Annotated in this window: 47 protein-coding genes and 1 other RNA gene; 36 read left to right on the top strand and 12 right to left on the bottom strand. The window is 61.8% G+C overall.

The genetic code is table 11. From position 1 onward, the window contains the following. Positions 1 to 1,356 (bottom strand): ATP-dependent RNA helicase RhlB (rhlB, locus tag ACF8EF_RS10290; protein WP_392461368.1); only part of this gene is annotated, 1,356 nt, incomplete at its 3' end. 100 nt (positions 1,357 to 1,456) lie between these two features. Further along, positions 1,457 to 2,113, bottom strand: a complete 657-nt coding sequence (locus ACF8EF_RS10285) for an alpha/beta hydrolase (protein WP_176682592.1) — start codon at positions 2,111 to 2,113, stop codon at positions 1,457 to 1,459. Between the two features lie 332 nt (positions 2,114 to 2,445). Here ACF8EF_RS10285 and ACF8EF_RS10280 point away from each other — a divergent pair, with 332 nt between their 5' ends. The 4 genes from ACF8EF_RS10280 (at position 2,446) to ACF8EF_RS10265 (ending at position 6,603) form a co-directional block, all read left to right on the top strand. Then, entirely contained in the window at positions 2,446 to 3,474 is a 1,029-nt protein-coding gene (locus ACF8EF_RS10280) for an amino acid ABC transporter substrate-binding protein (RefSeq protein WP_176682593.1), read from the top strand. Positions 3,475 to 3,541: 67 nt separating this feature from the next. Beyond that, positions 3,542 to 4,720 (top strand): amino acid ABC transporter permease, encoded by a 1,179-nt coding sequence (locus tag ACF8EF_RS10275; protein WP_176682594.1) that lies wholly within the window; start codon positions 3,542 to 3,544, stop codon positions 4,718 to 4,720. Positions 4,721 to 4,730: 10 nt separating this feature from the next. After that, positions 4,731 to 5,828, top strand: coding sequence for an amino acid ABC transporter permease (locus ACF8EF_RS10270; RefSeq protein ID WP_392461366.1), 1,098 nt, complete (start codon positions 4,731 to 4,733; stop codon positions 5,826 to 5,828). 10 nt (positions 5,829 to 5,838) lie between these two features. Further along, positions 5,839 to 6,603 carry an amino acid ABC transporter ATP-binding protein gene (locus ACF8EF_RS10265; RefSeq protein WP_003251792.1) on the top strand — a complete coding sequence of 255 codons (765 nt, stop codon included), beginning with the start codon at positions 5,839 to 5,841 and terminating at the stop codon, positions 6,601 to 6,603. A gap of 129 nt (positions 6,604 to 6,732) precedes the next feature. Here the strand turns inward: ACF8EF_RS10265 and algW are convergent, their stop codons facing one another. Then, positions 6,733 to 7,893, bottom strand: a complete 1,161-nt coding sequence (gene algW, locus ACF8EF_RS10260; RefSeq protein WP_021784129.1) for a Do family serine endopeptidase AlgW — start codon at positions 7,891 to 7,893, stop codon at positions 6,733 to 6,735. A gap of 168 nt (positions 7,894 to 8,061) precedes the next feature. Here algW and ACF8EF_RS10255 point away from each other — a divergent pair, with 168 nt between their 5' ends. From ACF8EF_RS10255 to cysN, 3 genes are all read left to right on the top strand, one after another. After that, positions 8,062 to 8,820, top strand: coding sequence for a Nif3-like dinuclear metal center hexameric protein (locus ACF8EF_RS10255; protein WP_176682596.1), 759 nt, complete (start codon positions 8,062 to 8,064; stop codon positions 8,818 to 8,820). Positions 8,821 to 9,040: 220 nt separating this feature from the next. Next, positions 9,041 to 9,958: a sulfate adenylyltransferase subunit CysD gene (gene cysD, locus ACF8EF_RS10250; protein ID WP_392461364.1), complete on the top strand. Its 918-nt coding sequence runs from the start codon at positions 9,041 to 9,043 to the stop codon at positions 9,956 to 9,958. Between the two features lie 15 nt (positions 9,959 to 9,973). Continuing rightward, positions 9,974 to 11,875 carry a sulfate adenylyltransferase subunit CysN gene (gene cysN / locus ACF8EF_RS10245; protein WP_084852049.1) on the top strand — a complete coding sequence of 634 codons (1,902 nt, stop codon included), beginning with the start codon at positions 9,974 to 9,976 and terminating at the stop codon, positions 11,873 to 11,875. 85 nt (positions 11,876 to 11,960) lie between these two features. Here cysN and ACF8EF_RS10240 read toward each other — a convergent pair whose 3' ends face one another. Continuing rightward, the gene (locus ACF8EF_RS10240; RefSeq protein WP_003251803.1) at positions 11,961 to 12,440 is read right to left on the bottom strand and encodes an Lrp/AsnC family transcriptional regulator; all 480 of its coding nucleotides are present in this window, start codon (positions 12,438 to 12,440) and stop codon (positions 11,961 to 11,963) included. Positions 12,441 to 12,567: 127 nt separating this feature from the next. Between ACF8EF_RS10240 and ACF8EF_RS10235 the strand changes: the two genes are divergently transcribed. Continuing rightward, positions 12,568 to 13,764, top strand: a complete 1,197-nt coding sequence (locus ACF8EF_RS10235; RefSeq protein ID WP_392461362.1) for a methionine gamma-lyase — start codon at positions 12,568 to 12,570, stop codon at positions 13,762 to 13,764. A 162-nt stretch (positions 13,765 to 13,926) separates the two neighbouring features. On the opposite strand, the gene ACF8EF_RS10230 is transcribed toward ACF8EF_RS10235, so the two are convergent. Further along, the gene (locus ACF8EF_RS10230; RefSeq protein ID WP_010952432.1) at positions 13,927 to 14,364 is read right to left on the bottom strand and encodes a YhcB family protein; all 438 of its coding nucleotides are present in this window, start codon (positions 14,362 to 14,364) and stop codon (positions 13,927 to 13,929) included. 135 nt (positions 14,365 to 14,499) lie between these two features. Between ACF8EF_RS10230 and ACF8EF_RS10225 the strand changes: the two genes are divergently transcribed. The 3 genes from ACF8EF_RS10225 (at position 14,500) to zapE (ending at position 17,770) form a co-directional block, all read left to right on the top strand. Beyond that, the gene (locus tag ACF8EF_RS10225) at positions 14,500 to 15,135 is read left to right on the top strand and encodes an alpha/beta hydrolase (protein ID WP_176682598.1); all 636 of its coding nucleotides are present in this window, start codon (positions 14,500 to 14,502) and stop codon (positions 15,133 to 15,135) included. 25 nt (positions 15,136 to 15,160) lie between these two features. After that, a complete protein-coding gene (locus ACF8EF_RS10220) occupies positions 15,161 to 16,510 on the top strand; it encodes a tryptophan--tRNA ligase (protein ID WP_176682599.1) in 1,350 nt (449 codons plus the stop codon). Positions 16,511 to 16,675: 165 nt separating this feature from the next. Beyond that, positions 16,676 to 17,770, top strand: coding sequence for a cell division protein ZapE (gene zapE, locus ACF8EF_RS10215; protein ID WP_176682600.1), 1,095 nt, complete (start codon positions 16,676 to 16,678; stop codon positions 17,768 to 17,770). A 103-nt stretch (positions 17,771 to 17,873) separates the two neighbouring features. On the opposite strand, the gene ACF8EF_RS10210 is transcribed toward zapE, so the two are convergent. Together ACF8EF_RS10210 and ACF8EF_RS10205 are read right to left on the bottom strand one after the other, a co-directional pair. Further along, positions 17,874 to 18,794: a GlxA family transcriptional regulator gene (locus tag ACF8EF_RS10210; RefSeq protein ID WP_172402841.1), complete on the bottom strand. Its 921-nt coding sequence runs from the start codon at positions 18,792 to 18,794 to the stop codon at positions 17,874 to 17,876. A gap of 190 nt (positions 18,795 to 18,984) precedes the next feature. Continuing rightward, on the bottom strand, positions 18,985 to 20,025 hold the full coding sequence (locus tag ACF8EF_RS10205) for an NADP(H)-dependent aldo-keto reductase (RefSeq protein WP_176682601.1): 1,041 nt from the start codon (positions 20,023 to 20,025) through the stop codon (positions 18,985 to 18,987). Positions 20,026 to 20,283: 258 nt separating this feature from the next. Between ACF8EF_RS10205 and rplM the strand changes: the two genes are divergently transcribed. From rplM to ACF8EF_RS10170, 7 genes are all read left to right on the top strand, one after another. Continuing rightward, on the top strand, positions 20,284 to 20,712 hold the full coding sequence (gene rplM / locus ACF8EF_RS10200; protein ID WP_003251819.1) for a 50S ribosomal protein L13: 429 nt from the start codon (positions 20,284 to 20,286) through the stop codon (positions 20,710 to 20,712). Between the two features lie 14 nt (positions 20,713 to 20,726). Next, positions 20,727 to 21,119 (top strand): 30S ribosomal protein S9, encoded by a 393-nt coding sequence (rpsI, locus tag ACF8EF_RS10195; RefSeq protein ID WP_003251821.1) that lies wholly within the window; start codon positions 20,727 to 20,729, stop codon positions 21,117 to 21,119. Between the two features lie 262 nt (positions 21,120 to 21,381). Further along, the gene (petA, locus tag ACF8EF_RS10190) at positions 21,382 to 21,975 is read left to right on the top strand and encodes a ubiquinol-cytochrome c reductase iron-sulfur subunit (RefSeq protein WP_003251823.1); all 594 of its coding nucleotides are present in this window, start codon (positions 21,382 to 21,384) and stop codon (positions 21,973 to 21,975) included. Next, positions 21,975 to 23,186, top strand: coding sequence for a cytochrome bc complex cytochrome b subunit (locus ACF8EF_RS10185; RefSeq protein WP_176682602.1), 1,212 nt, complete (start codon positions 21,975 to 21,977; stop codon positions 23,184 to 23,186). The genes petA and ACF8EF_RS10185 overlap by 1 nt, the downstream gene beginning before the upstream one ends. Then, positions 23,186 to 23,965, top strand: coding sequence for a cytochrome c1 (locus tag ACF8EF_RS10180; RefSeq protein ID WP_176682603.1), 780 nt, complete (start codon positions 23,186 to 23,188; stop codon positions 23,963 to 23,965). The genes ACF8EF_RS10185 and ACF8EF_RS10180 overlap by 1 nt, the downstream gene beginning before the upstream one ends. 116 nt (positions 23,966 to 24,081) lie before the next feature. Continuing rightward, positions 24,082 to 24,705 carry a glutathione S-transferase N-terminal domain-containing protein gene (locus ACF8EF_RS10175; protein WP_176682604.1) on the top strand — a complete coding sequence of 208 codons (624 nt, stop codon included), beginning with the start codon at positions 24,082 to 24,084 and terminating at the stop codon, positions 24,703 to 24,705. Positions 24,706 to 24,715: 10 nt separating this feature from the next. Further along, positions 24,716 to 25,147, top strand: a complete 432-nt coding sequence (locus tag ACF8EF_RS10170; RefSeq protein ID WP_176682605.1) for a ClpXP protease specificity-enhancing factor — start codon at positions 24,716 to 24,718, stop codon at positions 25,145 to 25,147. Positions 25,148 to 25,236: 89 nt separating this feature from the next. On the opposite strand, the gene ACF8EF_RS10165 is transcribed toward ACF8EF_RS10170, so the two are convergent. The 4 genes from ACF8EF_RS10165 to ACF8EF_RS10150 form a co-directional block, all read right to left on the bottom strand. Next, a complete protein-coding gene (locus ACF8EF_RS10165; RefSeq protein ID WP_176682606.1) occupies positions 25,237 to 25,815 on the bottom strand; it encodes a BON domain-containing protein in 579 nt (192 codons plus the stop codon). Then, entirely contained in the window at positions 25,812 to 26,405 is a 594-nt protein-coding gene (locus ACF8EF_RS10160) for a phosphoheptose isomerase (RefSeq protein ID WP_012053657.1), read from the bottom strand. Before ACF8EF_RS10160 ends, ACF8EF_RS10165 begins: the two co-directional genes overlap by 4 nt. Before the next feature lie 86 nt (positions 26,406 to 26,491). Next, entirely contained in the window at positions 26,492 to 26,863 is a 372-nt protein-coding gene (locus tag ACF8EF_RS10155; RefSeq protein ID WP_392461360.1) for a YraN family protein, read from the bottom strand. Beyond that, positions 26,863 to 28,680: a penicillin-binding protein activator gene (locus ACF8EF_RS10150; RefSeq protein ID WP_176682608.1), complete on the bottom strand. Its 1,818-nt coding sequence runs from the start codon at positions 28,678 to 28,680 to the stop codon at positions 26,863 to 26,865. Before ACF8EF_RS10150 ends, ACF8EF_RS10155 begins: the two co-directional genes overlap by 1 nt. A 186-nt stretch (positions 28,681 to 28,866) precedes the next feature. Between ACF8EF_RS10150 and rsmI the strand changes: the two genes are divergently transcribed. From rsmI to lpxC, 18 genes are all read left to right on the top strand, one after another. After that, positions 28,867 to 29,742: a 16S rRNA (cytidine(1402)-2'-O)-methyltransferase gene (rsmI, locus tag ACF8EF_RS10145; RefSeq protein WP_176682609.1), complete on the top strand. Its 876-nt coding sequence runs from the start codon at positions 28,867 to 28,869 to the stop codon at positions 29,740 to 29,742. 67 nt (positions 29,743 to 29,809) lie between these two features. Next, positions 29,810 to 30,186, top strand: an RNA gene (gene rnpB, locus ACF8EF_RS10140) — RNase P RNA component class A. Positions 30,187 to 30,494: 308 nt separating this feature from the next. After that, positions 30,495 to 30,950, top strand: a complete 456-nt coding sequence (gene mraZ / locus ACF8EF_RS10135) for a division/cell wall cluster transcriptional repressor MraZ (RefSeq protein WP_021784148.1) — start codon at positions 30,495 to 30,497, stop codon at positions 30,948 to 30,950. Beyond that, positions 30,947 to 31,894 (top strand): 16S rRNA (cytosine(1402)-N(4))-methyltransferase RsmH, encoded by a 948-nt coding sequence (gene rsmH, locus ACF8EF_RS10130; protein WP_003251843.1) that lies wholly within the window; start codon positions 30,947 to 30,949, stop codon positions 31,892 to 31,894. Before mraZ ends, rsmH begins: the two co-directional genes overlap by 4 nt. Continuing rightward, positions 31,891 to 32,184: a cell division protein FtsL gene (gene ftsL, locus ACF8EF_RS10125; RefSeq protein WP_176682610.1), complete on the top strand. Its 294-nt coding sequence runs from the start codon at positions 31,891 to 31,893 to the stop codon at positions 32,182 to 32,184. Before rsmH ends, ftsL begins: the two co-directional genes overlap by 4 nt. Continuing rightward, on the top strand, positions 32,184 to 33,923 hold the full coding sequence (locus ACF8EF_RS10120) for a penicillin-binding protein 2 (protein WP_176682789.1): 1,740 nt from the start codon (positions 32,184 to 32,186) through the stop codon (positions 33,921 to 33,923). The genes ftsL and ACF8EF_RS10120 overlap by 1 nt, the downstream gene beginning before the upstream one ends. Continuing rightward, positions 33,923 to 35,410, top strand: coding sequence for a UDP-N-acetylmuramoyl-L-alanyl-D-glutamate--2,6-diaminopimelate ligase (locus ACF8EF_RS10115; RefSeq protein WP_176682611.1), 1,488 nt, complete (start codon positions 33,923 to 33,925; stop codon positions 35,408 to 35,410). The genes ACF8EF_RS10120 and ACF8EF_RS10115 overlap by 1 nt, the downstream gene beginning before the upstream one ends. Further along, positions 35,403 to 36,770, top strand: coding sequence for a UDP-N-acetylmuramoyl-tripeptide--D-alanyl-D-alanine ligase (gene murF / locus ACF8EF_RS10110; protein WP_392461359.1), 1,368 nt, complete (start codon positions 35,403 to 35,405; stop codon positions 36,768 to 36,770). Before ACF8EF_RS10115 ends, murF begins: the two co-directional genes overlap by 8 nt. Beyond that, positions 36,770 to 37,852, top strand: a complete 1,083-nt coding sequence (mraY, locus tag ACF8EF_RS10105) for a phospho-N-acetylmuramoyl-pentapeptide-transferase (RefSeq protein WP_016498046.1) — start codon at positions 36,770 to 36,772, stop codon at positions 37,850 to 37,852. The genes murF and mraY overlap by 1 nt, the downstream gene beginning before the upstream one ends. Before the next feature lie 6 nt (positions 37,853 to 37,858). After that, the gene (gene murD, locus ACF8EF_RS10100) at positions 37,859 to 39,205 is read left to right on the top strand and encodes a UDP-N-acetylmuramoyl-L-alanine--D-glutamate ligase (RefSeq protein ID WP_209969721.1); all 1,347 of its coding nucleotides are present in this window, start codon (positions 37,859 to 37,861) and stop codon (positions 39,203 to 39,205) included. Further along, complete coding sequence (gene ftsW / locus ACF8EF_RS10095) at positions 39,202 to 40,416, top strand: putative lipid II flippase FtsW (RefSeq protein WP_218115239.1); 1,215 nt, start codon at positions 39,202 to 39,204, stop codon at positions 40,414 to 40,416. Before murD ends, ftsW begins: the two co-directional genes overlap by 4 nt. Beyond that, positions 40,406 to 41,485: an undecaprenyldiphospho-muramoylpentapeptide beta-N-acetylglucosaminyltransferase gene (murG, locus tag ACF8EF_RS10090; protein ID WP_339444276.1), complete on the top strand. Its 1,080-nt coding sequence runs from the start codon at positions 40,406 to 40,408 to the stop codon at positions 41,483 to 41,485. Before ftsW ends, murG begins: the two co-directional genes overlap by 11 nt. Further along, positions 41,478 to 42,926, top strand: a complete 1,449-nt coding sequence (gene murC / locus ACF8EF_RS10085; RefSeq protein ID WP_176682614.1) for a UDP-N-acetylmuramate--L-alanine ligase — start codon at positions 41,478 to 41,480, stop codon at positions 42,924 to 42,926. Before murG ends, murC begins: the two co-directional genes overlap by 8 nt. Beyond that, positions 42,923 to 43,879, top strand: a complete 957-nt coding sequence (locus ACF8EF_RS10080) for a D-alanine--D-alanine ligase (RefSeq protein ID WP_021784157.1) — start codon at positions 42,923 to 42,925, stop codon at positions 43,877 to 43,879. The genes murC and ACF8EF_RS10080 overlap by 4 nt, the downstream gene beginning before the upstream one ends. 5 nt (positions 43,880 to 43,884) lie before the next feature. Then, positions 43,885 to 44,754 (top strand): cell division protein FtsQ/DivIB, encoded by an 870-nt coding sequence (locus ACF8EF_RS10075; protein ID WP_176682615.1) that lies wholly within the window; start codon positions 43,885 to 43,887, stop codon positions 44,752 to 44,754. A 14-nt stretch (positions 44,755 to 44,768) separates the two neighbouring features. Beyond that, positions 44,769 to 46,031 carry a cell division protein FtsA gene (ftsA, locus tag ACF8EF_RS10070; RefSeq protein WP_003251867.1) on the top strand — a complete coding sequence of 421 codons (1,263 nt, stop codon included), beginning with the start codon at positions 44,769 to 44,771 and terminating at the stop codon, positions 46,029 to 46,031. Positions 46,032 to 46,086: 55 nt separating this feature from the next. Next, complete coding sequence (gene ftsZ, locus ACF8EF_RS10065) at positions 46,087 to 47,283, top strand: cell division protein FtsZ (protein WP_003251871.1); 1,197 nt, start codon at positions 46,087 to 46,089, stop codon at positions 47,281 to 47,283. A 112-nt stretch (positions 47,284 to 47,395) separates the two neighbouring features. After that, positions 47,396 to 48,307, top strand: a complete 912-nt coding sequence (gene lpxC, locus ACF8EF_RS10060) for a UDP-3-O-acyl-N-acetylglucosamine deacetylase (RefSeq protein ID WP_003251873.1) — start codon at positions 47,396 to 47,398, stop codon at positions 48,305 to 48,307. 47 nt (positions 48,308 to 48,354) lie between these two features. Here lpxC and ACF8EF_RS10055 read toward each other — a convergent pair whose 3' ends face one another. Beyond that, on the bottom strand, positions 48,355 to 48,810 hold the full coding sequence (locus ACF8EF_RS10055) for a DUF721 domain-containing protein (RefSeq protein WP_176682616.1): 456 nt from the start codon (positions 48,808 to 48,810) through the stop codon (positions 48,355 to 48,357). Positions 48,811 to 48,865: the final 55 nt, after the last annotated feature.

Below are 48,865 nucleotides of genomic sequence, written 5' to 3'. Positions count from 1 at the left end.
CGGCAGCTGATACGAGTCATCCTCACCGGCAAAGCTGATCGACACACCGCTGGTGCCGGCACGGCCGGTACGGCCAATGCGGTGCACGTAGTCGTCCGGGTCTTCCGGCAGGGTGAAGTTGATCACGTGGCTGATGCCATCGATATGGATCCCGCGCCCGGCCACGTCGGTGGCCACCAGCACGGTGATGCGCCCCTCGCGGAAGCTCTCCAGGGTTCGGATGCGCTTGTGCTGCGGCACGTCGCCCGACAGCTGGGCGGCATTGATGCCGTCGCGTACCAGCTTCTCCTCGATGCGCCGCACTTCGTCCTTGCGGTTGGCGAACACCATCACCCGTTCCCACTTGTTCTGGGTCACCAGGTTGTACAGCAGTTTGTACTTGTCGCTGCCGGCCACCGCATACACGTGCTGCTCGACCGTTTCGCTGGCCACGTTCTCCGGCTCGATCTCGACGATGGCCGGGTTGGTGGTCCACTGCTTGGCCAGGTTCATCACATCGTCGGTGAAGGTGGCGGAGAACAGCAGGGTCTGGCGCTCGCTTTTCGGCGGTGTCTGACGAATGATTTGGCGGACCTGGGGGATGAAGCCCATGTCGAGCATGCGGTCGGCTTCGTCAAGCACCATCACCTCGACCATGTCCAGGTGCACTTCGCCGCGCTGGTTGAAGTCCAGCAGGCGGCCAGGGGTAGCCACCAGGATATCGCAGTGGCGCGCTTCCAGGGCTTTGAGCTGCTTGTCGAAGTCCATGCCACCGACGAAGCTCATCACGTTCAGGCCGGTGTACTTGGTCAGGGCAGCGGCGTCCTTGGCGATCTGCACCACCAGTTCGCGGGTGGGGGCAATGATCAGCGCGCGCGGTTCGCCCATGTAGCGCTCTTTAGGCGGTGGCGTCTGCTGCAACTGGGAAATGATCGAGATCAGGAAGGCGGCCGTCTTGCCGGTACCCGTCTGGGCCCGGCCGATGGCGTCCTGGCCCCGCAGGGTGTAACCCAGGACCTGCGCCTGGATCGGCGTGCAGTACGGGAAGCCCAGGTCGTGGATGGCGTGCATCAGCTCATTGGACAGCTTGAAGTCGTGGAAGCGGGTTTTGCCTTCCTGTGGCTCGACCACGAAGTCTTCGGGCTTCCACAGGCTCGCCTGCGGCTTGGGCTTGCGTTCGCGGCGCGGTTTGTCCTTGGCCGGTTGTTCGGCAGGTGGCGTAGCGGCGGCAGGTGGCTCAGCCTTGGGGGCGGGGGTGGCATGTGGTGCGGCCGGTTTTGCCGCGGGCCGGGCTTCCGGCGTCACGCTGGCAGCAGGAGCGGCGGCTTGCGGCGCGGCCTCTCCCTTGCCGAATATTTTTCTGAGTGCTTTGAGCACGGTCGTCTCATCAACTGATTAAGGAATGTACGCCGGGCAGTGTAATGCAAGATCCGGGCGCGGCGTAGCGGAATACGCCCACAACTACAAGCGAGGCTGCCTATTGCAGCTGCTTGCTCAGCCAGTCGTGGATATCGTTCAGTTCTTCGACCACCACTTCGTGTTCCATCGGGTATTCGTACCAGCGGGCAGCGACGCCCCAGATGTTCAGGTACTCGAAGGCGGTACGGCCCATGGACGGGATTACCACCGGATCATGCACGCCATGCAGGCACAGGGCCGGGGTGCGTTGCTGGCAGGCACTCAACTGGTGCTGCTCATTGAAGGTGGGGGCATAGGTGGACAGGGCGATCACCCCGCCCAGTGCTTCCTGCCACTTTATATAGGCAGTGTGCAGCACCACCGCGCCGCCCTGGGAGAAGCCGGCCAGGAAGATCCGCGACAGGTTGATGCCTTTGGCCTGCTCGGCCTTGATCAGTGCAACCACCTGTTCGGCTGACTCTTCCAGTTGCGCTTCGTCGATGGCGCGGGCCGGGGTCATGGCCTTGATGTCATACCAGCTGGGCATGGCATAGCCGCCATTGATGGTCACGGGCCGGGTCGGTGCCTGGGGCATGATGAAGCGCGTGCTGAGCAAGCGCTCCTGCATGAATTCGGCCACAGGTAGGAAGTCGTAACGGTCGGCCCCCAGACCGTGCAACCAGATCACACAGGCGTCAGCGGTTTTCTGTGGTTCGAGAATCAGCGGGTTGGTCATGACTGCTCCGAAAATGTGCGGGTCTTGTTATGGCGTGCGTGAAAAGTAGGCACCGGGAATGATTGTCGGAAAAAGAATGTCGCAACGATACAACTTTTCCTACTTGACGAGCGCTTAAACGCTACAGCGCGACAATCTGGTACGCGCTTTGCAACTCAACCTGTGATGCAAAGGGCAGGCCGTGACGGTAACACCCTCTGCACGCGAAGGCTGTCACAGAACAGTCCATTGCGCCAATTGACCCAATAACAAGCCAATACGGGTCGGATACGCCTCAAAAGGGTGCGGTGCAATTCCGGCTCGATACAACAAGAGCGATTTGGAGGTTGTGAATGAAGATGTTGAAAACCACCCTGGCAGTCCTGACCGCTGCCGCCGCGCTGGGCGCCGTGAGCAATGCCCAGGCCGGCGCCACCCTCGATGCGGTAAAGAAGAAGGGCTTCGTCCAGTGTGGCGTGAGCGACGGTCTTCCAGGCTTCTCGGTACCTGATGCGAAGGGCAAGATCGTCGGCATCGACGCCGATGTCTGCCGCGCCGTGGCTGCCGCCGTATTCGGCGATGCCACCAAGGTCAAGTTCAGCCAGCTCAACGCCAAGGAACGCTTCACCGCCCTGCAATCGGGCGAGGTCGATGTGCTGTCGCGTAACACCACCTGGACCAGCTCGCGCGATGCCGGCATGGGCCTGGTATTCACGGGTGTCACCTACTATGACGGCGTTGGCTTCCTGGTCAACAAGAAGCTCGGCGTTTCCAGCGCCAAAGAGCTCGATGGCGCGACCATCTGCATCCAGGCCGGTACCACCACCGAGCTGAACGTATCGGACTTCTTCCGCGCCAACGGCCTGAAGTACACCCCGATTACCTTCGACACCTCTGACGAGAGCGCCAAATCGCTGGAGTCTGGCCGTTGCGACGTGCTGACTTCGGACAAATCGCAGCTGTTCGCCCAGCGCTCCAAACTGGCCGCGCCGACCGAATACGTGGTGTTGCCGGAAACCATCTCCAAGGAACCGCTGGGCCCGGTAGTGCGCAAAGGCGACGAGGATTGGTTCAGCATCGTCAAGTGGACCCTGTTCGCCATGCTCAACGCCGAAGAGGCGGGCATCACCTCCAAGAACGTCGAGGCCGAAGCCAAGTCCACCAAGAACCCGGATGTCGCCCGACTGCTGGGTGCGGATGGCGAGTACGGCAAGGACCTCAAGCTGCCCAAAGACTGGGTAGTGCAGATCGTCAAGCAAGTGGGTAACTATGGCGAAGTGTTCGAGAAGAACCTGGGCCAGAGCACTAACCTGAAGATCGACCGTGGCATGAACGCCCTGTGGAACAACGGCGGCATCCAGTACGCGCCTCCAGTGCGCTGATGGCTGCACCCTGCGGCGGCATTCGGCCGCCGCAGGTTGTTCGGAACCCTTCTTTCCGGGGCACTTCATGCAAAATCAAATCGGCGCACAAAAGGGGCTATCCCTGAATGATCCGCGTGTGCGCGCGTGGCTGTTCCAGATTCTCACGATCGTCTTCGTGGTCGGTCTGGGCTGGTACCTGTTCCACAACACGCAGACCAACCTTCAACACCGGGGCATCACCTCGGGCTTCGAGTTCCTCGACCGCAGTGCCGGCTTCGGTATCGCCCAGCACCTGATCCCCTATGTGGAATCCGACAGTTATGCGCGGGTGTTCGTCATCGGCCTGCTCAATACGCTGTTGGTGACCTTCATCGGCATCATTCTGGCGACGATACTGGGCTTCATCATCGGTGTGGCTCGCCTGTCACCGAACTGGATGATCAACAAACTGGCGACCGTGTATGTGGAAACCTTCCGCAACATTCCGCCGTTGTTGCAGATCCTGTTCTGGTACTTCGCCGTGTTCCTGACTCTGCCGGGACCGCGGGGCAGCATCAACTTCGATGACAAGTTCTTCATCAGCAACCGTGGCTTGAACATGCCTGGCGCGTCCATGGCTGATGGCTTCTGGCCATTTGTGGTGGCCTTGGCAATCGCCATTGCCGCTATAGCCGTGATGGTGCGCTACGCCAACAAGCGCTTCAACGAAACTGGCGTGCCGTTCCACAAGTTCTGGGCGGGGCTGCTGCTGTTCATCGCCATCCCGAGCCTGAGCGTGCTGGTGTTCGGCAGCCCGGTAACCTGGGATATGCCGCAGCTCAAGGGCTTCAACTTCGTCGGGGGCTGGGTGCTGATCCCAGAGCTGCTGGCGCTGACCTTGGCGCTGACTATCTATACGGCAGCCTTCATCGCCGAAATCGTGCGTTCCGGCATCCGTTCGGTCAGCCATGGCCAGACCGAAGCGGCTCGCTCGTTGGGCCTGCGCGAGGGCCCGACCCTGCGCAAGGTGATCATCCCCCAGGCACTGCGGGTGATCATTCCGCCGCTGACCAGCCAGTACCTGAACCTGGCGAAGAACTCGTCGCTGGCGGCCGGTATCGGCTATCCGGAGATGGTCTCGCTGTTCGCCGGTACCGTGCTCAACCAGACCGGACAAGCCATCGAGGTGATCGCCATCACCATGAGCGTCTATCTCGCCATCAGCATCAGCATTTCGCTGCTGATGAACTGGTACAACAAGCGCATTGCGCTGATCGAGCGATGAGGATACGCCCGTGAATGCCCATGTTTTCAAACCTGACATGCCGCCACCGGTGAAAACCGTCGGCGTGCTCGCATGGATGCGCGCCAATCTGTTCTCCAACTGGCTCAATACGCTGCTGACCCTGTTCGCGATCTACCTGATATGGCTGATTGTGCCGCCATTGCTACAGTGGGCGTTGCTCGACGCCAACTGGGTCGGCACCACCCGTGCCGATTGCACCAAGGAGGGCGCCTGCTGGGTGTTCGTGCAGCAGCGCTTCGGCCAGTTCATGTACGGTTACTACCCCACCGAGCTGCGCTGGCGCGTGGACCTGACCGTGTGGCTTGCAGTCATCGGCGCCGCGCCATTGTTCATCAAGCGTTTCCCGCGCAAGGCCATCTACGGCCTGGCCTTCCTGGTGCTGTACCCGGTGTTGGCCTACACCCTGCTGCATGGGGGGTATCTGGGCCTGCAAAACGTACCCACCAGCCAGTGGGGCGGGCTGATGCTGACCCTGGTGATCGCTACCGTGGGCATTGTCGGCGCCTTGCCTTTGGGCATCCTGCTGGCCCTGGGCCGGCGTTCGAGGATGCCGGCCGTGAAGGTGGTGTGTGTGACCTTCATCGAGTTCTGGCGCGGCGTACCGCTGATCACCGTGTTGTTCATGTCGTCGGTGATGTTGCCGTTGTTCCTGCCTGAAGGCATGAGCTTCGACAAGCTGCTGCGGGCGATGATCGGTGTAATCCTGTTCCAGTCGGCGTACATCGCCGAGGTGGTGCGTGGCGGCCTGCAGGCCATCCCCAAGGGCCAGTACGAAGCCGCCGCGGCCATGGGCCTTGGCTACTGGCGCTCGATGGGGCTGGTGATCCTGCCGCAGGCGCTGAAGCTTGTGATTCCCGGCATCGTCAACACCTTCATTGCCCTGTTCAAGGACACCAGCCTGGTGATCATCATCGGCCTGTTCGACCTGCTGAACAGCGTCAAGCAAGCAGCCGCAGACCCGGCCTGGCTGGGCATGGCCACCGAGGGCTACGTGTTCGCCGCCCTGGTGTTCTGGATTTTCTGTTTCGGTATGTCCCGCTACTCCATGCATCTGGAGCGCAAGCTGGACACTGGCCACAAGCGTTAGGAGTTTCGAAATGAGTGAAGCGATCAAGCAGCCTGCTGGCCCCGAAGGCATCATCCAGATGCAGGGTGTGAACAAGTGGTATGGCCAGTTCCATGTGCTCAAGGACATCAACCTGAACGTGCGCCAGGGCGAACGCATCGTGCTGTGCGGGCCCTCCGGCTCGGGCAAGTCCACCACCATCCGCTGCCTTAACCGCCTGGAAGAGCACCAGCAAGGGCGTATCGTGGTCGATGGCGTGGAGCTGACCAACGACCTCAAGCAGATCGAGGCCATCCGCCGCGAGGTGGGCATGGTGTTCCAGCACTTCAACCTGTTCCCGCACCTGAGCATTCTGGAGAACTGCACCCTGGCGCCAATGTGGGTGCGCAAGATGCCACGGCGCAAGGCCGAGGAAATTGCCATGCACTACCTGGAGCGTGTGCGGATTCCGGAGCAGGCACACAAGTACCCCGGGCAGTTGTCCGGCGGCCAGCAGCAGCGTGTGGCCATTGCCCGCGCGTTGTGCATGAAGCCCAAGATCATGCTGTTCGACGAGCCGACCTCGGCACTGGACCCGGAAATGGTCAAGGAAGTACTCGATACCATGGTGGGCCTGGCCGAGGATGGCATGACCATGCTCTGTGTGACCCACGAAATGGGCTTTGCCCGTACCGTGGCGAACCGGGTTATCTTCATGGACAAGGGCGAGATTGTGGAGCAGGCCGCGCCGGATGATTTCTTCGACCGGCCGCGCAGTGACCGGACCAAGTTGTTCCTCAGCCAGATCCTCCACTGATGCTGTTTGGGCTGCGCGGCAGCCCTTCGCGGGCACGCCCGCTCCCACAGGTTTAGCGTTGGCTTTGGAGCCTGCGTAAATCCTGTGGGAGCGGGCGTGCCCGCGAAGGGCCGCAACGCGGCCCCGGCTTTATTTATTTTCCTGGCTGGCAGCCGGCGCCGGCGGCGGCCGCAGCCCCACCTCGGCGATCAGTTTCAACGGCTGCCCGTTGCGCATCACCTCAATGGTGATCTTCTCGTTGGGCTTGATCCGCGCTACCTGGTTCATCGACTTGCGCCCGTCTCCGGCCGGCTCGCCATTGATGCTCAGGATCACGTCACCCAGTTGCAGCCCGGCCTTGGCGGCTGGCCCTTCGCGGAAGATGCCCGCCACCACGATGCCTGGGCGGTCCTTCATGCCGAACGACTCTGCCAGCTCCTGGCTCAGTGGCTGTACTTCGATGCCCAGCCAGCCACGTATCACCTGGCCATGTTCGACGATCGACTTCATCACCTCCAGTGCCAGCTTTACCGGGATGGCGAAGCCGATGCCCTGCGAGCCGCCGGACTTGGAGAAGATCGCGGTATTGATGCCGATCAGGTTGCCATTGGCATCCACCAGCGCACCACCGGAGTTGCCTGGGTTGATCGCCGCGTCGGTCTGGATGAAGTCTTCGTAGTTGTTAAGCCCCAGCTGATTGCGGCCAGTGGCGCTGATGATGCCCATGGTCACAGTCTGGCCGACGCCGAACGGGTTGCCGATGGCCAGCGACACGTCGCCGATGCGAATGTTGTCGGAACGGCCGATGGTGATTGCCGGCAGGTTCTTCAAGTCGATCTTCAGCACCGCAAGGTCGGTTTCCGGGTCGCTGCCGATCACGCGGGCCAAAGTCTCGCGGCCATCCTTCAGGGCGACGACGATCTGATCGGCGCCGCTGGTGACATGGTTGTTGGTCAGCAGGTAGCCCTCAGGGCTCATGATTACCGCCGAGCCCAGGCTTGATTCCCAGCGGCGCTGTTTGGGCAGGTTGTCACCGAAGAAGCGGCGGAACTGCGGGTCCTCGAACAGCGGGTGGGCGCTTTTGTTCACCACCTTGGTGGTGTACAGGTTGGCCACCGCCGGGGCGGCCAGGGTCACGGCGTCGGCGTACGACACCGGACCTTGCATGATCCGCGTGGTCTGTGGCGCTTGTTGCAGGTTGACGTCCTGGCTGGGCAGCCCGACCCATTGCGGAAAACGCTGGATGATCAGCATGGCGATCAGTATGCCGGTAAGCAGGGGCCAGCCGAAGTAACGCAAAGCCTTGAACATGAACGAATCCTGGAAAGAGCAGGGGCCAGCGGCCTGGCAGTGGGGCATGAGCGCGCGCGATCATACACCGGTTCCCCCAGTGACGGCGACGGCCCATAATGGCCGGCATTATACGGGCGTTCGTCAGGCGTTGCGCCCGGGAAAAGCGCAGTTTTCGAGGAGATTTTCATGGCCGTCGCTCTAAACACCCTGGTCGAGGAAGCCGAGCGTTATCTGGGCAGCGCGAAGATCCAGGATTATTGCCCAAATGGTCTGCAGGTCGAGGGCCGGCCGCAGGTCAGCCGTATTGTCAGTGGTGTTACCGCCAGCCAGGCATTGCTGGATGCCGCGGTCGAGGCCGAGGCCGATCTGGTGCTGGTGCACCATGGTTACTTCTGGAAGGGCGAGAACCCGTGCATCACCGGGATTCGCCAGCGTCGCCTGAAGACCTTGCTTAATAACGATATCAGTCTGCTGGCGTTTCACCTGCCCTTGGACGTGCACCCGGAAGTCGGCAACAACGTGCAACTGGCGCGGCAACTGGAGATCACTGTCGAAGGGCCACTTGACCCGGAAAACCCCAAAGTGGTCGGGCTGATCGGTTCGCTGGCCGAATCCATGACCGCGCGCGATTTTGCCCGTCGGGTTCAAGGCGTGCTGGGGCGTGAGCCGTTGCTGGTCGAAGGCAACGACATGATCCGCCGGGTGGGCTGGTGCACCGGCGGCGGGCAGGGCTATATCGACACGGCGATTGCCGCCGGGGTGGACCTGTACCTGACCGGTGAGGCGTCCGAGCAGACCTACCACAGTGCGCGCGAGAATGGCGTCAGCTTCATTGCTGCCGGGCACCATGCCACCGAGCGCTACGGGGTGCAGGCACTGGGCGATTACCTGGCACGACGGTTTGCCTTGGAGCACCTGTTCATCGATTGCCCTAATCCCATCTGATAGCGGTATCGCCCTCTTCGCGGCTGAACCCGTTCCTACACGGGCCTGTAGGAGCGGGTACACCCGTGAAGAGGACGGCCCTGCCAGCCCAAACCCCCAGTCATATCGTTAGATTTTTTCGATCTAGCCAGCCTCCTAAATAGAAGCAGCCGCTGTGATAGAGTGGCTCGCTCGAACACGGCCCGCAGGCCGTCCATAAGATCGTTTTTCGTGAGTAGCCATGGTCGACAAACTGACGCACTTGAAACAGCTGGAGGCGGAGAGCATCCACATCATCCGCGAGGTGGCCGCCGAGTTCGACAACCCGGTGATGCTGTACTCGATCGGCAAGGACTCCGCCGTGATGCTGCACCTGGCGCGCAAGGCCTTCTTCCCGGGCAAGCTGCCGTTCCCGGTGATGCACGTCGACACCCAGTGGAAATTCCAGGAGATGTACAGCTTCCGCGACAAAATGGTCGAGGAAATGGGCCTGGAGCTGATCACCCACGTCAACCCCGAGGGTGTGGCGCAGGGTATCAACCCGTTTACCCATGGCAGCTCCAAGCACACCGATATCATGAAGACCCAGGGCCTGAAGCAGGCGCTGGACAAGCATGGTTTCGACGCTGCCTTCGGTGGTGCGCGCCGCGACGAAGAGAAGTCGCGGGCCAAGGAGCGTGTGTATTCGTTCCGTGACAGCAAGCACCGCTGGGACCCGAAGAACCAGCGCCCCGAGCTGTGGAATGTGTACAACGGCAAGGTCAACAAGGGCGAGTCGATCCGCGTCTTCCCGTTGTCGAACTGGACCGAACTGGACATCTGGCAGTACATCTACCTTGAAGGCATCCCGATCGTGCCGCTGTACTTCGCCGCCGAGCGTGAAGTCATCGAGAAGAACGGCACCCTGATCATGATCGACGACGAGCGCATCCTCGAGCACCTCTCCGAGGAAGAAAAAGCCAGCATCGTCAAGAAGAAGGTGCGTTTCCGTACCCTCGGCTGCTACCCGCTGACGGGCGCTGTCGAATCGGAAGCCGAGACCCTGACGGACATCATTCAGGAAATGCTCCTGACCCGTACGTCCGAACGCCAGGGCCGTGTCATCGATCACGATGGCGCCGGTTCCATGGAAGACAAGAAACGCCAAGGCTACTTCTAATTTCAGGGTTACTCCATGTCGCACCAATCTGATCTGATCAGCGAGGACATCCTCGCCTACCTGGCCCAGCATGAGCGCAAGGAACTGCTGCGCTTCCTGACTTGCGGCAACGTTGACGACGGCAAGAGCACCCTGATCGGGCGCCTGCTGCACGATTCGAAGATGATCTACGAGGACCACCTCGAGGCCATCACCCGTGATTCGAAGAAAGTCGGCACCACCGGCGAAGAAGTCGACCTGGCGTTGCTGGTAGATGGCCTGCAGGCCGAGCGCGAGCAGGGCATCACCATCGATGTCGCCTACCGCTACTTCTCCACCGCCAAGCGCAAGTTCATCATCGCCGACACCCCGGGCCACGAGCAGTACACCCGCAACATGGCCACCGGTGCGTCCACCTGCGACCTGGCGATCATCCTGGTCGATGCCCGCTACGGTGTGCAGACCCAGACCCGTCGCCACAGCTACATCGCGTCGTTGCTGGGCATCAAGCACATCGTGGTCGCGGTCAACAAGATGGACCTGAAGGGCTTCGATGAAGGCGTCTTCGAGTCGATCAAGGCCGACTACCTGAAGTTTGCCGAAGCCATCAACCTGACCCCGAGCAGCCTGCACTTCGTGCCGATGTCGGCGCTCAAGGGTGACAACGTGGTCAACCACAGCGAGCAGTCGCCGTGGTACGCCGGCCCGACGCTGATGGAAATCCTCGAAACCGTCGAGGTTTCGGCTGACCGCAACTTCACCGACTTGCGTTTCCCGGTGCAGTACGTCAACCGTCCCAACCTGAACTTCCGCGGCTTTGCTGGCACCATCGCCAGCGGCGTGGTGCACAAAGGTGACGAGATTGTCGTGCTGCCGTCGGGCAAGAGCAGCCGGGTCAAGTCCATCGTCACCTACGAAGGTGAACTGGAAAACGCCGGCCCAGGCCAGGCCGTGACCCTGACCATGGAAGACGAGATCGACATCTCCCGTGGCGACCTGCTGGTACATGCCGACAACGTCCCGCCGGTAACTGACCACTTCGACGCCATGCTGGTGTGGATGGCCGAGGAGCCGATGCTCCCGGGCAAGAAATACGACATCAAGCGTGCCACCAGCTACGTGCCAGGCTCGATTGCCAGCATCACCCACAAGGTCGATGTGAACACCCTGGAGCAGGGCGCTGCCAGCGCACTGCAACTGAACGAAATCGGCCGCGTCAAGGTTGCCCTGGACACCTCGATTGCCCTCGACGGTTACGACAGCAACCGCACCACCGGTGCGTTCATCGTCATCGACCGCCTGACCAACGGTACCGTTGGCGCCGGCATGATCATCGCCCCGCCCGTGTTGCCACACGGCAGCACCGGTCATCATGGCAAGCAGGCTCACGTGTCCACCGAAGAGCGCGCCCTGCGCTTCGGCCAGCAGCCAGCCACCGTGCTGTTCAGCGGCCTGTCCGGTGCTGGCAAGAGCACCTTGGCTTATGCCGTGGAGCGCAAGCTGTTCGACATGGGGCGCGCGGTGTACGTGCTCGACGGCCAGAACCTGCGTCACGACCTGAACAAGGGCCTGCCACAGGACCGCGCCGGCCGCACCGAGAACTGGCGCCGCGCCGCCCACGTGGCGCGCCAGTTCAACGAAGCCGGCATGCTGACCCTGGCTGCGTTCGTGGCCCCGGATGCCGAAGGCCGCGAACAGGCCAAGGCGCTGATCGGCAAGGAGCGCCTGGTGACCGTTTACGTCCAGGCCTCGCCGCTGGTCTGCCGCGAGCGTGACCCGCAAGGCCTGTACGCTGCCGGTGGCGACAACATCCCGGGCGAGAGCTTCCCGTTCGATGTGCCGCTGGATGCTGATCTTGTGATCGACACCCAGGCCACCAGCGTGGACGAAGGCGTGAAACAGGTGCTGGACGTGCTGCGTCAGCGTGGCGCGATTTAAGCGCTAGCCTGCAAGGAGAACCCCGCTTCGGCGGGGTTTTTTGTCTCGCGTTCAGGATCCTTCCCACTGTTCGGAAAGATCTGTCCTAGATATGTTTCTCCGACACCGGTATCACCCGCCTTTCCTTGACTGCTTTGTACGAAAAACTCGAATAGATCTCCTTCACCCCCGGCAACCGCTGCAGCACCTCCCGGGTAAATTCCCCAAACGACTCCAGGTCCCGTGCCAGTATCTCCAGCAGAAAGTCATAGCGCCCGGAGATGTTGTGGCAGGCGACGATTTCGGGAATTTCCATCAGCCGCTGTTCGAACGCCAGCGCCATGTCCTTGGTGTGCGAGTCCATCATGATGCTGACGAACGCGGTCACGCCAAACCCCAGCGACTTGGGCGAGAGGATGGCCTGGTAGCCGGTGATGTAGCCGTTTTCTTCCAGCAGCTTGACCCGTCGCCAGCAGGGCGAGGTGGTCAGTGCCACCTGGTCGGCGAGTTCGGCAACGGTGAGGCGGGCGTTGTCCTGCAAGGCGGCGAGCAGGGCGCGGTCGGTGCGGTCGAGGCTTGAAGGCATTTTTTGCCCTCCTGGTCCGTTGATTATTGTTTTTGTTCCAGAAAGCACGCCTATGTGTAGGCTATTTTGGAAAAAATTGGGCAGCTCGGTGGCATAAGCTTACAACAAACCACAAGAGGCCGTTGCCATGCGCGACTCCCACGACAACACCGGTTTTTCCACGCGGGCCATTCACCATGGCTACGACCCGCTGTCCCACGGTGGCGCCTTGGTGCCGCCGGTGTACCAGACGGCCACCTATGCCTTTCCCACTGTTGAGTACGGCGCTGCCTGCTTCGCCGGAGAGGAGGCGGGGCACTTCTACAGTCGCATCTCCAACCCCACGCTGGCCTTGCTGGAGCAGCGCATGGCTTCGCTGGAGGGTGGTGAGGCGGGGTTGGCGTTGGCATCAGGGATGGGTGCGATTACCTCAACCATCTGGACCCTGCTACGGCCTGGCGATGAGCTGATTGTGGGGCGCACCTTGTATGGCTGCACCTTCGCTTTTCTGCACCACGGTATTGGTGAGTTCGGCGTCAAAGTTCGCCATGTCGATCTCAACGATTCCATGGCCCTGAAGGCGGCGATCAACAGCAAAACACGGATGATCTACTTCGAAACACCGGCCAACCCCAATATGCAGCTTGTGGACATTGAGGCGGTTGTCGAGGCGGTGCGGGGGCATGATGTGCATGTGGTGGTCGATAACACCTACTGTACGCCGTACCTGCAGCGGCCACTGGAGCTGGGGGCGGACCTGGTGGTGCACTCGGCAACCAAGTACCTCAGTGGCCACGGTGATATCACTGCGGGGCTGGTGGTGGGGCGCAAGGCGTTGGTCGATCGCATTCGCCTGGAAGGGCTGAAGGATATGACCGGGGCAGTGCTGTCGCCCCATGACGCGGCGCTGCTGATGCGCGGGATCAAGACCCTGGCCCTGCGAATGGACCGGCATTGCGCCAATGCTCAGAAGGTGGCCGAGTTTCTGGCTCGGCAGCCGCAGGTGGAATTGATTCATTACCCGGGGCTACCGTCTTTTGCCCAGTACGCGTTGGCCCAGCGACAGATGCGTTTGCCTGGCGGGATGATTGCGTTTGAGCTCAAGGGTGGTATCGAGGCCGGGCGGCGCTTCATGAACGCGCTGCAGCTCTTTGCGCGGGCGGTGAGCCTGGGAGATGCCGAGTCGCTGGCGCAGCACCCGGCGAGCATGACCCATTCCAGCTATACGCCGCAGGAGCGAGCGCATCACGGGATATCGGAGGGGTTGGTGCGTCTGTCGGTGGGGCTGGAGGATGTGGAGGACCTGCTGGCAGATGTCGAACAGGCATTGCAGGCCTGCTGTTAGGTTGCCTGCACTGGCCCCTTCGCGGGCACGCCCGCTCCCACAGGTATTCCACAAGTTTCACATGCTGTGGTGTACCTGTGGGAGCGGGCGTGCCCGCGAAGGGGCCAGTGAATCCAGCCCACAAAAAAGGCCTCTTGCGAGGCCTTTTGCATGTTCAGCAGATCAACGCTTGAGCCCGTAGCTCTCATCCAGCATGCCTGGCGAGTTGGGCGCTTTCGGCGCATAGTCGCGCGGCACTTCGGCGGTGTCTTTAGGTGGGGTCAGGCGGTCACGCGGGCCTTGCGGTGCATCGGAGTGCAGCGCAGCCAGCAGGCGTTGGCGAGTGACGTCATCGAGGGCCAGACTGTTGGCGCCTTCAGCCAGGTGATCCTGTACGTCCTGGTAGCTCTGGGTCAGTTTCTTGACCAGCATGGCGGTGCTGTTGAAGTGGGTGACCACTTCGTTCTGGTAGCTGTCGAAGCGCTTCTGGATGTCATCCAGTTGACGCTGGGTGTTGCTCGGCGCCGCATTGGGCAGCAGGCGGGCAACAATGAAACCGACTGCCACACCGATGACCAGGGCCAGGGTTGGCAACAACCAAACAAGGAGCGAGAGTTCCACGAGTCCTTCCTCTATAAACGGCTTTGCTTTACGTTAACGGCTCAGACCTGCGCTGTATACCGCGAGCGATCGCAAATCAGAACAGAATTTCACACCTAGACGAATCGACCCTTCCCGAGGTCACGGAGTAGTGCCTTGCTTGTCCGCGAAACCCCCTTGTTCATCGATGGCCCTTGCGGCCAGCTTGAAGCTTTGTACCTCGACGTGGCGCAAGCCCGTGGCGCGGTGCTGATCTGCCATCCTAACCCGGTCCAGGGCGGCACCATGCTCAACAAGGTTGTCTCGACCCTGCAGCGCACCGCACGTGATGCCGGTTATGTGACCTTGCGTTTCAACTACCGTGGCGTCGGGCAAAGTGCTGGCAGCCATGACATGGGCGCTGGTGAAGTGGCCGATGCAGAGGCAGCTGCAGCATGGCTGCGTGCCAGGCACCCCGGGCTACCGCTGGTGCTGATGGGCTTTTCGTTCGGTGGTTTCGTTGCCACCAGCCTGGCCGGGCGCCTTGAAGCCGCAGGTGTCGAGTTGCAGCACCTGTTCATGATCGCCCCGGCAGTCATGCGCCTGACCGCCGAATTTCCGCTGCCGCAGCGCTGCCCGATCACCGTGGTGCAGCCGGACGCCGACGAAGTCGTCGCGCCGCAGCTGGTTTACGAATGGTCCGACAGCCTGTCGCGTCCCCATGAGCTGCTGAAAGTGGCAGAATGCGGACACTTCTTCCATGGCAAGCTGACCGATCTGAAGGATCTGCTGCTGCCGCGCCTTTCGAACTGAGCCAAGCCTGAATAAGCGAACACCCATGACCACGCGCATTCTTACCGGTATCACCACCACCGGCACTCCGCACCTGGGCAACTACGCCGGCGCCATCCGCCCGGCGATCCGTGCCAGCCAGCAGCCCGGTGTCGACTCGTTCTACTTCCTGGCCGACTACCACGCCCTGATCAAGTGCGACGACCCGCTGCGCATCCAGCGTTCGCGCCTGGAAATTGCCGCCACCTGGCTGGCCGGTGGCCTGGACCCGGACAAGGTGACCTTCTATCGCCAGTCCGACATCCCGGAAATCCCCGAGCTGACCTGGCTGCTTACCTGCGTTGCTGCCAAAGGCCTGCTGAACCGTGCGCATGCCTACAAGGCCTCGGTGGACAAGAACGTCGAGAGCGGCGAAGACCCGGACGCCGGCGTGACCATGGGCCTGTTCAGCTACCCGGTGCTGATGGCCGCCGATATCCTGATGTTCAACGCCAACAAGGTGCCGGTCGGCCGTGACCAGATCCAGCACGTGGAAATGGCCCGCGATATCGGCCAGCGCTTCAACCACCTGTTCGGTCAGGGCAAGGACTTCTTCGCCTTGCCGGAGGCGGTGATCGAGGAAAGCGTGGCGACCCTGCCGGGCCTGGACGGGCGCAAGATGTCCAAAAGCTATGACAACACCATCCCGTTGTTCACCAGCGCCAAGGACATGAAAGACGCCATCTCGCGCATCGTCACCGATTCGCGCGCGCCAGGTGAGGCGAAAGACCCGGACAACGCGCACCTGTTCACCCTGTACCAGGCCTTCTCGACGCCTGAGCAATGCGCCGGGTTCCGCGAAGAGCTGCTGCAGGGCCTGGGCTGGGGCGATGCCAAGCAGCGCCTGTTCCAGCTGCTGGACGGCCAGCTGGCCGAGAAGCGCGAGTACTATCACCAGCTGATCGCCCGTCCGGCGGACCTGGAAGACATCCTGCTGGCCGGCGCCGCCAAGGCCCGCAAGATCGCCACGCCGTTCCTCGAGCAGTTGCGCGAGGCCGTTGGCTTGCGTTCGTTCCGCAGCAGCGTGCAGGCCAGCACCGAAGTGAAGAAAAAAGCCACCAAGAGCGCACGCTTCGTCAGCTTCCGTGACGAAGACGGCAGCTTCCGTTTCCGCCTGCTGGCCGCTGACGGTGAGCAACTGCTGCTGTCGCGCAGCTTCGCCGACGGCAAGAGTGCCGGCGCCGTGAGCAAGCAGTTGCAGCAGGGTGGCGAGGCCGATGTCCGCGTCGAAGGCCTGAGCTTCGGCCTGTGGCTCAATGGCGAGCAGGTCGCCGAAGGGCCGCAGTTCGACAACGCTGAAGCCCGTGATGCGGCCATTCAGAGCCTGAACGAAGCCTTGGCACCACAGCAGGACTGAGGCTGCCAAACGGTGGGAGCGGGCGTGCCCGCGAAACAGGCGCCGCGGTGCATGGCACCGGCTTTGCCGGTGTTCGCGGGCACGCCCGCTCCCACAGACTGATTGCCATTAAGCGGGCCTGTCGCTACAGTGACGGCCCGTTTTTTGTTGCCTCGCTAACGAATCATGACTCCCTTAGAACGCTATCAAGCAGATCTGAAACGTCCCGACTTCTTCCATGACGCGGCGCAGGAAACTGCGGTGCGTCACCTCCAGCGCCTGTACGACGACCTGGTGCACGCGCAGAACAACAAGCCGGGCGTGTTCGGCAAGCTGTTCGGCAAGAAGGAGCAGACCCCGGTCAAGGGCCTGTACTTCTGGGGTGGGGTAGGGCGAGGCAAGACCTACCTGGTTGATACTTTCTACGAAGCGCTGCCGTTCAAGCAGAAGATGCGTACGCACTTCCACCGCTTCATGAAGCGTGTGCACGAGGAAATGAAAACCCTCAAGGGCGAGAAGAACCCGCTGACCATCATTGCCAGGCGCTTCAGCGAAGAAGCCAAGGTGATCTGCTTCGACGAATTCTTCGTGTCGGACATTACCGACGCCATGATCCTCGGCACCTTGATGGAAGAGCTGTTCAAGAATGGCGTGTCGCTGGTGGCCACCTCCAACATCGTGCCGGACGGCCTGTACAAGGACGGCCTGCAGCGTGCGCGCTTCCTGCCGGCCATCGCCATGATCAAGCAGTACACCGACGTGGTTAACGTCGATAGCGGGGTCGACTACCGCCTGCGTCACCTGGAGCAGGCTGAACTGTTCCACTTCCCGCTCGATGACGCGGCGCACCAGAGCATGCGCGCCAGCTTCAAGGCGCTCACCCCTGAGTGCACCCAGGCGATCGAGAACGACGTGCTGATGATCGAGAACCGCCCGATCAATGCCCTGCGTACTTGCGACGACGTCGCCTGGTTCGATTTCCGCGCCCTGTGCGACGGGCCGCGCAGCCAGAACGACTACATTGAGTTGGGCAAGATCTTCCACGCCGTATTGCTGAGCAACGTGGAGCAGATGGGTGTCACCACCGACGACATCGCCCGCCGCTTCATCAACATGGTGGACGAGTTTTACGATCGCAACGTCAAGCTCATCATCTCGGCCGAGGTGGAGTTGAAGGACCTGTATACCGGTGGGCGTCTGAGCTTCGAGTTCCAGCGTACCCTGAGCCGGTTGCTGGAGATGCAGTCGCACGAATTCCTGGCGCGCGCGCACAAGCCTTAACAGCAGCAAGCTTCAGACGGCAAGGAAAATTCAGGGCAATGCGCGATCCGCTCTGGTTTTTCCTTGTCGCTTCAAGCGCGAAGCCTGCTGCTCTGGAAGCCTCTCAGGCCTCCTGCATGAACTGCTGCCGATACTGGTTCGGCGACAACTCGGTGTGCTGGCGGAACAGTCGCGCAAAGAAACTGGCATCGTCATACCCCACCTCGTAACTGATGGTCTTGATGCTCTTGCGCGTGCTCGACAACAACCCCTTGGCTGTCTCGATGCGTAGCCGTTGCAGGTAGTGCAGCGGCTTGTCACCTGTTGCGCCCTGGAAGCGGCGCATGAAGTTGCGGATGCTCATGCCGTGGTTGCGAGCCACATCCTCGAAGCGGAACTTGTCGGCGAAGTGCTCCTCCAGCCAGTGCTGGATCTGCAGGATGATCAGGTCCTGGTGCAGCTTCTGCCCGCCAAAGCCCATGCGCCCCGGGGTGTAGTTGCGCTGCACTTCGTAAAGGATATCGCGGGACACCGCACGGGCCACGTTGGCGCCGCAAAAGCGTTCGATCAGGTAGATGTACAGGTCGCAGGCTGAAGTTGCACCGCCGGCGCAATAGATATTGTCGGCATCGGTCAGGTGCTTGTCCTGGTTCAGGCGGATCTGCGGGAAGCGTTCGGCAAAGCTGTTGAAGAAGCGCCAGTAGGTGGTCGCCTCCTTGCCATCGAGCAGACCGGATTCGGCCAGCCAGAACACACCACTGGCCTCGGCGCACAGCACCGCGCCACGCGCGTGCTGTTCACGCAGCCACGGCAGCACCTGTGGATAACGTTGCAGCAGGTTGTCGAAATCATCCCAGTAGGCCGGGAGGATGATCACATCAGCGTCGTCCAGGCCGCCGTCAACCGGTAACTGCACATTGCTGAAGCTGTCCACGGGCTGGCTGTCGGGGCTCACCAGGCGGATTTCGAACATGGGCTGCAAGCCCAGGCCCAGCTGCTTGCTGTAGCGCAGACTGGCGAGGTGGAAGAAGTCCTTGGCCTGCATCAAGGTCGAAGCGAACACCTTGTCAATGGCCAGGATGCTGACGCGCCGCAGCGACGCTGAGGGTTGGGTAAACATCATTGTCATTATTCTTATAGGGTAGAGTGGTCAATCACCGGCTGGATCGTCTTATTTTTTGGCGATTGTGTCTACCCCATGGAGCAGCGGCGCGAGGCGGTGCGCAGTGTTTGGATCAAGGCGCCGGGTTGGGTTGCTCCTGATGAATGGCTTCGATCGCTGTCAGCAGATCGGCGCTCAGGTTCAGTTCAAGGCTGGCCAGGTTGCTGTCCAGCTGCTGTAGGCTGGTGGCGCCAATGATGTTGCTGGTCACGAACGGCTGTCGGGTGACGAACGCCAAGGCCATTTGCGCCGGGTCCAGGCCGTGCTCGCGGGCCAGCTGCACGTAGCGGCTGCAGGCCGCCACGGTCTGTGGGTTGGAGTAACGGGCAAAGCGGCTGAACAGGGTCAGGCGTGCATTGTCCGGCCGTGCGCCGTTCTCGTACTTGCCCGAGAGCATGCCGAAGGCCAGCGGCGAATAGGCCAGCAGGCCACACTGTTCGCGTATGGCCACTTCTGCCAGGCCCACCTCGAAGCTGCGGTTGAGCAGGTTGTACGGGTTCTGGATCGATACCGCCCGCGGCCAGCCATGGCTCTCGGCCAATTGCAGGAATTTCATGGTGCCCCACGGTGTTTCGTTGGACAGGCCGATGTGGCGGATCTTGCCCGCACGTACCTGCTCGTCGAGCACCTGGAGGGTTTCTTCCAGTGGGGTGAAGTGATCCTGCGGCAGGTGCTGGTAGCCCAGCTTGCCGAAAAAGTTGGTGCTGCGCTCTGGCCAGTGCAACTGGTACAGGTCGATTCGGTCGGTCTGCAGGCGCTTCAGGCTCTCGTCCAGCGCCGCGACGATGTGCTGACGGTTGTGCTTGAGCTGCCCGTCGCGGATATGGCTGATGCCGTTGCCCGGGCCTGCAACCTTGCTGGCCAGGATCCACGCGTCGCGGTCGCCATGTTCGCGGAACCAGTTGCCGATGATGCGCTCGGTGGCCGCGTAGGTCTCCGGGCGGGGAGGGACCGGGTACATCTCGGCGGTGTCGATGAAGTTGACACCGGCGGCTTTGGCCCGGGCAATTTGTGCGAAGGCCTCGGCCTGGATGTTCTGCTCGCCCCAGGTCATGGTACCCAGGCACAGGGCGCTGACGTTGAGATCGGTACGGCCGAGCTGGCGGTATTCCATCGGTTAGTCACTCCTTGGCAATGGATGCTCATCAAAGCAGGTTGAAATTTTTCGCGCAATCTGGATAATTCAGCCCCTCTCCGCGTGGCGGAAGTGATGCACCATCACGCAGGAAGAACCCCGTCGAACATTGGCGTGCCCGACCCGAGCCCCCAAAAGCGTCTGTGTTCGGCTGCGCGCTTGCCCTTGGCAAGCTGTGCACTATCCAGTAAGATTCGCCGTCTATTTTTCGCTGGGCGGCCTCTGAGGCTTTAGAGAATGAAAACTTTTACTGCTAAACCGGAAACAGTAAAGCGCGAGTGGTTCGTAGTCGACGCCGCTGGCCAGACCCTGGGTCGTCTGGCTACCGAAATCGCTACCCGTCTGCGTGGCAAACACAAACCAGAATACACCCCTCACGTTGACACCGGCGACTACATCGTCGTTATCAACGCCGAGCAGGTTCGTGTGACTGGTGCCAAGTCTTCCGACAAAATGTACTACTCCCACTCCGGTTTCCCAGGCGGTATCAAGGAAATCAACTTCGAGAAGTTGATCGCCAAGGCCCCTGAGCGTGTTATCGAAACTGCGGTCAAGGGCATGCTGCCTAAGAACCCGCTGGGTCGCGACATGTACCGTAAGCTGAAAGTGTACGCGGGTGCTGCTCACCCACACACTGCTCAGCAGCCTCAAGAACTGAAGATCTAACGGGATAGTTCATTATGTCGGCGACTCAAAATTACGGCACTGGCCGTCGCAAGACCGCAACCGCTCGCGTATTCCTGCGTCCGGGTACTGGTAACATCTCCATCAACAACCGTTCTCTGGACGTGTTCTTCGGTCGCGAAACCGCTCGCATGGTTGTTCGCCAGCCGCTCGAGCTGACTGAATCCGTTGAGAAATTCGACATCTACGTCACCGTTTCCGGTGGTGGTGTCAGCGGTCAAGCCGGTGCGATCCGTCACGGTATCACCCGCGCTCTGATGGAATACGACGAAACCCTGCGTGGCGCTCTGCGTCGTGCTGGCTACGTCACCCGCGACGCTCGTGAAGTTGAGCGTAAGAAAGTGGGTCTGCGTAAAGCGCGTAAGCGTCCTCAGTACTCCAAGCGTTAATACCGCTTCGGCAGTCGAAAAAAGCCCGGTTCCTTGGAACCGGGCTTTTTTTTTGGGCTTGAACTAACCTGTCAGCAGTCAGTGGCCGCTTGTCGCATAGACGCAGATCAAGCAAAGCGTGGGTTGTCGCCCTTGCCGGGGTAATCACCTTGTCAGTGTGTGGATTTGTTTCTTACCATGGCGGCCAATTTTTAGTGCCATTGACACAACCTAAGTACAGGCCAGGTCCAACTGGCCAAGCAAGCTGATGGGAGAGGACTGAATGAGCAATGACGGCGTCAACGCAGGCCGGCGCCGCTTCCTCGTAGCCGCGACATCCGTGGTCGGGGCGGCGGGGGCAGTGGGGGCTGCGGTACCGTTCGTGGGGTCATGGTTTCCCAGTGCCAAGGCGAAAGCCGCGGGTGCACCGGTGAAGGTCAACATCGCCAAGGTCGAGGCCGGGCAGCAGATGGTGGCCGAGTGGCGTGGCCAGCCCGTATTCATCGTGCGGCGAACGGAGGAAATCCTTGGCAATCTGAAAAAAATCACGGGTGACCTGTCCGACCCCGAGTCCAAGGCCTCGGTACAGCCAGCGTACGTCGACCCTGAGGTTCGCTCGATCAAACCGGAAATTCTCATTCTCGTTGGTCTGTGCACGCACCTGGGCTGCTCGCCCACCTTCCGACCGGAAGTGGCACCCGCTGACCTTGGGCCGAAATGGGTTGGTGGCTACTTCTGCCCGTGCCACGGCTCCCACTATGACCTGGCTGGCCGTGTCTATAAGTCCCAGCCGGCGCCTCTCAACCTGCCCGTGCCACCACACTCTTATGAGTCGGACGAGATCATCGTCATTGGCGTCGACCAGGAGAACGCATGATGAGCAAGTTCATGGACTGGATTGATGCTCGCTTCCCCGCCACCAAGATGTGGGAAGACCACCTGAGCAAGTATTACGCACCCAAGAACTTCAACTTCCTGTACTTCTTTGGCTCGCTTGCATTGCTGGTGCTGGTCAACCAGATCGTGACCGGCGTTTGGCTGACCATGAGCTTCACGCCTTCGGCGGAAGAGGCGTTCGCCTCGGTCGAGTACATCATGCGTGACGTGGAATACGGCTGGATCCTGCGCTACCTGCACTCCACGGGGGCGTCAGCGTTCTTCATCGTGGTCTACCTGCACATGTTCCGCGGCCTGCTCTACGGCTCCTATCAGAAGCCACGCGAACTGGTCTGGTTGTTCGGCATGCTGATCTATCTGGCGCTGATGGCTGAAGCGTTCATGGGCTACCTGCTGCCATGGGGGCAGATGTCGTACTGGGGGGCCCAGGTGATCATCTCGCTGTTCGGTGCCATCCCGGTGATCGGTGATGACCTCACCCAGTGGATCCGCGGTGACTACCTGATCTCGGGCATCACCCTGAACCGCTTCTTCGCCCTGCATGTGGTTGCCCTGCCAATCGTGATTCTTGGCCTGGTGGTATTGCACATCCTCGCCCTGCACGAAGTGGGTTCGAACAACCCTGATGGCGTCGACATCAAAAAGAAAAAGGACGAAAACGGTATTCCGCTGGATGGTATTCCGTTCCACCCGTACTACACCGTCAAAGACATTGTCGGCGTGGTGGTGTTCCTGTTCGTGTTCTGCGCCGTGGTGTTCTTCTTCCCTGAAATGGGCGGTTATTTCCTGGAGAAACCTAACTTCGAGCAGGCCAACGCCTTCAAGACCCCAGAGCACATCGCGCCGGTGTGGTACTTCACGCCGTTCTACGCAATCCTGCGTGCGGTGCCTGACAAACTGATGGGCGTCATTGCCATGGGGGCGGCCATCGCCGTGCTGTTCGTGTTGCCCTGGCTCGACCGCAGCCCGGTGCGCTCCATGCGTTACAAGGGCTGGATCAGCAAGGCCTTCCTGCTGGTGTTCTGCGTGTCCTTCGTCATCCTCGGCGTGCTGGGCGTACTGGCACCGACACCTGGGCGTACCTTGTTGTCGCAGGTGTGCACGGTGCTGTACTTCGCCTACTTCCTGCTGATGCCGTTCTACACAAGGCTCGAGAAGACCAAACCGGTTCCGGAAAGGGTGACTGGCTGATGAAAAAGTTGATTGCAGTATTTTTGCTGGCAGTGATGCCTGCCTTTTCCTTCGCTGCCGAAACTGGCCTGGAGCTGGACAAGGTCGATATCGACCTGACTGACAAAGCCGCCATGCAGGACGGTGCGCGTACCTTCGCCAACTATTGCATGGGTTGCCACAGTGCCAAGTTCCAGCGTTACGAGCGGGTGGCTGATGACCTGGGGATTCCGCATGAGCTGATGCTCGAGAAGCTGGTGTTCACGGGTGCCAAGATCGGTGACCACATGCAGATCGGCATGAAGCCCAGCGACGCCAAGACCTGGTTCGGTGCCGCGCCGCCCGACCTGACCCTGGTGGCCCGCGTACGCGGTACCGACTGGCTTTACACTTACCTGCGCAGCTTCTATGAGGACCCATCGCGCCCTTACGGGGTGAACAACAAGGTATTCCCGAACGTCGGCATGCCTAACGTGCTGGTAGGTCTGCAAGGCAACCAGGTGGTAGGTTGCAAGCAGGTGCAGACTGTGGTCGATGGCAAGAAGCAATTCGACCCGTTGACCGGCAGCCCGTTGACCCATGAAGCTTGTGATCAGCTGACCATTACGCCGAATTCCGGTACCCTGACGACCGAGCAGTTCGACGAGAAGGTCAAGAACCTTGTGACCTTCCTGGCCTATTCGGCCAACCCAGTCAAGCTGGAGAGCCAGCGCATCGGCACCTATGTGTTGCTGTACCTGGCTTTCTTCTTCGTATTCGCCTACTTGCTCAAGCGTGAATACTGGAAGGACGTGCACTGATCACGCAGTAGTTTCTGGTTGTTGAACGCGCCCGGGGTGGCCTAGCAGTATTGCCAGGTCACCCCGGGCGCGTTTTCATTTAAAGTTGCACAAGCATCCGTGCGAGGAGCCGCTACATGGGCGCAACCAACAGGTTAGCCTGCTATTCCGATCCCGCTGATCATTATTCTCATCGGGTGCGCCTGGTTTTGGCCGAGAAGGGCGTCAGCGTGCAGTTTATCGATGTCGATCCCGCCCGCCTGCCGCCGAAGCTGGTCGAGGTCAACCCATATGGCAGCGTGCCGACCTTGGTCGACCGTGACCTGGCGTTGTATGAATCGACCGTGGTAATGGAATACCTCGAGGAGCGTTACCCGCACCCGCCGCTGATGCCGGTGTACCCGGTTGCGCGTGGCAACAGCCGTCTGCTGATGCATCGCATCCAGCGCGACTGGTGTGCCTTGGCCGATACCGTACTTGACCCGCGTAGCAGTGAAGCTGCCCGAACCGAGGCGCGCAAGGCCTTGCGCGAAAGCCTGACCGGTGTCTCGCCGTTGTTCAGCGAGTTCGTCTGCTTCATGAGTGATGAGCAAAGCCTGGTCGATTGTTGTCTATTGCCCATACTCTGGCGCTTGCCGGTGTTGGGTATCGAGTTGCCGCGGCAAGCCAAGCCGCTGCTGGATTACATGGAGCGCCAGTTCGCCCGCGAGCCTTTCCAGGCGAGCCTGTCCTCCGTAGAACGTGAAATGCGCAAGCTTTAAGGAGCCGTTGATGAACTCCAGTCGCCCCTATCTGGTTCGAGCACTGTACGAGTGGATCGTCGACAACGATTGCACGCCCCATATGCTGGTCAATGCCGAATTCCCGAAAGTTCAGGTGCCGGATGGTTTCGCCAGCGATGGCCAGATCGTCTTGAATATCTCGCCAAGTGCCGTGCGCAGCCTGCACATGGACAATGACGCAGTCAGCTTTGAGGGGCGCTTCAGTGGCGTAGCTCACTCGCTGTTCGTGCCGGTTGGTGCCATCCTGGGTATCTACGCCCGCGAAAATGGCCAGGGTATGGTTTTCGAGCTGGAGCCGCCTTTGATGGATGGCGACGAGCTGGAAGACGATGATGTACAGCCGGATGGCGATGGCCCGCCAGACGATGGAGGGCAGCCGCCGCGTCCGACTGGCCGGCCAAGCCTGAAAGTGGTCAAGTAACAAAAAAGGCGATCCGGATGGGTCGCCTTTTTTGTGTCTGCGATGGAGCGGGACTACCCGCGAAGAGGCCCGCGCAGGCAATCACTGATTCAATCGATGTACTCGAACAGCTTGACGATCTTCTGCACGCCCGACACGCCCTGCACCACGGCAGTGGCCGAGTTGGCTTCTTGACGGGTGACCAGGCCAAGCAGGTAGACGATGCCGTTTTCGGTAATCACCTTGATGCGCGAGCTGGGTACGGCACTGTCGGTCAGCATCTGAGCCTTGATCTTGGTGGTCAGCCAGGCGTCGTTGTTGCGCGCCAGAATGGAGGAAGGCTGCATCACTTGCAGCTCGTTGTGCACTCTCTTGACGCGCTGTACCTGGCTGGCGGTTTGCTCTGCAAGGCTCTTGAGGTCGGCGCGCGGGGTCTGGCCGGCCAGCAGGACGATGCCGTTGTAGCTGCTGACAACGATGTGCGAGCCTTTGTCCAGGTCTGGGCTGGCCTTGGAAATGTTCACGGCGGCCTTGGTTTCGATCAGCGAGTCGTCGATCTTGCTACCAATGGTGCGCGTGCCGCGATCGTCCTCGATCGGCGAATTGCGGGTGGAGGTGAGTACCGAGCTGCAACCAGTGACGCTCAGGCACAGGGTCAGGGCCATCAGGCCGAGGCGCATAGGGGTCATTCTTCACTCCCGAACAGTTGGCTGTCGATCAGATCGCACAGGCAGTGGATCGCCAGCAGGTGGACTTCCTGGATGCGCGCGGTAACTGTCGAAGGCACGCGGATTTCCACGTCCTCGGGTAGCAGCAGCGAAGCCATGCCGCCGCCGTCGCGACCAGTCAATGCTACGACAATCATTTCGCGGTCATGTGCGGCCTGGATCGCCTGGATCACGTTGGCCGAATTGCCGCTGGTGGAGATCGCCAGCAGAACGTCACCGGGCTGGCCCAGGGCGCGGATCTGCTTGGAAAAGACTTCGTTGTAGCTGTAGTCGTTGGCGATCGAGGTCAGGGTCGAGCTGTCGGTGGTCAGCGCGATGGCCGGCAAGCTGGGGCGCTCGCGCTCGAAGCGGTTGAGCAGCTCCGATGAAAAGTGCTGGGCATCGCCGGCCGAGCCGCCGTTGCCGCAGGCGAGCATCTTGCCCTCGTTGAGCAACGCATTGACCATGACCAGGCTGGCCTGCTCGATGTGCGGTGCCAGGATGTCCATTGCCTGTTGCTTGGTTTCGATGCTGGCCTCGAACAGCCGGCGAATTCGGGATTGCATGTCCATCTGGTGACCTTAAGTGGGGCGGTGGCCTTTGCTACGCGCAACAACGACCAGCCCGCGATACATAGAGCGAAAAAAACAAAGTGGGTTCAGCATTCGAAGGCGTTTTTCAGCCATTGAAGCGGTCTGCCTGCGTGGTGGCTGCCCTGCAGGGCGACTACGTCGAAGCGGCAGGGGTGGTTGCCCCAGTGAGCCTCCTTCTGCAGGAACAGGCTGGCAGCAAGCACCAACCGTTTCTGCTTGCGCCCGTCGATACTGTCGAGGGCGCCTCCGAAGGCCGCGTGCAAGCGGTAGCGGACTTCGACGAATACTACTGTATCGGCGTCGAGCATGACCAGATCAAGCTCACCGCCTTTGCATCGCCAGTTGCGTGCCAGCAACTGCAGCCCTTGCCCTTGAAGGTACTCAAGGGCAAGGGTTTCTGCCGCTTGCCCGGCGCTGGTTGGCGATGCTGAGGCCATCAACGCACGGTGTCAGGCAGGCGCTTGACCTGGCCGCCGGTAAACTCGGCCCATGGCAGCTGGCGCTCGACGCGCTGGTTGGCATTGATGCTCAGGCTGCCCGAAAGGCCCAGGATGCGGTTGTCCGGTAGCGCTTTCAGTTGGCCCAGGCGCGGTGCCAGGCTGTAGGCATCGACGCCCATGGCATACAGGCGGCCGAGGCTGCCAGCGGCTTGCGGCCACTGCTGTACAACCTGTTGACGCAGGCTGTTGCTGGTGTCGAGCAGCCACGGTGTTTCGCAGAAGCGGATGCCGTTCATGTCATTGTACTGGTTGACGTCGCCGCTGGCGCTGTACAGGTTCGAAGTGGCATAGACCGGCACGTCACCGGCGTACTGGAAGTTCAGGGTCGGCTTGATCTGCTGCGCCTGTTGTGGGGTCGAGGCGAGGAAGATGAAGTCGATGTCCTGACGGCGCGACGGTTGTGCAGCGATGCGGCCGCCTACCGTGCTTTGCAGGCTCTTGGCGCGGCCTTCGCTCTGGCGTAGCTGGAACAGGTCGGCAATCTGCTGGGCCAGGGCGACCGGCTGGGCGATGCGTTCGGCGGCGAGCAGGGTTCCGCCATTGCCTTCCCAGTCCTGGCGGAAGGCGGCCAGGACACGGTCACCCCATTCGCCGCTCGGTACCAGGGCTACGGCGCGGACCATGCCATCGGCGCGGGCGCGGCGGGAGACTTCACGGGCTTCGTCTTCGGCAGCCAGGCCGAACTGGAACAACTGTGGCGGCGCCTTCTGGCCGGCGTCAGCGTAGTTCAGGGCCAGGGTGGTGATCGGCAGTTGTGGTTTGGCGGCCAGTTGTTTGACCAATGGTTTTTCCAGCGGGCCGATGACCAGCTGCACGCCGGCGGCTTGGGCCTGGCGATAGAAGTCGTCCAGCGAGCCGATACGCGAGCTGTCGAACACCTGCACCGCAGGCGCTGGCTGGCCGGTTTGCTGGGCCTGGAAGTGAGCGGCCATGAAGCCGTCACGCAGTGCGCGGGCAACACCGGCCAGTGGGCCTTCCTGAGGCAGCAGCAGGGCGATCCTGGTCAGCGGCTGGCTGGCCAGTTCCTTGAGCTTGATCAGTGCCACCGGCAGTTGCTGGGCGGCAGGGTGGTCCGGGTGCTGTTTGACCCAGGCCTCGATGGCTGCTTGCTGCTGCTCCAGGGTGCCGGCGCTTTTCACGGCGAACGCCAGGCTGGTCCAGCCGGCCAGTGTCTGATCGTTGGTTGGCTGCTGCAGTTGCTCTGCAGGCAGCGAGGCGACCAGGGCCCAGGTGGCGTCATTGTTGGCGCTGGCCGCCTGGCCGCTGAGCAGTGGCGCCAGCAGTATGCGCTGCTGTGCGGCAGCCAGGGCCTGGCCATCGGCTTCAAGTGCGGCGGCGTGCACGGTATAGGTGCGCGCCTGTTGCTCTGGCGGCAGCTCGGCAAGGCGCTGCAGACTGGGGTGGGCCAGGGCGGTCAGGGCCGCCTTGGGCTGGTTGCGGCTCATGGCCAGTTCGGCCGCGAGGGTGCTGGCGAATACTTGCTGGGCCGGCTTGAGTGTGTCCAGCTGGACCTGCTCGAGAATGCGTGCGGCGCGTGGGAAGTCCTTCTGCTTGTAGGCCAGATCGGCCGCGCTCAGGCGCAGCAGAGCGGCGTCTTCCGCAGACTTGCTGGAAGCGGCCTTTTCGAGCAGTTGCTCGATGCTGGCGTCCGGGGTGCGTGGCAGTTCGCCCAGGCTGGATGAGGGCGAGCTGGCGCAGGCTGCCAGCAGGGCGGCGAGGCAGAGGGCTGTGAGCAGCCGCAGGCAAGCGATCATGTAAAGGTCCTGTTACTCGATCAAGTTGGCCGGCAATTGTACCCAAGCACTGGCCGGGGCGCGATGTTGCTGTGTCGATCCTTCACTATAGGTGGCTTGTTCCTGATCGCCGGCGAAGTTCTTTACGCCCTGTTGCAGGCGCTCGGGCTACAATGGCGCCTTTGATCCGAATGACAGGTGTGCGCAGTGACTGATGTGGCAGGGGCTTCGAAATCCACGGTGGGGACGCTGTATGTGGTGGCAACCCCCATCGGCAACCTCGACGACATGAGCGCCCGGGCGCTGAAGGTGCTGGCGGACGTGGCCCTGATCGCCGCCGAAGACACCCGTCATTCGATCCGCCTGCTGCAACACTTTGGCATCGACACGCCGTTGGCCGCTTGTCATGAGCACAACGAGCGCGACGAAGGCGGGCGTTTTCTCTCCAAGCTGCTGGCGGGTGAAAATGTGGCGTTGGTCTCCGATGCCGGCACGCCTCTGATTTCCGACCCGGGCTATCACCTGGTGCGTCAGGCGCGTGCCGCGGGGGTGAGCGTGGTGCCGGTGCCGGGCGCCTGTGCCTTGATCGCCGCACTATCGGCGGCAGGCCTGCCGTCGGACCGTTTCATCTTCGAAGGCTTCCTGCCGGCCAAGCAGACAGGGCGTCGAGCGCGGCTGGAGCAGGTGAAGGAAGAGCCGCGCACGTTGATCTTCTATGAAGCCCCGCATCGAATCCTGGAATGTCTTGAAGACATGGAGGTGGTATTTGGTGGCGACCGTCCGGCGTTGCTGGCGCGCGAACTGACCAAGACCTTCGAGACCCTCAAGGGCTTGCCGCTGGCTGAGCTGCGGGCTTTCGTAGCTGGCGACAGCAACCAGCAGCGCGGTGAGTGCGTGGTGCTGGTCGGCGGTTGGAGCGCGCCGGAGGGCGAGCAGGCCATCAGTGCCGAAGCTCAGCGCGTGCTCGACCTGCTATTGGCGGAGTTGCCACTCAAGCGGGCTGCGGCGCTTGCAGCGGAAATTACCGGTGTGCGCAAGAACCTGTTGTATCAACTTGCCCTGGAAAAGCAGAAAGCTGAGTAGTGGCAGTTTGATATAAATGTCGGTATCGCTTGTTCTTGCGCGCGCGTGCCGGTAACCTTGGCGGCGGAGAGTCGATCGGACAGTCGCTGCCTGTTTTTGTTCCGCAACTTTTTTGTTGTGTGAGCAGCAGGGGGAGGAAAGTCCGGGCTCCATAGGGCAGAGTGCCAGGTAACGCCTGGGAGGCGTGAGCCTACGGAAAGTGCCACAGAAAATAACCGCCTAAGCACTTCGGTGCCGGTAAGGGTGAAAAGGTGCGGTAAGAGCGCACCGCACGGCTGGCAACAGTTCGTGGCTAGGTAAACCCCACTCGGAGCAAGACCAAATAGGGTTCCATCAGGCGTGGCCCGCGTCGGAACCGGGTAGGTTGCTAGAGGCGTCCAGTGATGGCCGTCGTAGAGGAATGACTGTCCTCGACAAAACCCGGCTTACAGATCGACTCTCCACCTTTCTCTTCCTGCTTGAATCGATAGCAGATCCTCTCTGGTAATACCGAAAAAATCTTACTCTTAATAAATTACTTTAACTTCGAACTCCATTCGCTTGCGTGGGTTTGATTTTTCTCGTGTTTTTTTCTCTCTGGCAGTCCTTCCACATTCCGTTGTCGCGCTAAATCGCGGTCCTGTAAGGCTTTTCCTTATGAACGTGCCTTGACGGTGCTGCGGGCGGATTCCTATAGTGTGCGCAAGTGGCAGAAAGTGGGATGAAGTGGGTTTTCTGACACAAAAAAGCTAACATTGTGGGGAATCACAGCCGTGTTCCGCGGAGCCAACGCCGTCAGCCTCGATGCCAAGGGCCGTCTCGCCATGCCGAGCCGGTACCGTGACGAGCTCGACTCACGTTGCAATGGCCAACTGATCGTGACCATTGACGCCGTAGACCCTTGCTTGTGTGTTTATCCCCTCGACGAGTGGGAACAGATAGAAGCCAAGTTGCGTGCCTTGCCGTCGTTGCGTGAGGAAAACCGCCGCCTGCAGCGTTTGCTGATCGGTAATGCGGTTGACCTGGAGCTCGATGGCAGTGGGCGTTTCCTGGTGCCGCCCCGCCTGCGTGAGTACGCCAAGCTCGACAAGAAGGCGATGCTGGTGGGGCAACTGAACAAATTCCAGCTGTGGGATGAAGATGCCTGGAACGTGGTTTCGGCAGCCGACCTTGCAGCTATCCAACAACCGGGCGCCATGCCCGACGAATTGCGTGACCTGATCCTGTGACCATAGATAGCGGCTTCAACCACATTACCGTCCTGCTCGATGAAGCTGTCGAGGCATTGGCCCTGCGCGCCGACGGTTGCTATCTGGACGGCACTTTCGGCCGTGGCGGACACAGCCGTCTGATTCTCAGCAAGCTCGGGCCGCAAGGACGGCTCTTGGGCTTCGACAAAGATCCACAGGCGATTGCCACGGGGCAAGCGCTGGCGGCCGAAGACGGCCGCTTTGTCATTGTGCAGCGCAGTTTTGCCGAGTTGGGCGCGGAAGTGGCAGCGCGCGGCCTGCACGGCAAGGTCAGTGGCGTGTTGCTGGACCTGGGCGTGTCCTCGCCGCAGCTGGATGATCCAGAGCGTGGCTTCAGCTTCCTCAATGATGGCCCGCTGGACATGCGCATGAACCCGGACCAAGGCATCAGTGCCGCCGAGTTCATCGCCACTGCGCCCGTGGAAGAAATCGCCCGCGTCTTCAAGGAGTACGGTGAGGAACGCTTTGCCGGGCGCATGGCGCGTGCAGTGGTCGAACGCCGCGAAAAACAGCCCTTTACCCGTACCGCCGACCTGGCGGAGGTGCTCAAAGTGGCCAATCCGGCCTGGGAAAAGGGCAAGAACCCGGCTACCCGTGCCTTCCAGGGGCTGCGCATTCACGTCAACAACGAGCTGGGTGACCTGGAGGCTGGCCTTGAGGCTGCACTCGATGCGCTCGAAGTCGGTGGTCGCCTGGCGGTCATCAGTTTCCATTCGCTGGAAGATCGCATCGTCAAGCTGTTCATGCGCAAGCTGGTGAAGGGGGAGGCCGACAACCTGCCGCGTAACCTGCCGGTTCAGCACAAGGTCTTCGAGCCGAAGATCAAGCTCATCGGCAAGGCTCAGTTCGCCTCCGAGGCCGAGCTCAAGGCCAACCCGCGGTCGCGTAGTGCCGTGATGCGCGTGGCGGAGAAGCTGCGGTGAGCAGGCTGCTTGCCAAACCTTTGCCAGGCGGAAGCTTCCTGATGCTTCTGCTGTTCATCGGCGTACTGGTTTCGGCCATTGCCGTGTCCTACAGTGCGCACTGGAACCGTCAATTGCTCAACACCCTGTACGGTGAATTGAACGAGCGCGACAAGGCTCAGGCCGAATGGGGCCGGTTGATTCTTGAGCAGAGTACCTGGACCGCTGCCAGCCGCATCGAGACCCTGGCCTCCGAACAGTTGAACATGCGCGTGCCGTCAGCTGACGAAGTCCGGATGGTGGCGCCATGATGAAACTCGAAGGCGCACTCTACCCGTGGCGCTTCCGCGTGGTGATCGGTTTGCTGGCGATCATGGTCGGTGCCATTTGCTGGCGCATCATCGACCTGCAGGTGGTTGACCGTGACTTCCTCAAGGAACAGGGCGATGCACGCAGCCTGCGTCATATCCCCATCCCGGCGCACCGGGGCTTGATTACCGACCGCAACGGTGAGCCGTTGGCCGTGAGTACTCCGGTCACCACCCTGTGGGCCAACCCCAAAGAGATGCAGGCCTCCAGGGAGCGCTGGCCGCAATTGGCCGCAGCGCTGGGGCAAAACCCGCAGCGGCTTGCCGAGCGCCTGACCCAGCAGGCCAACAAGGAGTTCATCTACCTGGTCCGAGGGCTGACCCCCGAACAGGGCCAGCATGTGCTCGACCTCAAAGTACCTGGTGTGTACGGCCTGGAAGAATTCCGCCGTTTCTATCCGGCCGGTGATGTGGCTGCGCACATGGTCGGCTTTACCGACCTTGATGACCACGGTCGCGAAGGGGTGGAGCTGGCCTATGACGAGTGGCTGGCCGGTGTGCCCGGCAAACGCCAGGTGATCAAGGACCGGCGCGGCCGGCTGATCAAGGACATTCAGGTTACCAAGAACGCCAAGGCCGGGAAGACCTTGGCGTTGTCGATAGACCTGCGCCTGCAGTACCTGGCTACCCGTGAGCTGCGCAACGCCATTGCCGAGCAGGACGCCAAGGCCGGCAGCCTGGTGATCATGGACGTCAAGACCGGTGAGGTCCTGGCCATGGTCAACCAGCCGACCTACAACCCCAACAACCGCCGTAGCATGTTCCCGGCGGCCATGCGTAACCGGGCGATCATCGACGTGTTCGAGCCGGGTTCCACGGTCAAGCCGATCACCATGAGTGCAGCGCTGCAGAGCGGCCGCTGGAAACCGAGCGACAAGGTCGAGGTGTACCCTGGCAGCCTGCAGATCGGTCGCTACACCATCAGGGATGTGTCGCGCAGCGAGGGCCCGATTCTTGATTTGACCGGCATCCTGATCAACTCCAGTAACGTTGGCATGAGCAAGATCGCCTTCGACATTGGCGGCGAAGCCATCTACCGGGTCATGTCCCAGGTCGGCCTGGGTCAGTACACCGGCCTTGGCTTCCCGGGCGAGCGTGTCGGCAACCTGCCCAACCACCGCGAGTGGCGCAAGGCCGAGACCGCAACCCTGTCCTATGGCTACGGTGTGTCGGTGACCGCCCTGCAGCTGGTGCATGCCTACGCGGCGCTGGCCAACGACGGCAAGATGGTGCCGCTGTCGATCATCAAGGTCGACAAGACGCCGGAAGCCGTGCAGGCCATTCCGAAGGAAGTCGCCGAAACTGTTCAGGGCATGTTGCAGCAGGTGATCGAAGCGCCGCGCGGCGTGTTCCGGGCCCGGGTGCCGTTCTATCACGTGGCCGGCAAGTCCGGCACCGCGCGCAAGGCCACCGTGGGTGCCAAGGGGTACACCGAAAACGCCTACCGCTCGCTGTTCGCCGGCTTCGGGCCAATGAGCGACCCGCGCTACGCCATCGTCGTGGTCATCGATGAGCCGAGAAAGGGTGGTTACTTCGGTGGCCTGGTTTCGGCGCCTGTATTCAGCAACGTCATGTCCGGCACCCTGCGCCTGATGAACGTGCCGCCAGACAACCTGCCGCCACCGGCACCAGTCGTGCCATCGCAAGTCAATGCAGCAGCAGCCAAGGGAGGGCGTGGATGATGACAATGCCATTAAGCAAACTTTTCGCCCACGCCAGCCGTGATCCGTTGATCCGTGAGCTGACCCTGGACAGCCGCAGTGTGCGCCCGGGGGACTTGTTCCTGGCCGTGCCGGGTGCCAAGGTCGATGGTCGCGAGCATATCGCCGATGCCCTGGCCCGCGGCGCTGCCGCCGTGGCCTATGAAGAACAGGGCGCCAACGTGCTGCCGCTGACCGATGCGCCCCTGATTCCGGTCAAAGGCCTGATCGCTCAGCTTTCAGATATTGCCGGGCGCTTCTATGGTGAACCGAGCCGCCAGTTGAATCTGGTCGGTGTGACCGGCACCAACGGCAAGACAAGCGTTACCCAACTGGTAGCCCAGGCGCTCGACCTGCTTGGCCAGCGCTGCGGCCTGATTGGCACCCTGGGTACCGGTTTCTACGGCGAGTTGCAGAGCGGCCGCCTGACCACGCCCGACCCGATTGCCGTGCAGTCGACCCTCAATGACCTCAAGAAAGGCGGCGCCAAGGCCGTGGCCATGGAAGTGTCTTCCCATGCTCTGGAGCAAGGCCGGGTTGCCGCACTGGAGTTTGACATTGCGGTGATGACCAACCTGTCCCGCGACCACCTCGACTATCACGGCAGCATGGAGGCCTACGAGGCCGCCAAGGCCAAGCTGTTCGCCTGGCCGAGCCTGCGTTGCCAGGTGGTCAACCTGGATGACGGCTTTGGTCGTCGCCTGGCCGGCGACTTTGCTCGTCGCCCGAGTGTCGACCATATCGAAACCCGGCTGTTGAGCTATAGCCTGGAAAGCCCTGAGGCCTCGCTGTTCTGCCGCGAAGCCGTGTTCAGTGACGATGGCGTGCGCGCTACGATCGTCACTGCCCAAGGTGAGCGCATCTTGCGCAGCCAGTTGCTGGGCCGCTTCAACCTGAGCAACATGCTTGCCGCGGTGGCGACCCTGCTGGCGCTGGACTATGCGCTGGACGAGATCCTCAAGGTTACCCCGCAATTGCAGGGGCCGGTAGGCCGCATGCAGCGCCTGGGTGGCGGCGACAAGCCGCTGGTGGTAGTCGACTACGCACACACGCCGGATGCGCTTGAAAAAGTACTCGAGGCCCTGCGCCCGCACGCTCATGGCAAGTTATTGTGCCTGTTCGGCTGCGGCGGTGACCGTGATCGCGGCAAGCGCCCGCTGATGGCCGAAGTGGCCGAGCGCCTGGCCGACCGCGTACTGGTCACCGACGACAACCCACGTACTGAAGATCCGTTGCGCATCTTCGATGATATCCGCCCCGGTTTCGCCAGGCCTGACGACGTCGAGTTCGTCGCCGGCCGTGGCGAAGCCATTGCGCACCTGATCGCCACTGCCGCTGCCAACGACGTGATCGTGCTGGCCGGCAAGGGGCACGAGGATTACCAGGAAATCAATGGCGAGCGCCATGATTTCTCAGATTTGACCGAAGCCGAAAAGGCACTTGCAGCCTGGGAGGCTCCACATGCTTAAGCCGCTGTCACTCAGCCAGCTGACCACAGCACTGAATGGTCAACAAATTGGTGCTGACGCCACGTTCACCGGTGTCAGCATCGATAGCCGCAGTGTCAGCGCCGGGCAACTGTTCGTCGCCCTGGCCGGCCCGCGTTTCGATGGCCATGACTACCTGGCTGATGTAAAAGCCAAAGGCGCAGTAGCCGCCCTGGTCGAGCATGAAGTGGCCGGTGTCGACCTGCCGCAGTTGCTGGTCAAGGATTGCCGGGCAGCACTGGGTCAGCTCGGCGCCCTGAACCGCGCGGCTTTCGACAAGCCTGTAGTAGCCATTACCGGTTCCAGCGGCAAGACCACGGTCAAGGAGATGCTCGCCAGCATCCTGCGTACCGGTGGCCTGGTGCACGCCACCCGCGGCAACTTGAACAATGACCTCGGCGCACCGCTGACACTGCTGGAAATCGCCCCGGAACACAGCGCAGCAGTGATCGAGCTGGGCGCCTCGCGCATTGGCGAAATCCGCTACACCGTGGGCCTGACACAACCGCAGGTGGTCATCATCAACAACGCCGGTACTGCCCACGTTGGCGAATTCGGCGGCCCGGACAAGATCGTCGAAGCCAAGGGCGAGATTCTCGAAGGCCTGGGCGAGGACGGTATTGCCATTCTCAACCTGGACGACAAAGCCTTTGATATCTGGAAGGCGCGTGCCGGTGCGCACAAGGTCGTCAGTTTCGCACGCAGCAACCCGAAAGCCGATTTCCACGCTTCAGACATTGGTCGCGATGCCCGTGGCTGCCCGTCCTTTACCCTGCATGGCGCCAGTGAAACGGTAGCCGTGCAACTCAATGTGCTGGGTGAACACAACGTCAGCAACGCCTTGGCCGCCGCCGCCGCAGCACATGCCGTTGGTCTGAGCCTGAGCGGTATTGCCGCAGGCCTGGCTGCCGTGCAACCGGTCAAGGGGCGTACCGTGGCGCAGATCGCGCCGAACGGGGTACGGGTAATCGACGACAGTTACAACGCAAATCCCACCTCTATGTGCGCAGCCATTGATATACTCGCCGGCTTTTCCGGACGCACCGTTCTGGTGCTTGGGGATATCGGCGAATTGGGGCAATGGGCGGAAGAAGGCCACCGTCAGGTGGGTGACTACGCGCGTGGCAAGGTCGACGCCCTGTACGCAGTGGGTTCCAACATGACACATGCGGTCAAGGCGTTCGGCGCCAATGGCCGCCATTTCGCTACTCAAGCTGAGCTGATCGATGCGGTTAGCGCCGAGAATGCCAGTGACACCACTATCTTGATCAAGGGCTCGCGCAGCGCTGCGATGGAAAACGTCGTGGCGGCATTGTGCGGTGCCAGCGGGGAGAAACATTAATGCTGCTGCTGTTGGCCGAGTATCTGCAACAGTTCCATAAAGGCTTCGCGGTCTTTCAGTACCTGTCCCTGCGCGGGATTCTTGGTGTACTGACCGCGTTGTCCCTGGCGCTGTGGCTGGGCCCCTGGATGATCCGTACCCTGCAAATTCGCCAGATCGGCCAGGCCGTGCGTAACGACGGCCCGCAATCGCACCTGTCCAAGTCCGGTACCCCGACCATGGGTGGTGCGCTGATCCTGTCGGCCATTGCCATCAGCACCTTGCTGTGGGCCGACCTGAGCAACCGCTATGTGTGGGTTGTGCTGATCGTCACCCTGGCGTTCGGTGCCATTGGCTGGGTCGATGACTACCGCAAGGTGATCGAAAAGAACTCCCGTGGCCTTCCGAGCCGCTGGAAGTACTTCTGGCAGTCGGTGTTCGGCCTGGCGGCGGCGGTGTTCCTGTACAAGACGGCGCCAACCAGCGTCGAGACCACGCTGATCCTGCCGTTCATCAAGGATGTCACCATTCCGCTGGGCGTCGGCTTCGTCGTACTGACCTACTTCGTCATTGTCGGTTCGAGCAACGCGGTCAACCTCACTGATGGCCTCGACGGCCTGGCAATCATGCCGACGGTGATGGTCGGCGGCGCGCTGGGCATCTTCTGCTACCTGTCGGGTAACGTGAAGTTCGCCGAGTACCTGCTGATCCCCTACGTGCCGGGCTCGGGCGAGCTGATCGTGTTCTGCGGCGCGCTGATCGGAGCCGGCCTGGGCTTCCTGTGGTTCAACACCTACCCGGCGCAAGTGTTCATGGGTGACGTCGGCGCGCTGGCGCTGGGCGCCGCGCTGGGCACCATCGCCGTCATCGTGCGCCAGGAAATTGTGCTGTTCATCATGGGCGGCATCTTCGTGGTGGAAACCCTGTCGGTGGTCATCCAGGTCGCCTCCTTCAAGCTGACCGGCAAGCGCGTGTTCCGCATGGCGCCGATTCACCACCACTTTGAACTCAAGGGCTGGCCAGAGCCTCGGGTGATCGTCCGATTCTGGATCATCACCGTGATCCTGGTACTGATTGGCCTTGCAACCCTGAAATTGAGGTAGATGAGCGTGTCTTTGATCGCTTCCGACCAATTCCGCATCGTTGTCGGCCTCGGCAAGAGCGGCATGTCCCTGGTTCGCTTCCTGGCGAGCCGGGGCATTGCCTTTGCGGTCGCCGATACCCGCGAGCAACCGCCGGAACTGGAAACCCTGCGCCGTGATTACCCGCAGGTGGAAGTGCGCTGTGGTGAACTGGACGTGGACTTCCTGTGCCGCGCCAACGAGTTGTACGTGAGCCCCGGTCTGGCCTTGGCCACGCCGGCCTTGCAGCAGGCGGCCGCGCGTGGCGTGAAGCTGTCTGGCGACATCGAGCTGTTTGCTCGCCATGCCAAGGCGCCGATCATTGCCATCAGCGGTTCCAACGCCAAGAGCACCGTCACGACGCTGGTCGGTGAAATGGCCGCCAAGGCCGGTAAACGCGTGGCCGTGGGCGGTAACCTCGGTACCCCGGCGCTCGACCTGCTGGCCGATGACATCGAACTGTACGTGCTGGAGCTTTCCAGCTTCCAGCTGGAAACCACTGACCAGCTCAACGCCGAAGTGGCGACCGTTCTGAACATCAGCGAAGACCACATGGACCGCTATAGCGGCCTTCCGGCCTACCACCTGGCCAAGCACCGGATCTTCCGCGGGGCCAGGCAGGTGGTGGTGAACCGTCAGGATGCCCTCAGCCGGCCATTGCCCGTGGAGGGCCGCCCATGCTGGACCTTCGGCCTCGGCCAGCCGGACTTCAAAGCCTTCGGCCTGCGCGAAGTGGGTGGTGAAAAATACCTGGCGTTCGAGTTCCAGGCATTGATGCCGGCGCGCGAACTGAAGGTTCGCGGCGCCCACAACCAGAGCAACGCCCTGGCAGCACTGGCCTTGGGCCATGCTGCCGGTCTGCCGTTCGAGCCGATGCTCGAGGCCCTGCGCGAGTTCAGTGGCCTGGCCCACCGGTGCCAGTGGGTGCGCGAGCGTAACGGCGTTAACTGGTACGACGACTCCAAGGCCACCAACGTCGGTGCTGCCCTGGCCGCCATCGAAGGCCTGGGCGCCGATATCGAAGGCAAGCTGGTGCTGATCGCCGGTGGTGATGGCAAAGGTGCCGAATTCACTGCGTTGCGCGAGCCGGTCAAGCGTTACTGCCGCGCCGTGGTATTGCTTGGCCGTGATGCCGAGCGTCTGGCCGAGGCGTTGGGCGATGCTGTGCCGCTGGTTCGGGTCAAGACCCTTGACGATGCCGTACAGCAGTGTGCCGAGCTGGCCCGGGCCGGCGATGCCGTGCTGCTGTCGCCGGCATGCGCCAGCCTCGACATGTTCAAGAACTTCGAGGAACGCGGGCGCCTGTTCGCCCAGGCAGCGGGAGGTCTTGCATGATCTTCGGCATCTTCAAGCCCTACCCGTCGCCGCTGATCAGCGGCCGTGGCATCGACCTGGACTTCCCGATGCTCGCCGGTTGCCTGGCCTTGCTGGGCCTGGGCCTGGTGATGATCACTTCGGCATCCTCGGAAGTGGCTGCTGTACAGTCCGGCAACCCGCTATATCACATGTTCCGCCACCTGGTGTACGTGTTCCTTGGCCTGGTGGCCTGTGGTGCAACGCTGCTGGTGCCGATCGCCACTTGGCAGCGCATGGGCTTCATGATGCTGCTTGGCGCCTTCGGCCTGCTGGTACTGGTACTGGTGCCGGGGATTGGCCGTGAAGTCAACGGCTCCATGCGCTGGATCGGTTTCAGCTTCTTCAACGTTCAGCCTTCGGAAATCGCCAAGGTGTTCGTGGTCATCTACCTGGCCGGCTACCTGGTACGCCGACAGACCGAGGTGCGCGAAACCTGGATGGGCTTCTTCAAGCCGTTCATCGTGCTGCTGCCCATGGCCGCCTTGCTGCTGATGGAACCGGACTTCGGCGCCACCGTGGTGATGATGGGCGCGGCGGCGGCCATGTTGTTTTTGGGAGGGGTGGGGCTGTTCCGCTTCAGCCTGATGGTGGTGCTGGCGGTGCTGGCGGTGTTTGTACTGGTCCAGGCGCAGCCGTACCGGATGGCGCGCCTTATTACCTTCACCGACCCCTGGGCCGATCAGTTCGGCTCCGGCTACCAGCTGACCCAGGCACTGATTGCCTTTGGCCGTGGCGAGTGGCTGGGCGTTGGCCTGGGCAACAGCGTGCAGAAGCAGTTCTACCTGCCTGAAGCGCACACCGACTTCGTGTTCTCGGTCCTGGCGGAAGAACTGGGCGTGGTCGGCTCGCTGCTGACCGTCGCGCTGTTCGTGTTTGTCACCGTGCGCGCCCTTTACATCGGCCTGTGGGCCGAAAAAGCCAAACAGTTCTTTGCCGCCTACATGGCGTTCGGCCTGGCTTTCCTGTGGATTGGCCAGTTCCTGATCAACATCGGTGTGAACGTCGGCCTGCTGCCGACCAAGGGCCTGACCCTGCCGTTTCTCAGTTACGGGGGGAGCTCGCTGGTGATCTGCTGCGCCTGCGTGGGCCTGTTGCTGCGCATCGAGTGGGAGAGCCGCACGCACCTGGGCAGTGAGGAGCACGAATTCAGCGAAAGCGATTTTGCCGAGGAGACCAGTCATGGCCGCTGAAGGCAAAAATGTATTGATCATGGCCGGCGGCACCGGGGGGCACGTGTTCCCGGCGCTGGCCTGCGCCCGTGAGTTCCAGGCGCGCGGTTACAGCGTGCACTGGCTGGGCACCCCGCGTGGCATCGAGAACGAACTGGTGCCGCAGGCGGGTTTGCCATTGCATCTGATTCAGGTCAGCGGCTTGCGTGGCAAGGGCAAGCTGTCGTTGCTCAAGGCGCCTTTCACCTTGGTCAAGGCCGTACTGCAGGCACGGCGCATCATTCGCCAGCTCAAGCCCGTATGTGTCCTGGGCTTTGGCGGCTATGTGACCGGCCCCGGCGGCGTGGCCGCGCGGCTGTGCGGCGTGCCACTGGTGATCCATGAGCAGAACGCCAGGGCCGGTACCGCCAATCGGTTGCTGGTGCCACTCTCGGCGCGGGTCTGCGAAGCTTTCCCGAACACCTTCGAGGCCAGCGACAAACGTCGCACCACCGGCAACCCGGTGCGCCCGGAACTCTTCATGGACGCGCAACGTGCGCCCTTGGGCGAGCGCCGTGCACGCCTTTTGGTGCTGGGGGGCAGCCTGGGTGCGGAACCATTGAACAAATTGTTGCCTAAGGCCCTGTCCGAAGTGCCCGCCGCGCTGCGGCCAGAGGTGTTCCACCAGGCCGGCAAGCAACACGCGCCGATCACCGCCGAGCGTTATCACGAGGCGGGTGTCGCGGCTCAGGTAGAGCCCTTCATCAAAGACATGGCCCAAGCTTATGGCTGGGCCGACCTGGTGGTGTGCCGGGCCGGTGCCCTGACCGTCAGCGAACTGGCGGCAGCAGGCCTGCCTTCGATGCTGGTGCCTTTGCCCCATGCGATCGACGATCACCAGACCCACAACGCCCAATATCTGGCCCGCGAAGGCGCTGCCTTCCTGATGCCACAAGCGACAACTGGCGCAGCGCAACTTGCTGAACGCCTGAACGAGGTGCTGATGCAACCCGAGAAACTCAACGTCATGGCTGGCACCGCACGGCGCCTGGCCAAACCTGCTGCAACCAGCACCGTGGTCGATATCTGCCTGGAGGTGGCCCATGGTTGAGAGCCAGAAAGCCATGCCCCAGCCGAAGATGGGCCGTATTCGCCGCATTCACTTCGTCGGCATCGGCGGCGTTGGCATGTGCGGTATTGCCGAAGTCTTGCTGAACCTGGGTTATGAAGTGTCCGGTTCGGACCTTAAGGCCTCGCCGGTTACCGAGCGCCTGGAGTCCTTCGGCGCCGAGATCTTCGTCGGCCACCGCGCCGAGAACGCCGCCACCGCCGATGTGCTGGTGGTGTCCAGCGCCATCAACCCGGCCAACCCGGAAGTCGCCACCGCCCTGGAACGGCGCATTCCGGTGGTGCCGCGTGCCGAGATGCTCGCCGAGCTGATGCGTTACCGCCATGGCGTGGCCGTTGCCGGTACTCACGGCAAGACCACCACGACCAGCCTGCTGGCTTCAGTGTTCGCCGCAGGTGGCCTGGACCCGACCTTCGTCATCGGTGGCCGCCTTACCGCTGCCGGCACCAATGCCCAGCTGGGCACCAGCCGCTACCTGATCGCCGAAGCAGACGAAAGCGATGCCAGCTTCCTGCACCTGCAGCCGATGGTGGCCGTGGTCACCAACATCGATGCCGACCACATGGCGACCTACGAAGGTGACTTCAACAAGCTGAAGAAAACCTTCGTCGAGTTCCTGCACAACCTGCCGTTCTATGGGCTGGCGGTGATGTGTCTGGACGACCCGGTGGTTCGCGAGATCCTGCCGCAGGTGAAGCGCCCGACCGTGACCTACGGCTTCAGCGAAGAGGCCGACATCCGCGCCATCAATGTGCGTCAGCAGGGCATGCAGACCCACTTCACCGTGCTGCGCCGTGATCGCGAGCCGTTGGAGGTTTCCGTGAACATGCCCGGCAACCACAACGTGCTCAACGCCCTGGCCACCATTGCCATCGCCACTGACGAAGGCATTACTGACGAGGCCATCATCCAGGGCCTGTCCGGCTTCCAGGGTGTCGGCCGTCGCTTCCAGGTGTACGGCGAGCTGCCGGTCGAAGGCGGCAGTGTGATGCTGGTCGACGACTACGGCCATCACCCGACCGAAGTGGCTGCAGTGATCAAGGCTGTACGCGGTGGCTGGCCAAGCCGCCGTCTGGTGATCGTCTACCAGCCGCACCGCTACAGCCGCACCCGCGACCTGTACGACGATTTCGTCCAGGTGCTGGGTGATGCCAACGTGCTGCTGCTGATGGAGGTCTACCCGGCCGGTGAAGAGCCGATCCCCGGTGCCGACAGCCGTCAGCTGTGCCACAGCATCCGCCAGCGCGGCAAGCTGGACCCGATCTATATCGAGCGCGGCGCCGAGCTGGCGCCGCTGGTGAAGCCACTGCTGCGCGCTGGCGACATCCTGCTCTGCCAGGGTGCCGGTGATGTTGGCGGCCTGGCCCCGCAGTTGATGAAAAGCCCGCTGTTCGCAGGCGCCAAGCAGGAGAAGTCGAAATGACCAGCGCCTACGACAAGCTGCACTCGACCCTGGACGTCAAGGCGTTCGGCCGCGTCGCTGTGCTTTACGGTGGCAAGAGCGCCGAGCGAGAGGTGTCGTTGAAGTCCGGCGCCGCAGTGATTGATGCACTGAGCACTGCCGGTGTCGACGTGGTCGCCATCGACGTCGGTGACGACCTGCTCGCGCGCCTGCAAAGCGAGAAGATCGACCGCGCCTTCATCATCCTCCACGGCCGTGGCGGTGAAGACGGGAGCATGCAAGGCTTGCTGGAGTGCCTGGGCATCCCCTACACCGGCAGCGGCATCCTGGCTTCAGCGCTGGCGATGGACAAGCTGCGCACCAAGCAGGTGTGGCAGAGCCTGGGCATTCCCACACCACGCCACGCAGTGCTGGCGAGCGAAAGCGATTGTTTGCAGGCCAGTACGGAACTGGGCTTCCCGCTTATCGTCAAACCCGCCCATGAAGGCTCTAGCATCGGCATGGCCAAGGTGAACAGCGCCCAGGAACTGGTCGCCGCCTGGCAGGACGCCGCCAAATACGATTCCCAGGTACTGGTGGAGCAGTGGATCCACGGTCCGGAGTTCACCATCGCGGTACTGCGCGGCCAGGTGCTGCCGCCGATCGCCCTGGGTACGCCGCACGTGTTCTACGACTACGACGCCAAGTACATCGCCAACGATACCCAGTACCGCATCCCGTGCGGGCTGGATAGCGTCAAGGAACAGGAACTGATCGACCTGACCGCGCGCGCCTGCAATGCCATTGGCATCGAGGGCTGGGGGCGGCTGGACGTGATGCAGGACGAGCAGGGCCGGTTCTGGCTGCTCGAAGTCAACACTGCACCGGGCATGACAGATCATAGCCTGGTGCCCATGGCGGCCCGCGCGGCTGGCCTGGACTTCCAGCAACTGGTGCTGGCAATCCTGGCCGAAAGCGTGGCGACGCGAGGTTAATAACCATGCAAGGCGCAATGATACGTCAGCAGCAACCCGTTACCGGCCGTAGCAAGCCGGTGCCGCGTGGTGCCAGCCGGCTGGTGGCCGACGAGCCCGTATCGGCGCGCCTGCCTCGGCCAAGCCTGGGCGGCCTCAAGCGCTTGCTGTGGCCGGTGTTGCTGGTGGCGGCCGGCTTTGGTGCCTATGAGGGTGCCGTTCGCCTGATGCCGTACGCCGACCGCCCGATCACCAAGATCGATGTGCAGGGTGACCTTAGCTACATCAGTCAGCAGTCGGTGCAGCAGCGTATCGCGCCCTATGTGGCGGCGAGCTTCTTTAGCGTCGACCTGCCGGCGATGCGGGCCGAGCTCGAGCAGATGCCGTGGATCGCCCACGCCGAAGTGCGCCGGGTGTGGCCCGACGAGGTGGTGATCCGCCTTGAAGAACAGCTGCCGGTGGCACGCTGGGGTGATGCAGCCCTGCTGAACAACCAGGGTCAGGCTTTCACCCCGCGCGAGCTGGCCAACTATGAGCACCTGCCGCAGCTGGCCGGGCCGCAGCGTGCTCAGCAACAAGTCATGCAGCAGTATCAGGTACTGAGCCAGATGCTGCGCCCCTTGGGCTTTTCCATCGCTCGCCTGGAGCTGCGCGAGCGAGGCAGCTGGTTCCTGACCACCGGTGCGAGCAGTGCCGGGCCAGGCATCGAGTTGCTGCTGGGGCGCGATCATCTGGTGGAGAAGATGCGCCGTTTCATTGCCATTTACGACAAGACACTCAAAGACCAGATCACCACTATCGCCCGCATTGATCTGCGTTATTCCAACGGACTTGCCGTTGGTTGGCGGGAACCGATTGCACCGACGACGGCCCAACCCGCCGTTGCGAAGAATTAGAGAGAGGCAGGACCATGGCAAACGCGCATAGCGGCAAAATGATCGTCGGGCTGGACATTGGCACCTCCAAGGTGGTGGCGCTGGTGGGCGAAGTGGGCGAAGACGGCACCCTGGAAATCGTCGGGATCGGCACCCATCCGTCCCGTGGCCTGAAAAAAGGCGTGGTGGTGAACATCGAGTCCACCGTGCAGTCGATCCAGCGCGCCGTGGAAGAGGCGCAACTGATGGCCGGTTGCCGTATCCACTCGGCGTTCGTCGGTGTGGCCGGTAATCACATCCGCAGCCTGAACTCCCACGGCATCGTCGCCATTCGTGACCGCGAGGTCAGCCTGGCCGACCTGGAGCGCGTACTCGACGCTGCCCAGGCCGTGGCGATTCCGGCCGACCAGCGCGTGCTGCACACCTTGCCGCAGGACTACGTGATCGACAACCAGGAAGGCGTGCGCGAGCCGCTGGGCATGTCTGGCGTGCGCCTGGAAGCCAAGGTTCACGTGGTCACTTGCGCGGTCAACGCCGCCCAGAACATCGAAAAGTGTGTGCGCCGCTGCGGCCTGGAAATCGACGACATCATTCTCGAGCAGCTGGCTTCGGCCTACTCGGTGCTGACCGATGATGAAAAAGAGCTGGGCGTGTGCCTGGTGGACATCGGTGGCGGCACCACCGACATCGCCATCTTCACCGAGGGCGCCATCCGCCACACGGCGGTCATCCCGATTGCTGGCGACCAGGTGACCAACGATATCGCCATGGCCCTGCGTACCCCGACCCAGTACGCCGAAGAAATCAAGATCCGCTACGCCTGCGCCCTGGCCAAACTGGCTGGCGCTGGCGAGACCATCAAGGTGCCGAGCGTGGGCGATCGTCCACCGCGCGAGCTGTCGCGCCAGGCCCTGGCCGAGGTGGTGGAGCCACGTTACGACGAGCTCTTCACCCTGATCCAGGCCGAACTGCGCCGCAGCGGCTACGAAGACCTGGTGCCCGCTGGCATCGTCCTCACCGGCGGCACCGCGAAGATGGAAGGCGCCGTGGAACTGGCCGAGGAAATCTTCCACATGCCGGTACGCCTGGGCGTGCCGCACAGCGTTCGGGGGCTGAGCGACGTGGTGCGCAACCCGATCTATTCCACTGGTGTGGGCTTGCTCACCTACGGCCTGCTGAAGCAGTCCGAAGACTTGGCCCTGACCGGTAACAGCAACAGCAGCAGCAACAGCTATGGCGATGAACCGAAGGCCCCAGTGCTTGAACGCTTCAAGAAATGGGTCCAGGGCAACTTCTAAGTTTCAAAGCAGTAGTGGTAGGCGCGACAACTAGAGAACTGTAAGGAGAGGGAAAATGTTCGAGCTCGTAGACAACGTCCCGCAAAGCCCGGTCATCAAAGTGATCGGCGTTGGTGGTGGTGGCGGCAACGCCGTCAATCACATGGTCAAGAGCAGCATCGAAGGCGTGGAATTCATCTGCGCCAACACCGATGCCCAGGCGCTGAAAAACATTGGCGCACGCACCATCCTGCAATTGGGCACGGGTGTGACCAAGGGCCTGGGTGCCGGTGCCAATCCGGAAGTCGGCCGTCAGGCCGCGCTGGAAGACCGTGAGCGCATCGCTGAAGTGCTGCAGGGCACCAACATGGTGTTCATCACCACTGGCATGGGTGGCGGTACCGGTACCGGTGCAGCGCCAATCATTGCCGAAGTGGCCAAGGAAATGGGGATCCTCACCGTTGCAGTGGTGACCCGTCCGTTCCCGTTCGAAGGCCGCAAGCGCATGCAGATCGCCGATGAAGGCATCCGCATGCTGGCTGAAAGCGTCGACTCGTTGATCACCATCCCCAACGAGAAGCTGCTGACCATCCTGGGCAAGGATGCCAGCCTGCTGTCCGCCTTCGCCAAGGCTGACGATGTACTGGCCGGTGCCGTACGCGGTATCTCCGACATCATCAAGCGCCCCGGCATGATCAACGTCGACTTCGCCGACGTGCGCACCGTGATGGGTGAAATGGGCATGGCCATGATGGGTACTGGCTGCGCCAGCGGCCCGAACCGTGCGCGTGAAGCCACCGAGGCAGCTATCCGTAACCCGCTGCTGGAAGACGTCAACCTGCAGGGCGCCCGCGGTATCCTGGTGAACATCACCGCAGGCCCGGACCTGTCGCTGGGTGAGTACTCCGACGTGGGTAGCATCATCGAAGCCTTCGCCTCCGACCACGCGATGGTCAAGGTTGGCACCGTGATCGACCCCGACATGCGTGACGAACTGCACGTGACCGTGGTGGCCACTGGTCTGGGTGCACGCATCGAGAAGCCTGTGAAGGTCGTCGACAACACCCTGCAGACTGCCCAGCAGGCGTACGAAGCGTCCAATCCTGCGCCGGTGCGCCAGGAGCAGCCAGCGGTCAACTACCGTGACCTGGAGCGCCCGACCGTCATGCGCAACCAGGCGCATGCAGGTGCTGCCGCAGCCGCTAAACTGAACCCTCAGGATGACCTGGACTACCTCGATATCCCGGCATTCCTGCGTCGTCAGGCTGATTAATGGAATTTATCAGGGGTATAAAGGTGATTGGTATTCATCAAAGGTTGGGTCTGTTATCATCCCCAGCCTTTGTTGATACCTGTTCGCAATTTGCGCTGAAGCGGCCAATGCCATGATTAAACAACGCACCCTGAAGAATACCATCCGTGCCACAGGTGTCGGTCTGCACTCCGGGGAGAAGGTTTACCTGACCCTCAAGCCTGCACCTGTTGACACCGGCATCGTCTTCCGCCGCGCCGACCTTGACCCTGTGGTCGAGATCCCTGCGCGTGCGGCCAACGTCGGCGAGACAACCATGTCGACGACGTTGGTCAACGGTGACGTCAAGGTCGATACGGTCGAGCACCTGCTCTCCGCCATGGCGGGTCTGGGCATCGATAACGCCTACGTCGAGCTCTCCGCCTCGGAAGTGCCGATCATGGATGGCAGCGCCGGTCCTTTTGTATTCCTGATTCAGTCTGCCGGCCTGGAAGAACAGGACGCAGCCAAGAAGTTCATCCGCATCCTGCGTGAGGTTACCGTGGAGGAGGGCGACAAGCGCGCCACGTTCCTGCCTTTCGAAGGATTCAAGGTGAGCTTCGAGATCGATTTCGATCACCCGGTGCTTCGCAACCGGACCCAGAGCGCCAGCGTCGACTTTTCCAGCACCTCGTTCGTGAAGGAAGTCAGCCGCGCGCGTACCTTTGGCTTCATGCGTGACATCGAGTACCTGCGCAAGCACAACCTTGCGTTGGGTGGCAGTGTCGAGAACGCCATCGTGGTCGATGAGGACGGCGTGCTCAACGAAGACGGCCTTCGTTACGAAGACGAATTCGTCAAGCACAAGATCCTCGACGCCATCGGCGATCTGTACCTGCTGGGCAACAGCCTGATCGGCGAGTTCAAGGGCTTCAAGTCCGGCCACGCGCTGAACAATCAGCTGTTGCGCAAGCTGATCGCTGAAACCGATGCCTGGGAAGTGGTCACTTTCGAAGATGCCAGTACGGCACCGATCTCGTACATGCGCCCTGTTGCGGCCGTGTAAGTTCGAACACTCTCTAGTTCATTAAGGCCACCTTCGGGTGGCCTTTTCTATGGCTTGTCCAGGGCGTGGGCGGCCAACCGTTCCAGTGCTGCGCGCAGTTTGGGGTCGGTAATGCCCTCGGCGGTGTCGCGCAGGCTCTCGGCCGCACTGTTCGAAAGCTCGGCAGCATGCCCGCCACGCTTGGCCGGCACCAGCGGCGGCTGTACCTTGTACAGAATGCGCCTGAGGTTGCCGAATGCTTCCATGGCCTGCAGTGCCGCCAGCAAACGCTTCTGCTGGTAGCGCAGGCGGGTGGCCCAATGGCCGTCGGTTACCACCAGCAACAAAGTGCCATCGCGCCAGGACGCCACATGGCAGTGCTCGCGGGCAGCCGGTTGCAACTGGCTTTCCAGCAGGCGCTGCAAGTGCTCCAGGCGCTCGGCCTGGTTCAGTAGCAGGCGCAGCGGGCGCACCTGGCGCAGCAGGGCGGAGGGCGGCTGGGCGGGGGAGGGTTTATAGGCCATGGGGGTACGCGTGAGGTGACGTGGGCACAGTCTAACATCTCCGTTGCCTGTGCCG

Origin of the sequence: Pseudomonas sp. zjy_15, from assembly GCF_043101865.1 — a bacterium.
In the GTDB taxonomy this organism is placed as follows: Bacteria; Pseudomonadota; Gammaproteobacteria; order Pseudomonadales; family Pseudomonadaceae; genus Aquipseudomonas; species Aquipseudomonas putida_Y.
This window is presented reverse-complemented; position numbering and strand designations above follow the sequence as displayed.

What these genes read in the sequence shown, in the direction of transcription:
- ACF8EF_RS10285 (WP_176682592.1), bottom strand. Translation starts at nt 2,113, where the DNA reads ATGACCAACCCGCTGATTCTCGAACCACAGAAAACCGCTGACGCCTGT.
- ACF8EF_RS10280 (WP_176682593.1), top strand. Translation starts at nt 2,446, where the DNA reads ATGAAGATGTTGAAAACCACCCTGGCAGTCCTGACCGCTGCCGCCGCG.
- ACF8EF_RS10275 (WP_176682594.1), top strand. Translation starts at nt 3,542, where the DNA reads ATGCAAAATCAAATCGGCGCACAAAAGGGGCTATCCCTGAATGATCCG.
- ACF8EF_RS10265 (WP_003251792.1), top strand. Translation starts at nt 5,839, where the DNA reads ATGAGTGAAGCGATCAAGCAGCCTGCTGGCCCCGAAGGCATCATCCAG.
- algW (WP_021784129.1), bottom strand. Translation starts at nt 7,893, where the DNA reads ATGTTCAAGGCTTTGCGTTACTTCGGCTGGCCCCTGCTTACCGGCATA.
- ACF8EF_RS10255 (WP_176682596.1), top strand. Translation starts at nt 8,062, where the DNA reads ATGGCCGTCGCTCTAAACACCCTGGTCGAGGAAGCCGAGCGTTATCTG.
- cysD (WP_392461364.1), top strand. Translation starts at nt 9,041, where the DNA reads ATGGTCGACAAACTGACGCACTTGAAACAGCTGGAGGCGGAGAGCATC.
- cysN (WP_084852049.1), top strand. Translation starts at nt 9,974, where the DNA reads ATGTCGCACCAATCTGATCTGATCAGCGAGGACATCCTCGCCTACCTG.
- ACF8EF_RS10240 (WP_003251803.1), bottom strand. Translation starts at nt 12,440, where the DNA reads ATGCCTTCAAGCCTCGACCGCACCGACCGCGCCCTGCTCGCCGCCTTG.
- ACF8EF_RS10235 (WP_392461362.1), top strand. Translation starts at nt 12,568, where the DNA reads ATGCGCGACTCCCACGACAACACCGGTTTTTCCACGCGGGCCATTCAC.
- ACF8EF_RS10220 (WP_176682599.1), top strand. Translation starts at nt 15,161, where the DNA reads ATGACCACGCGCATTCTTACCGGTATCACCACCACCGGCACTCCGCAC.
- zapE (WP_176682600.1), top strand. Translation starts at nt 16,676, where the DNA reads ATGACTCCCTTAGAACGCTATCAAGCAGATCTGAAACGTCCCGACTTC.
- ACF8EF_RS10210 (WP_172402841.1), bottom strand. Translation starts at nt 18,794, where the DNA reads ATGCAGGCCAAGGACTTCTTCCACCTCGCCAGTCTGCGCTACAGCAAG.
- ACF8EF_RS10205 (WP_176682601.1), bottom strand. Translation starts at nt 20,025, where the DNA reads ATGGAATACCGCCAGCTCGGCCGTACCGATCTCAACGTCAGCGCCCTG.
- rplM (WP_003251819.1), top strand. Translation starts at nt 20,284, where the DNA reads ATGAAAACTTTTACTGCTAAACCGGAAACAGTAAAGCGCGAGTGGTTC.
- rpsI (WP_003251821.1), top strand. Translation starts at nt 20,727, where the DNA reads ATGTCGGCGACTCAAAATTACGGCACTGGCCGTCGCAAGACCGCAACC.
- petA (WP_003251823.1), top strand. Translation starts at nt 21,382, where the DNA reads ATGAGCAATGACGGCGTCAACGCAGGCCGGCGCCGCTTCCTCGTAGCC.
- ACF8EF_RS10185 (WP_176682602.1), top strand. Translation starts at nt 21,975, where the DNA reads ATGAGCAAGTTCATGGACTGGATTGATGCTCGCTTCCCCGCCACCAAG.
- ACF8EF_RS10180 (WP_176682603.1), top strand. Translation starts at nt 23,186, where the DNA reads ATGAAAAAGTTGATTGCAGTATTTTTGCTGGCAGTGATGCCTGCCTTT.
- ACF8EF_RS10175 (WP_176682604.1), top strand. Translation starts at nt 24,082, where the DNA reads ATGGGCGCAACCAACAGGTTAGCCTGCTATTCCGATCCCGCTGATCAT.
- ACF8EF_RS10170 (WP_176682605.1), top strand. Translation starts at nt 24,716, where the DNA reads ATGAACTCCAGTCGCCCCTATCTGGTTCGAGCACTGTACGAGTGGATC.
- ACF8EF_RS10165 (WP_176682606.1), bottom strand. Translation starts at nt 25,815, where the DNA reads ATGACCCCTATGCGCCTCGGCCTGATGGCCCTGACCCTGTGCCTGAGC.
- ACF8EF_RS10160 (WP_012053657.1), bottom strand. Translation starts at nt 26,405, where the DNA reads ATGGACATGCAATCCCGAATTCGCCGGCTGTTCGAGGCCAGCATCGAA.
- ACF8EF_RS10155 (WP_392461360.1), bottom strand. Translation starts at nt 26,863, where the DNA reads ATGGCCTCAGCATCGCCAACCAGCGCCGGGCAAGCGGCAGAAACCCTT.
- ACF8EF_RS10150 (WP_176682608.1), bottom strand. Translation starts at nt 28,680, where the DNA reads ATGATCGCTTGCCTGCGGCTGCTCACAGCCCTCTGCCTCGCCGCCCTG.
- ACF8EF_RS10120 (WP_176682789.1), top strand. Translation starts at nt 32,184, where the DNA reads ATGAAACTCGAAGGCGCACTCTACCCGTGGCGCTTCCGCGTGGTGATC.
- ACF8EF_RS10115 (WP_176682611.1), top strand. Translation starts at nt 33,923, where the DNA reads ATGACAATGCCATTAAGCAAACTTTTCGCCCACGCCAGCCGTGATCCG.
- murF (WP_392461359.1), top strand. Translation starts at nt 35,403, where the DNA reads ATGCTTAAGCCGCTGTCACTCAGCCAGCTGACCACAGCACTGAATGGT.
- mraY (WP_016498046.1), top strand. Translation starts at nt 36,770, where the DNA reads ATGCTGCTGCTGTTGGCCGAGTATCTGCAACAGTTCCATAAAGGCTTC.
- ftsW (WP_218115239.1), top strand. Translation starts at nt 39,202, where the DNA reads ATGATCTTCGGCATCTTCAAGCCCTACCCGTCGCCGCTGATCAGCGGC.
- murG (WP_339444276.1), top strand. Translation starts at nt 40,406, where the DNA reads ATGGCCGCTGAAGGCAAAAATGTATTGATCATGGCCGGCGGCACCGGG.
- murC (WP_176682614.1), top strand. Translation starts at nt 41,478, where the DNA reads ATGGTTGAGAGCCAGAAAGCCATGCCCCAGCCGAAGATGGGCCGTATT.
- ACF8EF_RS10080 (WP_021784157.1), top strand. Translation starts at nt 42,923, where the DNA reads ATGACCAGCGCCTACGACAAGCTGCACTCGACCCTGGACGTCAAGGCG.
- ACF8EF_RS10075 (WP_176682615.1), top strand. Translation starts at nt 43,885, where the DNA reads ATGCAAGGCGCAATGATACGTCAGCAGCAACCCGTTACCGGCCGTAGC.
- ftsA (WP_003251867.1), top strand. Translation starts at nt 44,769, where the DNA reads ATGGCAAACGCGCATAGCGGCAAAATGATCGTCGGGCTGGACATTGGC.
- ftsZ (WP_003251871.1), top strand. Translation starts at nt 46,087, where the DNA reads ATGTTCGAGCTCGTAGACAACGTCCCGCAAAGCCCGGTCATCAAAGTG.
- lpxC (WP_003251873.1), top strand. Translation starts at nt 47,396, where the DNA reads ATGATTAAACAACGCACCCTGAAGAATACCATCCGTGCCACAGGTGTC.
- ACF8EF_RS10055 (WP_176682616.1), bottom strand. Translation starts at nt 48,810, where the DNA reads ATGGCCTATAAACCCTCCCCCGCCCAGCCGCCCTCCGCCCTGCTGCGC.